Origin of the sequence: Janthinobacterium leeuwenhoeki (assembly GCF_051380795.1) — a bacterium.
In the GTDB taxonomy this organism is placed as follows: domain Bacteria; phylum Pseudomonadota; class Gammaproteobacteria; order Burkholderiales; family Burkholderiaceae_D; genus Janthinobacterium.
Window position 1 is genome coordinate 1 of the sequence record NZ_JBNYXT010000033.1, and the last position, 57,671, is coordinate 57,671.

At 61.8% G+C, this 57,671-nt stretch carries 36 protein-coding genes and 1 riboswitch; of the genes, 19 read left to right on the top strand and 17 right to left on the bottom strand.

The window, feature by feature from the left end; genetic code table 11:
* From ACQ4WS_RS20705 to rpsL, 4 genes are all read right to left on the bottom strand, one after another.
* Nucleotides 1–114, bottom strand: a 114-nt coding sequence (locus tag ACQ4WS_RS20705; RefSeq protein WP_204317187.1) for a GTP-binding protein, incomplete at its 3' end; no start/stop codon positions are given.
* Between the two features lie 72 nt (nt 115–186).
* Nucleotides 187–2,292, bottom strand: coding sequence for an elongation factor G (gene fusA, locus ACQ4WS_RS20710; protein ID WP_436478915.1), 2,106 nt, complete (start codon nt 2,290–2,292; stop codon nt 187–189).
* A gap of 108 nt (nt 2,293–2,400) precedes the next feature.
* Nucleotides 2,401–2,871, bottom strand: a complete 471-nt coding sequence (rpsG, locus tag ACQ4WS_RS20715) for a 30S ribosomal protein S7 (protein WP_010394377.1) — start codon at nt 2,869–2,871, stop codon at nt 2,401–2,403.
* A gap of 152 nt (nt 2,872–3,023) precedes the next feature.
* The gene (gene rpsL / locus ACQ4WS_RS20720; protein ID WP_010394376.1) at nt 3,024–3,407 is read right to left on the bottom strand and encodes a 30S ribosomal protein S12; all 384 of its coding nucleotides are present in this window, start codon (nt 3,405–3,407) and stop codon (nt 3,024–3,026) included.
* A gap of 425 nt (nt 3,408–3,832) precedes the next feature.
* On the opposite strand from rpsL, the gene ACQ4WS_RS20725 reads away from it, so the two are divergent.
* Nucleotides 3,833–5,758: a phosphoethanolamine transferase gene (locus tag ACQ4WS_RS20725; protein WP_436478916.1), complete on the top strand. Its 1,926-nt coding sequence runs from the start codon at nt 3,833–3,835 to the stop codon at nt 5,756–5,758.
* Nucleotides 5,759–5,768: 10 nt separating this feature from the next.
* Here ACQ4WS_RS20725 and ACQ4WS_RS20730 read toward each other — a convergent pair whose 3' ends face one another.
* Nucleotides 5,769–7,355: a MutS-related protein gene (locus ACQ4WS_RS20730; RefSeq protein ID WP_436478917.1), complete on the bottom strand. Its 1,587-nt coding sequence runs from the start codon at nt 7,353–7,355 to the stop codon at nt 5,769–5,771.
* Between the two features lie 242 nt (nt 7,356–7,597).
* Between ACQ4WS_RS20730 and ACQ4WS_RS20735 the strand changes: the two genes are divergently transcribed.
* The 8 genes from ACQ4WS_RS20735 to ACQ4WS_RS20770 all read left to right on the top strand — a co-directional run bounded on the left by ACQ4WS_RS20735 (nt 7,598) and on the right by ACQ4WS_RS20770 (nt 16,539).
* Nucleotides 7,598–8,863 (top strand): efflux RND transporter periplasmic adaptor subunit, encoded by a 1,266-nt coding sequence (locus ACQ4WS_RS20735; protein WP_436478918.1) that lies wholly within the window; start codon nt 7,598–7,600, stop codon nt 8,861–8,863.
* A 44-nt stretch (nt 8,864–8,907) separates the two neighbouring features.
* On the top strand, nt 8,908–9,624 hold the full coding sequence (locus ACQ4WS_RS20740) for an ABC transporter ATP-binding protein (protein WP_436478919.1): 717 nt from the start codon (nt 8,908–8,910) through the stop codon (nt 9,622–9,624).
* Nucleotides 9,625–9,633: 9 nt separating this feature from the next.
* The gene (locus ACQ4WS_RS20745) at nt 9,634–10,956 is read left to right on the top strand and encodes an ABC transporter permease (RefSeq protein WP_436478920.1); all 1,323 of its coding nucleotides are present in this window, start codon (nt 9,634–9,636) and stop codon (nt 10,954–10,956) included.
* A 28-nt stretch (nt 10,957–10,984) separates the two neighbouring features.
* Complete coding sequence (locus ACQ4WS_RS20750) at nt 10,985–12,223, top strand: ABC transporter permease (protein ID WP_436478921.1); 1,239 nt, start codon at nt 10,985–10,987, stop codon at nt 12,221–12,223.
* 28 nt (nt 12,224–12,251) lie between these two features.
* The gene (locus ACQ4WS_RS20755; protein ID WP_436478922.1) at nt 12,252–13,604 is read left to right on the top strand and encodes a sigma-54-dependent transcriptional regulator; all 1,353 of its coding nucleotides are present in this window, start codon (nt 12,252–12,254) and stop codon (nt 13,602–13,604) included.
* Nucleotides 13,604–14,935 carry a sensor histidine kinase gene (locus tag ACQ4WS_RS20760; protein ID WP_436478923.1) on the top strand — a complete coding sequence of 444 codons (1,332 nt, stop codon included), beginning with the start codon at nt 13,604–13,606 and terminating at the stop codon, nt 14,933–14,935. Before ACQ4WS_RS20755 ends, ACQ4WS_RS20760 begins: the two co-directional genes overlap by 1 nt.
* 239 nt (nt 14,936–15,174) lie before the next feature.
* Nucleotides 15,175–15,699, top strand: a complete 525-nt coding sequence (locus ACQ4WS_RS20765; RefSeq protein WP_436478924.1) for an FxDxF family PEP-CTERM protein — start codon at nt 15,175–15,177, stop codon at nt 15,697–15,699.
* Nucleotides 15,700–15,759: 60 nt separating this feature from the next.
* Nucleotides 15,760–16,539, top strand: a complete 780-nt coding sequence (locus tag ACQ4WS_RS20770; protein ID WP_436478925.1) for a spermine/spermidine synthase domain-containing protein — start codon at nt 15,760–15,762, stop codon at nt 16,537–16,539.
* Nucleotides 16,540–16,568: 29 nt separating this feature from the next.
* Here ACQ4WS_RS20770 and ACQ4WS_RS20775 read toward each other — a convergent pair whose 3' ends face one another.
* Entirely contained in the window at nt 16,569–17,174 is a 606-nt protein-coding gene (locus ACQ4WS_RS20775; RefSeq protein WP_436478926.1) for a hypothetical protein, read from the bottom strand.
* A 32-nt stretch (nt 17,175–17,206) separates the two neighbouring features.
* On the bottom strand, nt 17,207–18,712 hold the full coding sequence (gene pdxR, locus ACQ4WS_RS20780; protein ID WP_436478927.1) for a MocR-like pyridoxine biosynthesis transcription factor PdxR: 1,506 nt from the start codon (nt 18,710–18,712) through the stop codon (nt 17,207–17,209).
* Nucleotides 18,713–18,816: 104 nt separating this feature from the next.
* Between pdxR and ACQ4WS_RS20785 the strand changes: the two genes are divergently transcribed.
* Together ACQ4WS_RS20785 and ACQ4WS_RS20790 are read left to right on the top strand one after the other, a co-directional pair.
* A complete protein-coding gene (locus ACQ4WS_RS20785) occupies nt 18,817–19,476 on the top strand; it encodes a pyridoxamine 5'-phosphate oxidase family protein (protein ID WP_436478928.1) in 660 nt (219 codons plus the stop codon).
* 85 nt (nt 19,477–19,561) lie between these two features.
* On the top strand, nt 19,562–20,389 hold the full coding sequence (locus ACQ4WS_RS20790) for a class I SAM-dependent methyltransferase (RefSeq protein WP_436478943.1): 828 nt from the start codon (nt 19,562–19,564) through the stop codon (nt 20,387–20,389).
* 98 nt (nt 20,390–20,487) lie between these two features.
* On the opposite strand, the gene ACQ4WS_RS20795 is transcribed toward ACQ4WS_RS20790, so the two are convergent.
* From ACQ4WS_RS20795 to ACQ4WS_RS20805, 3 genes are all read right to left on the bottom strand, one after another.
* Nucleotides 20,488–22,125, bottom strand: coding sequence for a serine hydrolase (locus ACQ4WS_RS20795; RefSeq protein WP_436478929.1), 1,638 nt, complete (start codon nt 22,123–22,125; stop codon nt 20,488–20,490).
* 22 nt (nt 22,126–22,147) lie between these two features.
* Entirely contained in the window at nt 22,148–24,007 is a 1,860-nt protein-coding gene (locus ACQ4WS_RS20800; protein ID WP_436478930.1) for a M1 family metallopeptidase, read from the bottom strand.
* Between the two features lie 119 nt (nt 24,008–24,126).
* Complete coding sequence (locus ACQ4WS_RS20805; protein ID WP_436478931.1) at nt 24,127–26,508, bottom strand: M1 family metallopeptidase; 2,382 nt, start codon at nt 26,506–26,508, stop codon at nt 24,127–24,129.
* Between the two features lie 145 nt (nt 26,509–26,653).
* A riboswitch (yybP-ykoY riboswitch) is annotated at nt 26,654–26,823 on the top strand.
* Between the two features lie 21 nt (nt 26,824–26,844).
* Between ACQ4WS_RS20805 and ACQ4WS_RS20810 the strand changes: the two genes are divergently transcribed.
* Both ACQ4WS_RS20810 and ACQ4WS_RS20815 read left to right on the top strand, forming a co-directional pair.
* A complete protein-coding gene (locus ACQ4WS_RS20810; protein WP_436478932.1) occupies nt 26,845–27,420 on the top strand; it encodes a TMEM165/GDT1 family protein in 576 nt (191 codons plus the stop codon).
* Between the two features lie 112 nt (nt 27,421–27,532).
* The gene (locus ACQ4WS_RS20815; protein ID WP_436478933.1) at nt 27,533–27,760 is read left to right on the top strand and encodes a hypothetical protein; all 228 of its coding nucleotides are present in this window, start codon (nt 27,533–27,535) and stop codon (nt 27,758–27,760) included.
* On the opposite strand, the gene ACQ4WS_RS20820 is transcribed toward ACQ4WS_RS20815, so the two are convergent.
* Together ACQ4WS_RS20820 and ACQ4WS_RS20825 are read right to left on the bottom strand one after the other, a co-directional pair.
* Complete coding sequence (locus tag ACQ4WS_RS20820; protein ID WP_436478944.1) at nt 27,746–36,373, bottom strand: glycoside hydrolase family 94 protein; 8,628 nt, start codon at nt 36,371–36,373, stop codon at nt 27,746–27,748. The genes ACQ4WS_RS20815 and ACQ4WS_RS20820 overlap by 15 nt on opposite strands.
* A gap of 407 nt (nt 36,374–36,780) precedes the next feature.
* Nucleotides 36,781–38,820 (bottom strand): aminotransferase class V-fold PLP-dependent enzyme, encoded by a 2,040-nt coding sequence (locus ACQ4WS_RS20825; protein ID WP_436478934.1) that lies wholly within the window; start codon nt 38,818–38,820, stop codon nt 36,781–36,783.
* 153 nt (nt 38,821–38,973) lie between these two features.
* On the opposite strand from ACQ4WS_RS20825, the gene ACQ4WS_RS20830 reads away from it, so the two are divergent.
* Both ACQ4WS_RS20830 and ACQ4WS_RS20835 read left to right on the top strand, forming a co-directional pair.
* The gene (locus ACQ4WS_RS20830) at nt 38,974–39,471 is read left to right on the top strand and encodes an Lrp/AsnC family transcriptional regulator (protein ID WP_046682091.1); all 498 of its coding nucleotides are present in this window, start codon (nt 38,974–38,976) and stop codon (nt 39,469–39,471) included.
* Nucleotides 39,472–39,668: 197 nt separating this feature from the next.
* On the top strand, nt 39,669–41,675 hold the full coding sequence (locus tag ACQ4WS_RS20835; RefSeq protein WP_436478935.1) for a methyl-accepting chemotaxis protein: 2,007 nt from the start codon (nt 39,669–39,671) through the stop codon (nt 41,673–41,675).
* 6 nt (nt 41,676–41,681) lie between these two features.
* Here ACQ4WS_RS20835 and ACQ4WS_RS20840 read toward each other — a convergent pair whose 3' ends face one another.
* A complete protein-coding gene (locus tag ACQ4WS_RS20840; protein WP_436478936.1) occupies nt 41,682–42,182 on the bottom strand; it encodes a thioredoxin family protein in 501 nt (166 codons plus the stop codon).
* A gap of 154 nt (nt 42,183–42,336) precedes the next feature.
* Here ACQ4WS_RS20840 and ACQ4WS_RS20845 point away from each other — a divergent pair, with 154 nt between their 5' ends.
* From ACQ4WS_RS20845 to ACQ4WS_RS20860, 4 genes are all read left to right on the top strand, one after another.
* Nucleotides 42,337–42,627 carry a DUF3349 domain-containing protein gene (locus ACQ4WS_RS20845; RefSeq protein WP_436478945.1) on the top strand — a complete coding sequence of 97 codons (291 nt, stop codon included), beginning with the start codon at nt 42,337–42,339 and terminating at the stop codon, nt 42,625–42,627.
* Between the two features lie 81 nt (nt 42,628–42,708).
* On the top strand, nt 42,709–43,875 hold the full coding sequence (locus tag ACQ4WS_RS20850; RefSeq protein WP_176387664.1) for an HPP family protein: 1,167 nt from the start codon (nt 42,709–42,711) through the stop codon (nt 43,873–43,875).
* Entirely contained in the window at nt 43,872–44,969 is a 1,098-nt protein-coding gene (locus ACQ4WS_RS20855; protein ID WP_436478937.1) for a M48 family metallopeptidase, read from the top strand. Before ACQ4WS_RS20850 ends, ACQ4WS_RS20855 begins: the two co-directional genes overlap by 4 nt.
* A 136-nt stretch (nt 44,970–45,105) precedes the next feature.
* Complete coding sequence (locus tag ACQ4WS_RS20860; protein ID WP_436478938.1) at nt 45,106–46,917, top strand: DUF885 domain-containing protein; 1,812 nt, start codon at nt 45,106–45,108, stop codon at nt 46,915–46,917.
* A gap of 72 nt (nt 46,918–46,989) precedes the next feature.
* Here the strand turns inward: ACQ4WS_RS20860 and ACQ4WS_RS20865 are convergent, their stop codons facing one another.
* From ACQ4WS_RS20865 to rpoB, 4 genes are all read right to left on the bottom strand, one after another.
* Nucleotides 46,990–47,829 (bottom strand): HDOD domain-containing protein, encoded by an 840-nt coding sequence (locus tag ACQ4WS_RS20865; protein ID WP_436478946.1) that lies wholly within the window; start codon nt 47,827–47,829, stop codon nt 46,990–46,992.
* 76 nt (nt 47,830–47,905) lie between these two features.
* The gene (locus ACQ4WS_RS20870; protein WP_436478939.1) at nt 47,906–48,538 is read right to left on the bottom strand and encodes an ArsR family transcriptional regulator; all 633 of its coding nucleotides are present in this window, start codon (nt 48,536–48,538) and stop codon (nt 47,906–47,908) included.
* A gap of 530 nt (nt 48,539–49,068) precedes the next feature.
* Nucleotides 49,069–53,310, bottom strand: coding sequence for a DNA-directed RNA polymerase subunit beta' (rpoC, locus tag ACQ4WS_RS20875; RefSeq protein WP_436478940.1), 4,242 nt, complete (start codon nt 53,308–53,310; stop codon nt 49,069–49,071).
* 122 nt (nt 53,311–53,432) lie between these two features.
* Nucleotides 53,433–57,539: a DNA-directed RNA polymerase subunit beta gene (gene rpoB / locus ACQ4WS_RS20880; protein ID WP_436478941.1), complete on the bottom strand. Its 4,107-nt coding sequence runs from the start codon at nt 57,537–57,539 to the stop codon at nt 53,433–53,435.
* Between the last annotated feature and the right edge of the window lie 132 nt (nt 57,540–57,671).

Here is a 57,671-nt window from a genome sequence, read left to right on the forward strand (position 1 = left end):
CTTCGACAGAACCGTTGCGATTGCAGCGGTCAGCGTGGTTTTACCGTGGTCGACGTGGCCGATGGTGCCGACGTTGACGTGCGGCTTGGTCCGTTCGAATTTACCTTTTGCCATTTTATTCTTCCTTAGAACAATGATTTAAATGTAGGGACCGGCATTCTCGTGAAAGCCGGCCCGGAACTTCTATTACTTAGCTTTCGAGCTTACAATTGCTTCAGTCACATGCTTAGGTGCTTCAGCATAGTGCTTGAATTCCATCGTGTAAGTCGCACGACCTTGGGTCGACGAACGCAACGATGTGGCGTAACCGAACATTTCCGACAGAGGCACTTCGGCCTTGATGATCTTGCCGCCACCGCCAGCAATTTCATCCATGCCTTGCACCATGCCGCGACGCGACGACAGATCGCCCATCACGGTACCGGCGTAGTCTTCCGGTGTTTCCACTTCCACGGCCATCATCGGCTCCAGGATGACTGGCGATGCTTTGCGGCAGCCATCTTTAAATGCCATCGAAGCGGCCATGCGGAATGCATTTTCGTTCGAGTCAACATCATGGTACGAACCGAAGAACAGCGTGACTTTAACGTCAACAACTGGGTAACCAGCCATCACGCCCGAAGTCAGCGTGTCGCGCACACCTTTTTCAACTGCAGGGATGTATTCGCGAGGAACGGTACCGCCCTTGATCGCGTCAACGAATTCGAAGCCCTTGCCCGGTTCTTGCGGTTCGATCTTCAGAACCACGTGACCGTATTGACCACGACCACCCGATTGCTTGACGAATTTGCCTTCCGACTCTTCGCACACTTTACGGATCGTTTCGCGGTAAGCCACTTGTGGCTTGCCGACGGTCGCTTCAACGTTGAATTCGCGCTTCATGCGGTCAACGATAATGTCCAGATGCAACTCGCCCATACCGGCGATGATGGTCTGGCCCGATTCTTCATCGGTACGCACGCGGAACGATGGATCTTCTGCTGCCAGGCGGTTCAGCGCCAGGCCCATTTTTTCCTGGTCGGCCTTGGTTTTTGGCTCGACTGCCTGCGAAATCACCGGCTCAGGGAAGACCATGCGCTCCAGAACGACGCTTGCCTTCTCGTCGCAAAGCGTATCGCCCGTGGTGGTGTCTTTCAGACCCACGACGGCGGCGATGTCGCCAGCGCGCATTTCCTTGATTTCTTCGCGTTCGTTCGCTTGCATCTGCACGATACGGCCGATACGCTCTCTCTTCTGCTTCACGGAGTTCAACACCGAGTCGCCCGAATTCAGGGTACCCGAGTAGCAACGGATGAAGCACAACTGACCGACGAACGGATCGGTTGCGATCTTGAACGCCAATGCCGAGAATTTCTCATTGTCGTCAGCGGCGCGCTCGACTGGCTGCTCGTCCTCGTCCAGACCTGGGACAGGTGGAATGTCGATTGGCGATGGCAGGTACTCGATGACCGCGTCCAACATGGCTTGTACGCCCTTGTTTTTAAAGGCGGTACCGCACAGCATTGGAACGATTTCGCTGGCGATGGTACGCTGACGCAGAGCAGCCTTGATCTCGGCTTCCGACAGGTCGCCTTCTTCCAGGTACTTGTTCATCAGTTCTTCGGACGCTTCAGCAGCGGCCTCAACCATGTTTTCGCGCCACTTGGCAGCTTCAGCAGCCAGATTCGCTGGAATTTCGCCGTATTCAAACTTCATGCCTTGCGAAGCGTCATCCCAGATGACCGCTTTCATCTTGACCAGATCGATAACACCGGTAAAGAGGTCTTCAGCGCCGATAGGCATCTGGATAGGCACTGGGTTGGCCTTCAGACGCGAACGCATCTGATCGTAGACCTTGAAGAAGTTGGCGCCGGTACGGTCCATCTTGTTCACGAAGGCCAGACGTGGCACTTTGTACTTGTTAGCCTGACGCCAAACCGTTTCCGATTGTGGCTGCACGCCGCCGACTGCACAGTAAACCATGCAGGCGCCATCCAACACGCGCATCGAACGTTCTACTTCAATGGTGAAGTCAACGTGGCCTGGGGTGTCGATGATGTTGATGTGATGCGCTGGGAAGTTGTTTGCCATGCCTTTCCAGAAGCACGTAACAGCAGCCGAGGTAATCGTGATGCCGCGCTCTTGCTCTTGCGCCATCCAGTCGGTGGTGGCAGCGCCATCATGGACTTCGCCCAGCTTGTGGTTCACGCCGGTGTAGAACAGAACGCGCTCGGTGGTGGTCGTCTTACCTGCATCGATGTGAGCGGAGATACCGATATTGCGGTAGCGCTCAATGGGGGTCTTGCGGGCCATAATTAATCCTAAATGAATGGACAAAACCGAGCAGCATTTTTTTGCAAAAATGAGCCCGGCCTCGAACAACAGATGCTTGACAGCCGCCTTGCGGTAGCTGGCTTTATATTAGAAGCGGAAATGCGAGAACGCTTTGTTCGCTTCAGCCATACGATGGACTTCGTCGCGTTTTTTCATCGCGCCGCCGCGGCTTTCAGCCGCTTCCATCAGCTCACCGCCGAGGCGTTGTGGCATCGATTTTTCGCTGCGCTTGTTAGCAGCTTCACGCAACCAACGCATGGACAGAGCCATACGACGGACTGGGCGAACTTCGACCGGCACCTGGTAGTTTGCACCACCGACGCGACGGGATTTCACCTCAACCAACGGCTTAGCGTTGTTGATTGCGGTAGCAAAAACTTCGAGCGGATCTTTGCCCGATTTTGCTGCGATGTGCTCGAAAGCACCGTAGATGATGTTTTCTGCAACCGATTTCTTACCGGACAGCATCAGCACGTTTACAAATTTAGCGACATCAGTGTTGCCGAATTTTGGATCTGGCAAAATTTCGCGCTTGGGTACTTCACGACGACGTGGCATATCAATTCCTTTCAATCTTCAGTTGAGCGCGCGTTCTTCGCACACTCGCGGACGACCATCATAGTCTTCCACTTACTCGACCAGATGCGGTCGACTACATTCACTTAGCTAGTTGCCACTGAGCGAAACTTGGGTTTGCTGCGTACAACTTATTACTTCTTGCCTGCTTTAGCGCGCTTGGTACCGTACTTCGAACGCGATTGCTTACGGTCTTTAACGCCTTGGGTATCCAGGGCACCGCGAACCATGTGGTAACGCACACCCGGCAAATCCTTGACGCGGCCGCCGCGCAACAGCACAACACTATGCTCTTGCAGGTTATGGCCTTCACCGCCAATGTACGAAATGACTTCGAAACCATTGGTCAGACGAACTTTAGCGACTTTACGCAGAGCCGAGTTAGGCTTCTTTGGAGTCGTGGTGTAAACACGTGTGCAGACGCCACGTTTTTGCGGGCTGTTTTCCAGCGCCGGCGATTTGCTCTTCACGGTCAAAGCGACGCGTGGATTGCGAATCAATTGATTGATGGTTGGCATCGTTATAAATCCAACAAAAAACTACGATTAATAACCCGGGCAAGATGCCCGGCGACTAAAACCTCGTCCCGCTTTCATCTACTGCGCACCGGAGGCGCCCGCAGCCACTCGATAAGGAGCGGCCATGAAATGCCAAGCAATACGTAAACGATGAGCAGAATAAAATCGAGAACTCGCTAGTCTAGACCTTGTGCTACAGGGGGTCAATCAGTTTACCGCTTTTTGCTATAAAAAAAGGCAAAAAAGGCGCATTTTTGTGGTATTTTCACTAATTTTTGGCCCCAGCGCATGGACGCCAGCACCTCATGGCAATTAATTATTTGATATTCTTTCTCTGCGACCAAGCATCGGACGCGTGCATTCTTGTATGACCGCAAGACAACAAAAGGATTGATAATAGCGGACATTTTTCGCTGCCCTCCTTTATGCGCTCCTTGCTTCGCCCTGCCTCTCTGTTCCTGCTCCTGACGTATGCCTTGCTGACGGCCGTGCCATTCATCCCGGCGCTGCTGGGGCGCGCCCCCGAGCATCCCTGGCAGATGCTCAGCTTCGAGTTGCTGGCCTGGCTGGCCGTCTGGAGCGTGTTCAAGCGCCCCGCATACTTCCACTGGCTGCTGGTGCCCGCCTTCCTGGCCCTGCCGACGGAAATCTATCTGTTCATTTTCTATGGTCAGGGCATTTCCACGCACCACCTGGGCATCATCTTTGAAACCAGCCCCAAGGAAGCGATGGAATTCCTCGGGCAAAAAGTGTGGCTGATGGGCGCCGTCATGCTGGGCGTGATTGCCTGGTGCGTGCTCGGCTGGTTGGCTGCCACACGCACGCGCGACCTCGACTGGCGCGGCAAGACGCGCCCGGCCGCCTTCATATTCCTGATCCTGCTGGGCGGCCTCTGGTGCTATGGCTATGAATTCGGTTTCGACGCCAAGGTTCTGCATAGCGCTCCCGCATCGGCCAAGGCCAGCGGGCCGGCGGCCAGCGGCAAGGCGGGCGCTTCCGGCTTCGGCGACGCCAGTTCGGCCGAAGACGAAACGGCCGAAGAAGACGAAGAAAGCAGCAAGCCGGAGAACGCCAGCATCGCCGGCGCCGATGAAACGGGCCTGGGCTGGCCCAGCCTGCCCCACTGGGCGCGCCTGCCCTACGCCTTCGACACCGTCAGCAATTCCTGGCCCTTCGGCCTGGCCGCGCGCGGCTTCGATTTCTACAAGGAACGTAAATACCTGGCCGAGCTGGGGCAGAAAAGCAGCAGCTTCCGTTTCGGCGCGCACCAGCAACAGCCCGATCCCAATCCGGAAGTGGTGGTCATGGTGATCGGCGAATCGTCGCGCTACGACCGCTGGAGCCTGAACGGCTATGAACGCGACACCAATCCCCTGCTGAAGCAGGAAGCCAACCTGGTGCCGCTGGCCGACGTCATCACGGCCGTTTCCGCCACGCGCCTGTCCGTGCCCGTCATCATCTCGCGCAAGCCGGCCACGCAAAGCCTCAAGGATGGCTTCTCGGAAAAATCCTTCCTGACTGCCTACAAGGAAGCGGGCTTCAAGACCTACTGGCTGTCGAACCAGATTTCGTTCGGCCAGTTCGACACGCCCGTCTCCGTATTTGCCAAGGAAGCGGACGTGGTGCAATTTTTGAACCTGGGCGGCTTTACCAACAATTCAAACTTCGACCAGATCCTGTTCGATCCGTTCAAGAATGCGCTGGCCGACCCGACACCGAAAAAACTCATCGTGCTGCACACGCTGGGCAGCCACTGGAACTACAGCCAGCGCTATCCGAAGTCCTTCGACAAATGGCAGCCATCGCTGTTCGGTGTCGACAAGCCCGTCTACACGGACACGGCCATCAAGCCGCAGCTGAACAACAGCTACGACAGTTCCATCCTGTACACGGACTGGTTCCTGTCGAACGTGATCGGCATGCTGAAGGACGATGGCCAGCGCACCGCCCTGCGCAGCTCGCTCGTCTACGTAGCCGATCACGGCCAGACCCTGTACGACGGCACCTGCCGCCTGGCCTTTCACGGCCACAACACGCAGTTCGAATTCCACGTGCCCGCCTTCGTCTGGTACTCGCCGCAATTCCAGCGGCACTATCCGGAGAAGGTAACGCAGTTGCAACGCCATCAAAAAGCGCGCCTGTCGACGGAAAACATGTTCCACACCCTGCTCGACCTGGGCGACATCCGCTTTGCTGGCGAACAGCCCGAATGGAGCATCGCCAGCCCCCGCTTCAAGCAGCACAAGCGCTACGTCGACAGCTACGGCTGGACCAACTACGACAACGCCATCATCCGCGGCGATTGCCGCGAAGTGATCGACAAGAGCACGCCGGAAAAGCAGGAAAAGTAGCGCGCGGCAATCAGGCCCGTTCGAGCACGCCGCCGCAATCGGCCGGTTGCGCCATGTGCGTGCTGAGCCACTCGAAGACGCGCCCGGCCTTGTCCGCGATACCGGCGTCAAAACCGCGCTGCGCCAGCAGGGCGATGCCATTCGTGGCTTGCAGCACGCCGGGCGCCAGTTGCAGCGCGCCCCCTTCATCGCGGCGCACGCACCACGGCGCCAGGCAGTCTTCCAGCAGCGGCCCCAGCACCAGGTTGTGCGATGAGACGATCACCAGGTGGCGCGCGGCCAGGGAATGCAGCACGGCGGCCGCGGCCGCCACCGATTCAAGGTGGTTCGTGCCGCGGAAGATTTCATCGATCAGTAACAGCGCCGGCGCGCCGCCCTCGGCCAGCGCCAGCAATTCGCGCGCGCGCCGCAATTCGGCGATATATAGACTTTCGCCGCCATCGAGCGAGTCTTCATTCTGCATGCTTGAATACAGAGGCAGCATGGGCACCTGGGCCGCCTGCGCATAGCAAAAGCCGAAGGCGCGCGCACTGATCAGGTTCAACCCCACGCCGCGCAGCAAGGTACTCTTGCCGATGGCATTCTGGCCCGAGATGAAGGCGCCGCGGCCATCGAGCTGCAGCGACAGCGGCACGGCGCCGTCCAGCAGCGGATGCACCATGGCATCGAGCGACAACTGTCGCGCATCGGCTTGCTGCGCCCAGCAAAACTGTGTGCGACCACGCAGGTGGCGCGCCAGCGCCAGATCCGCCTCCAGGTCGGCCAGCAGCAGGAAACTCTGGCGCAAGAAGGCGCGTTCGCGTCGCACCACGCGCAGGCTGTGAAAGTAGCGCCGGATATTGCCCAGCATGAGCCAGTCGTCATATTCGCTCAGCAGGGGAATCATCTTGATCCAGCGCACTGGCGTGATCTGCCGGTTGATCACGCCGGCAGCCCGCCCATCTGCTTGCAGGTCTGCCGTGAACGGCGTATCGAGCGCGCCCAGGCGGCCATGCACCAACAGTATCTGCTGCAAGGTAAATACGCTGCGCTCCCAGGGTTTGCAACGGTCGTAAAAACGCATCTGCACCGCCATCAGCAAGAGCCAGACGGGCACCGCGAAGGCCCATGCCAGCGGCGCAAACAGCCACGCGGCCAGCAGCGACGCCAACAGCGCCAGTGTCGGCAGCAGCAGCCAGCGGCTCCACCACGGTGGTGCTGGCGGCGCTGCACCGCACAGCAGCGCCGCCACTTCCATGTCTGCCGTGCGCAGCGGCTGCATGGCTTGCTCGATCAGCGCCCGCTGTGCCGGCGCGCCCAGCAAGGCCGCGATGCGCGCCCGCGAGGCGGCGTCCGCCGTGCCGCTGACCAGGCGCTGATGCAATCGCTGCTGGCCAAGAATGCTGGTCAGCGTGGCCAGTTGCGCATGGTAGTCATCGAGCAGCATTTCGTCCCAGGTCTGTTCATCGAGCTGGACCGGGCCAGCTTCGACCTGCTGCAACATGGCAATGTCGCTGCGGGCAAAGGGGTAATCGAATTCCGCCGGTTCAGGCAAGCTGGCAAACTGGCGCAGCCAGGGGCCCAGGCGGGCAAAAAGGGAGGGTGAAGGCGACATCATGCTCCAAAGAAGGGGCCAGCATGGCGCCGCGCGCCATCACTGCATGGGCCGCAGATCAGGTCGATTGCCAGAATATCAAGATCCATGCGCACACGCCGCGACACTGCCGCGCACGCGGACACCGCCTGGACAGTGCGGACACGGCGGACAGCCGGACGCCAAAAATTTTTCCATTCAAATCAACGACTTGAATACTGGCACGGATCGTGCATTGGAAAAGTCATTCTCCACGAGACATGACCATGATCCGCGATACCTCCTCCCAAGACGCCGTACTGTCCGCCCCGCCGGGCCAGCGCCACAGGCAACGTGCCCTGCTGCTGGCCGGCGCCGTTATCGTCATCGGCGCCGCGATCGCTGTCGTTGCCGGCTGGCGCAACAGCGAGCATTCCGTCAACAGCAGCCGCCTGCGCATCGCCGACGTCACGCGCGGTACCCTGATCCGCGACGCAGCCGTCACCGGGCGCGTGGTCGCCTCGATCAGCCCGACCCTGTATTCGACCACCGTGGCCACCGTCACGCTGAAAGCGAAGGCGGGCGACACGGTGAAAAAGGGCGATATCCTGGCCGTGCTGGAGTCGCCGGACCTGTCCGACGCCCTCAAGCGCGAACAATCGAGTGTGCAGCAGCTGGAGGCGGAAGTGGCACGCCAGCAGATCCTGGCCAAGAAGCAGAAGCTGCTGGCGCGCCGTGAAGCCGATACGGCTGAAATCGAACGCCTGTCCGCACAGCGCACGCTGGAACGCTATGAAAGCGTGGCGCAGGTGGGCATCATCGCCAAAATCGATTACCAGAAGGCCAAGGATGCCTTGAATTCGGCCGATATCCGCAGCAAGCACGCCTCGCAAGCGGCGGGCCTGGAAAGCGAAGATGTGACCCTGGCCCTGAAAACGAAAAGCAATGAACTCGAACGCCAGCGCCTGGTGCGTGACAACGCCCAGCGCAGGGTCGATGAACTGACCGTGCGTGCGCCCGTCAACGGCTTTATCGGCACCCTGTCGGTGGCCAACCGCAGCGTGGTGCAAGCCAATACGGCCCTGATGACCCTGGTTGACCTGGCGCAGCTGGAAGTCGAACTCGAGGTGCCTGAAACCTATGTGGCCGACATGGGCCTGGGCATGCGCGCCGAGATCGAAACGGGCGTCATCAGGGCGACCGGCAAGCTGTCGGCGCTGTCGCCCGAAGTGGTGAAAAACCAGGTACTGGCGCGCGTGCGTTTCGATGGCGTGCAGCCGGCCGGCCTGCGCCAGAACCAGCGCGTGGCGGCGCGCCTGCTGATCGATGAAAAGCCGAATGTGCTGATGCTGGCACGCGGCTCCTTCGTCGAAGCCGAAGGCGGCCGTTTCGCCTACGTCGTGCGCGACGGCGTGGCCATCCGCACGCCGATCAAACTGGGCGCAACCAGCGTCACGGCCGTGGAAATCCTCGACGGCTTGAAGCTGGGCGACAAGGTGGTGGTCGCCGGCACGGAAAACTTTGCGAACGCCGCCCGCGTCTCGCTCAACTGAATTCAACTGAATCTCATTTATCTCACTCTACAAGAGGCCCCTCCATGCTGCGCATGCAAAACCTGAGCAAAGTCTATCGCACCCACATGATCGAAACACACGCGCTGCGGGGCTTCGACATCCATGTGCAACAAGGTGAATTCGTCACCGTCACGGGGCCGTCCGGCTCGGGCAAGACGAGCTTTCTGAACATCGCCGGCCTGCTCGAGGAATTCACGGACGGTGAATACATACTCGACGGTGTCAACGTCAGGGGCATGGACGACAATGCCCGCTCGCGCCTGCGCAATGAAAAACTCGGCTTCATCTTTCAGGGTTTTAATCTGATCCCCGACCTGTCGCTGTTCGACAACGTCGACGTACCGCTGCGCTACCGGGGCTTCAACCGCGCCGAACGCCGCGAACGCATCGAGGAAGCGCTGGCCAAGGTCGGCCTGGCCTCGCGTATGAAACACTATCCGGCCGAATTGTCGGGCGGCCAGCAACAGCGCGTGGCGATCGCACGCGCGCTGGCCGGCTCGCCGAAACTGCTGCTGGCCGATGAACCGACGGGCAACCTGGACACGCAAATGGCGCGCGGCGTGATGGAGCTGCTGGAAGAAATCAATGCGCAAGGCACTACCATCCTGATGGTCACCCACGATCCGGAACTGGCGCTGCGCAGCCAGCGCAATGTGCACATCATCGACGGCCAGGTGTCGGACCTGGTGCAGCACGGCGCCTCGCTGTCGGCCAAGCCGCAGCATGCCGCGACCGCGTAAGGAGAGACCATGTTCCGCTACTATTTCACGCTGGGCCTGCGCAGCCTGCGCCGCAACCGCGCCCTGACGGCGCTGATGGTGCTGACCCTGGCCGTCGGCGTCGCCGCCAGCGTCTCCACCGTCACCATCCTGCACGCCATGTCCGGCGATCCGCTGCCGCACAAGAGCGACCGCCTGTTCGTGCCGATGATCGACATTCTGCCCGTCAAAGGCTATGTGCCCGGCGAAAAGCCGGGCTTCTCGCAAGCCCAGATGAGCTATATCGATGCGCGCAATTTCATGGCCAGCAAGGTGGGCGTGCGCCGCACCGTCATGTACGGCGTGGCCGGCCCGGTCGAGCCGGCGCGCAAGGATATCGGGTCTTTCAACTCCCAGGGCATCGCACCCACGCGCGATTTTTTCAGCATGTTCGACGCCCCCTTCCTGTACGGCCAGCCATGGAGCGAAGCTGATGACGCCAGCGGCGCCGACGTGATCGTCCTGAGCCGTGCGCTGGCCGAAAAACTGGTGGGCAAAAACAACCCCGTTGGCCAGCGCGTCACAGTGCTGGGCCGGCCCTACATGGTGACGGGCGTGCTGGCGACGTGGGACGTGGTGCCACGCCCACACCGCATCATCGGCAGCAAGGGCGCTTTCGGCGCGGAAGACGAATTCTTCATCCCGTTTTCCAGCGCGATTCGCCACGAAACTGAGCACGACGGCGGCATGAGCTGCAATGGCGAGCAGAACGCCCCCGGCTTCCAGGGCCGGCTCGGCTCCGGCTGCACCTGGCTGCAGTTCTGGTTCGAGATGGCCAGCAGCGGCGAGCGTGGCCAGTTGCAGCAGTATCTGGATGCCTATGCGGGAGAGCAGCGCAAGCTGGGACGCATGATGCGCAATGCGCCCAACAAGCTGTACGACCTGAACGAATGGATGGCTTTTCTGAAGGTGGTCGACAACGACAACAAACTGGCGGCCTGGCTGGCCTTCGGCTTTCTGTTGCTATGCCTGGTCAACACCATCGGCCTGCTGCTGGCGAAGTTTTCCGTGCGCGCCAGCGAGGTCGGCATCCGCCGCGCGCTGGGAGCCACGCGGCGCGACATCTTCCGCCAGTTCCTGATCGAGACGGGCGTGATCGGCCTGGCCGGCGGCGTGATCGGCCTGCTGCTGGCGTTTGGTGCGCTGGCCGTGGTCAGCCAGCAGTCGAAGGAACTGGGCACCGTGGCGCACATGGATGTGCCGATGCTGTTGCTGACGTTTGCCATGTCGGTGCTGGCGGCTCTGCTGGCCGGCCTCTTGCCCACCTGGCGCGCCTGCCAGGTGACGCCGGCGATCCAGCTCAAGTCCCAATGACATCCACTTATACACTATGAGGTCCAGCATGGAAATCCGTCCCATCCTGTCGGCGCTGATGCGCAGTAAAACCGGCGCCATCCTGGTGGCCGTGCAGATCGCGATCAGCCTGGCCATCCTGGCCAACGCCCTGCACATTGTCAACCTGCGCCAGGCCGTGGCCGCGCGACCCACCGGCGTGGCCGCTGAAAACGACATTTTTTATGTCCATATCCAGAACATGAACCGCGGCAACCACCAGCGCCAGCTGTCCGAGCAGAAGCGCCAGGCGGCCCTGCTGCGCGCCTTGCCGGGCGTGCTGTCGGTGGCGCAAACGTCGCAAGCGGTGTTGTCGCGCTCCGGCAACTCCACCAGCGTGTCGGCCAAACGCAGCCAGGTCACACCCAGCGCCACCATCTCGACCTACGTCACCCCCGATGCCCTGGTCAAGACCTATGGCTTGAAGCTGGTGGAAGGACGCGACTTCCTGCCTGAAGAGGTACCCGAGATCGATGAAGATGTCGACGACAGCCACCCCAAGGTGGCCATCGTGACGCGCGCGGCGGCGCAAAAAATATGGCCGGGCGAAACCAGCTTTGTCGGCAAGACACTGTACAGGGGCAACGGCGCCGATGATCCCGAGCTGCGCGTGGTCGGCGTCGTCGAGCGGCTGCAGACGCAGGTCGGCCAGGTCAGGGCCGAAGGCGAATACTCGATCCTGATGCCGGCGCGCCTGACGGGCGGGCGCGATTCGCTGCTGTATGCGGTGCGCGCCGAGCCGGGCCAGCGCGACCGCCTGATGCAGGAGGCCGAGCAAGCCATCCGCACTTCCACCAGCGAGCGCCTGCTGGTCCGCACCGATACCCTGGAACAGCACCGCACGTCACGCTACCGGGCCGACCGCGGCCTGTCATGGATGCTGATCGCCGTATCGACCCTGCTGCTGCTGGTCACCGCCAGCGGCATCGTCGGCATTGCCAGTCTGTGGGTGACGCAGCGCAGGAAGCAGATCGGCGTGCGGCGCGCATTGGGCGCTCGCCGCATCGACATCCTGCGCTATTTCCTGACCGAGAATTTCATGATTACCAGCGTCGGCGTGGGCTGCGGCGTACTGCTGGCCCTGGGCTTGAACCAGCTGCTGGTGAGCCAGCTGGAAATGGCGCGCCTGCCGCACGGCTATCTGCTGGCCGGCGCGCTGGTGTTCTGGCTGCTGGGCGTGGGCGCGGTGTACGGCCCGGCATGGCGCGCGGCCAGCATTTCGCCGGCCACTGCCACCCGCAGTACCTGAGCCGGCACCTGAGTGATATGCTGCGCGCATGCCTACCGTACTGATTATTGACGACAATGCCGCCGTGGCCATCGCGCTGGACGTGCTGTTTTCCCTGCACGAGATCGACGCCGTGCGCGCCGCCTCGCCGGAGGAGGGCCTGCACCTGCTCGAGCGCCACGCCATCGACCTGGTGGTGCAGGACATGAACTTCACGGCCGACACCACCTCGGGCGAAGAAGGCAGCGCGCTGTTCCACGCGATCCGCGCGCGCTACCCGGATCTGCCCGTGATCCTGCTGACGGCATGGACCCAGCTCGACGCGGCCGTCGACCTGATCAAGTCCGGCGCGGCCGACTACCTGGCCAAGCCATGGGATGACCGGCGCCTGATCGCCAGCGTGCAGAACCTGCTGGAACTGGGACAGGCCAACCGCGCGCTGCGCCAGCGCGTGGTGGCCGAGCAGCGCCAGCGCCACGCGCTGGAACACGACTTCGACTTGCGCAGCATGGTATGGCAAGACCCGGCCACGGAACGCGTAGTGCACCTGGCGTGCCAGGTGGCGCGCGCCGACGTGCCCGTGCTCATTTCGGGGCCGAACGGCAGCGGCAAGGAACGCATCGCCGCCATCGTGCAAGCCAATTCGCAGGTCGCCAGCGGTCCCTTCGTCGTGCTCAATTGCGGCGCCGTGCCGGTCGAGCTGATCGAGGCGGAACTGTTCGGCGCCGAGGCGGGCGCCTACACCGGCATCACGCGCGCGCGCGACGGCAAGTTCGACGCGGCCGACGGCGGTACGCTGTTCCTCGACGAGATCGGCAACCTGCCGCTGGCCGGGCAAATGAAACTGCTGCGCGTGCTGGAAACGGGGCGCTTCGAGCGCCTCGGCTCGAACCGCGAGCGGCAAGTAAAAGTGCGCGTCATCAGCGCCAGCAACGCCGACCTGCCGGCGATGATCAAGGCTGGCACATTTCGCGAAGACCTGTTCTACCGCTTGAACGTGATCGAACTGCGCCTGCCACCGCTGGCCCAGCGCCCGCTTGACATCCTGGTACTGGCGCGGCATTTCCTGGGCAGCGAAAAAACGCTGGATGCGCAGGCGCAGGCCACCCTGCTGGCCCACGGCTGGCCGGGCAATGTACGCGAACTGAAGAACGTCATGCAGCGCGCCAGCCTGCTGACGGCAGGACCGGTAATCCACGCGCAGGAAACGGGCTTGCCACTGGCGGCACTACCATCGCTGCGCGCGCCGCAGGATGCCGCCACGACGGAGCCGGACCGCGACAGCGTCACTGCGGCTCTCGCGCGCACGCACGGCGTGGTGGCGCAGGCGGCGCAGGAACTGGGGCTGTCACGCCAGGCGCTGTACCGGCGCATGGAACGCCTGGGCATCGCGCGCGGCTGATGGCCTACCGTCCCATGCGCCTCTCCCTGCTGACGCGCTGGACGGCGCTGATCGTCACCCTGCTGGTGCTGGGCATCGTCATCGCCCTGCTGCTTGCGCATTTTTTACCCGGCCAGCCACTGCTGGTGCTGGCGGGTACCCTGCTGTGCGTACTGCCGGTGGCCATCATTACCATCCGCGCGCAACTGCAAGCGATGCTGTCGCTGTTTCGCGCCTTGAGCGGCACGGTCGCCAGCTACCAGGACGGCGACTTCGGCTTCAGCTTGCGCTGGCCGCAGAACGATGAACTGGCCGACCTGGTGGCGGCCCACAATGCGCTGGGCGACGTGCTGCGCAAGCAGCGCCTGGACCTGGTGCAGCGTGAACTGCTGCTCGACACCATGGTGCAAAACACGCCGGTGGCGATGCTGCTGGTGGCCGAAGGCAGCGCCATCGTGTACGCCAACCTGGCCGCGCGCCAGTTGCTGCACCACGGCCGCCGGCTCGAAGGACGTCACCTGGCGGACATCGTGCGCGAAGCGGCACCGGCCCTGGCCGAGGCGCTGGCGCGCCGCAACGACGGCCTGTTTACCAGCGGCGAAGGGGAGCAGGAAGAGGTGTATCACCTGGCGCGGCGCAGCTTCAGCCTGAACGGGCGCAAGCACGAACTGCTGCTGTTGCGCCAGCTGACCCTGGAACTGCGGCGCCAGGAGGTGCAGACCTGGAAAAAAGTCATCCGCGTCATCAGCCATGAGCTCAATAACTCATTGGCGCCCCTGGCCTCGCTGGCCCATTCCGGCGCCGAGCTGGTGCGCCGCGGCCAGACCGAACGCCTGCCGCAAATCCTCGCCACCATCGCGGAGCGCACGCGCCACCTGGAAACCTTCATCCTCGGCTATGCGCGCTTTGCCAAGCTGCCCGCACCGCGCCTGGCACCGTGCGAGTGGCAGCCTTTTCTCGACGGCCTGGCCTCGCAGGCGGCCTTCACGCTCGACTGCGTACCGCCCGCGCAGGCGGCCGTGTTCGATGCGGCGCAAATGCAGCAAGCGCTACTGAACCTGCTCAAGAATGCGCTGGAATCGGGCTCGCGGGAAGAGCATATCGGCCTGCGCGTCAGCCAGGCGCATGGGCAGCTGCGCATCGAAGTGCGCGACCGGGGGCCGGGCATGAGCGGCGCCGTGCTGGAAAATGCCCTGGTGCCGTTTTATTCCACCAAGCGCAGCGGCACAGGACTTGGCCTGGCCTTGGCGCGCGAAATTGCCGAAGCGCATGGCGGGCGCATCACGCTGGCCAACCGCGAAGGTGGTGGCCTGGCGGTGACATTGATTCTTCCCTTGCTGGACAGAAATTAGTTACTGGCGTAACGATTTTTTCATCACACACTGCGCAATTATTTTTCGGTGCAATATTGATAATTAGAGTTTTTAATATTGCAACTTCGCGAGCGCCATGCCCGTGTGTTAGAAATAAGCTATTTAAGTTTGCATAATGATATAAAAATAGCTGATTGACAATGAAATGTCTTGGCGATAATTTATCAACGCGGTACGGTTTTTTTTGAAACATTAATCGTTTTTTCGCGGGGATAAACATGAAACTAAAATCACTCATCGCAGCGGCAGTACTCAGCGCTGCTTCCATCGGTAGCGCCAACGCCACCGCCTACGTGGTCAACCTCGTCAATACCACCGGCAATCTGTGGACCAGCGGCTTCAGCGCCGTGCCCAGCCCGCTCGGCGACTTCACGGATACCTTCACGTTCACACCCAATGCGACCTTCGGTTCCACCGCGCAAGCCTTCCTGGCCAACCTATCAGTCACGGGCTCGGACAGTTCCTCCATCAGCTTCAGCGGTGCTGACCTGAACGGCATCGCCCTGACGGGCTTTGGCGGGCCTACCGTCTTCGGCTATGCCCAGGGCGAAGTCCTGGCGCCAACGAGCATTCTGTTCAATGGCCCGCTGGTCCTCACCGTGATGGGCAACACCAAGGGCGGCAGCTATGGCGGCGTCTTCAACCTGAACCTGGCCCCCGTTCCTGAACCGGAAACCTACGGCATGTTGCTGGCCGGCCTGGGCATACTGGGCTTCCTGGCACGACGCCGCAAGCAAGCTTGAGCGCACCACCCAAAAGACGCTACGGCGTCTTTTTTTTCGGCCGGCTGCTACACTGGCGCCATGACGACCGACTTTATCTCCATCAGCCATACCGCATTCAGCCACCCGGGCCACCCGCCCGCCACCACCACAGAACACCGCGGCATCCGCTACCTGCACCTGGGTACCAAGTGGGTGCAGGGTGCCATGCGCCTGGACAAGCCCGACGCCATCGAGCTCGAATACGTGCAGATGATGATGATGTGGATGCTGTTCAAGACGCAACCCAAACGCATCGTGCAGCTGGGACTGGGCAGCGCCGCGCTGACCAAATTCAGCTACCGCCGCTTCCCCGACGCCTCGGTCACGGCCATCGAACTCAATCCGAACGTGATCGCCATCTGCGGCGCCCAGTTCGCGCTGCCGCCGAACGACGCACGCCTCGATGTGCGTGAAATGAATGCGCTCGACTTCGTGTTCGATCCTGCCAACCATGGCACGGTCGACGCGCTGCAAGTGGACCTGTACGACGAGGACGCGCGCGGCCCCGTGCTGGACACGCCCGAGTTCTACCAAGCCTGCTTCGACTGCCTGACAGATGACGGCATCATGTGCACGAATGTCTTCGGCGACTTTCCCAACTACGACAAAAATTTGCAGGCGATGGAACTGGTCTTCGACGCCGTCGTCTGGGTGCCGGAAATGGAAGATGAAAACATCGTCGTGCTGGCCTTCAAAACATCGCCGTCGCTCGATTTCAGCGATTTATACGAACGCGCCGCCACCATCAAGAAGCAGTTCAACCTGCCCGCCAAGAACTGGGTCAACGGCTTGAAGCAGTGGATGCTGGAGCAACAGTAACCCCCATCAGGCGCGGTGCCCGTGCGATCTCATTCAAGAACCTCTTCCCATCTTCCTTCGGCGCGATAAAATCCCAGCTTCTTGTCGCCCTTGAAGCGTGCGGCCTTCATCAGGCCAGCAAGCTCGCTGGAAATCAACAGGTCGCCCGATTGCGCATCCCTGGCGATCTGCCTGGGTGCCATTGCATCGGCGCGGAAAAACCTGCTCGTGAAGTAGATGATGTTGCCCTTGTCATCCTTTTCCGCGATTGAACGCCCGAGGTCCACGGCCTGTACGTGTTGCGTCGCATTCACGATGTAAAACGGCTGCTCCACCGGTTCACCGCCCGCCATGATGCAGGCGGGGACGAGCAATTCCACGTCCTGGCCGGCGGCGCCGGCGAGGAACTCGGCCAGGCGGGCCGAGACCAGCGGCACCTCACCGAGCAGCCACAGGCAGTCATATTTCAGTAGCCGTTCCCTCGGACAGACAAAATGCACGAAGGGCTTGTCCATGCCGGGCGGGAAAGGCGCACCCTGCAGCAGGGCCAGGTAGTCGAAGTTCGATCCAGCCGTCTCATACGACCCACGTTCCTTGTCGTAGGAGCCGGTGAGTTTGTCATTGTAATAAACAGGGGCTTTCCAGCTCAGTATCATGGGCAGTCCTCTTCCTCGGCCTGGCAAAGGCCCTATTGTGCCCGCTTCACCTTTCCAGCCGCGCCTGCTTGCGCTAGCAGCGCGCCCAGGCGGCGTGCCAGGCCGTCCATGTTCTCGGCCGGCACCTGCGCATAGCCGAGCAGGAAACCGTTCCAGCCCGCCCCCTCGCCCGTGCCATGCGCCGACAGCGCCAGTGCCACAATGCCCTCCTGCGCGGCGCGGCGGCTCAGAGCCAGGTCATCCCATGCACTAGCGTGAAAACGCAGCGCCAGGTGCATGCCGGCCGTGCCGCCATGGATGGCCGCAGCGCCACACGCATGGCGCTGCAATGCCTCGCTCAAGGCATCACGGCGCTGGCAATACAGGCGGCGCATGCGCCGCACATGGCGCGCAAACAGGCCGCTGCGCAGAAACTCGGCCAGCGCCAGCTGTTCCGCCACGCGCCCCCGTGCTGCGCCCTGCGCCTGCATCTGCGCGAAGGCCCCGGCCAGCGCAGCCGGCACGACGATAAAGGCGATGCGCAAGGCGGGAAACATGGTCTTGCTGAAGGTACCCAGGTACACGACGGGCGCGTTCGCCACCAGCCCCTGCATGGCCGCCAGCGGTGGCCCGCCATGGCGAAATTCGCTGTCATAATCGTCTTCGATGATCAGGGCGCCTGTGGCACGCGCGCGTTCGAGCAGCGCCATGCGGCGCGCGGGACTGAGCACGCTGCCCGTCGGATACTGGTGCGATGGCGTCGTGTAGATCAGGCGCGGCGGCGTCTCGCGCCAGTCCTCGTCCGTCGGCGCGATGCCATCCATGTCCACCGCAATACCCGTCACCTGCAAGCCGGCGCCACGGCCCGCCGCCAGCGCGCCGCCATAGCCGGGATGCTCGATCCATAAGGTATCGCCCTGGTCGGCAAAGGCGCGCAGGCAGACATCAAGGCTGCTTTGCGTGCCATCCGTGATGAACACCTGGCCCGCATCGCAGACGACGCCGCGCGCGGCGCGCAAATGCTCGGCGATGGCCATGCGCAGCTGCGGCTCGCCGGCAGGGTCGCCGTAATTGAGCTGGCGCGGCGTCAACGCGCGCCACGCGCGGTCCAGCATGCGCCGCCACTGCGCCAGCGGAAATTCGTCGAGCGCCGGCACGCCAGGCGCGAACGCGCCCATGGCGTCGGCGGGAAACACCAGCGCCGCATTCACATCCTGTCCTGCCACGCCGCGCAAATGCCGGGCGCGGCGCGACAAGCCATCCTGGCCGCCACTCGCCGGCGATACCATCGGCACGCCAGCACTGCCGGCGACCACGGTGCCGCGCCGGTCGGGCAAGACAAACCCTTCGCTGGCCAATTGCTCATAGGCGTACAGCACGGTATTGCGCGCCAGTCCCAGTTCCGCGGCCAGCACGCGCGTGGCGGCCAGCCGCGTGCCGGGCGCCAGCTGCCCGCCGCGGATCGCCGCGCGCAGGCATTCATGCAGCAGGCGCTGGCGCGGCCAACCCCGCTCGCGGTGCGTGCGCTCGAATGCATCGAGCAGCAAAGCAAAATCCATGCGCCTCCTTGTGGCTCTAAATTATTTATCAGTTCTGGATCTTTTTTCAGGGCCAGATGCCGATTATAGTGCGGCCTGCTTCTTCAACCAACCGGACTTCCACCATGACCGCTATCGCCCTGCCTCCCAGTCCCCGTACCCGCGTGCGCCGCGTCGCCGAACTGGCCAGCTACGAGCAAGCCACCCTGTATGCCATCGTCGACGCCGCCTTCCTGTGCCATATCGCCTTCCGCGACGACAAGGGCAGCCATTGCATCCCGACCGCCTGCTGGCGCATCGACGGCCACCTGTACATCCATGGCTCGAACGGCAGCCGCATGCTCAAGCAACTCGTCAACGACACCGACGTGTGCGTGACGGTGAGCCATCTCGACGGCCTGGTGCTGGCGCGCTCCGCCTTCAATCACACGATGAACTACCGCTCGGCGATGGTGTACGGGCAGTTTGAAAAAGTAAGCGACATCGGCCAGCAGCATGCGGCCATGGATGCGCTGATGGAAAAGCTGGCGCCGGGACGCCTGGCGCAGGTGCGCGGCGGCAGCGCCAAGGAATACGCGGCCACCACCGTGCTGCGCATCGCGCTCGATGAATGCGCCGTCAAGCAGCGCAAGGGCGGCCCGCTCGACGACGCGGGCGACATGGCGCACGTCGTGTGGACGGGCGAACTGCCGTTTACACACGGCCGTGGCGCGGCCATCGCCGATGCGCTCAACACCAGCGACATGCCCGCATATGCCACCGCATGGGGTACGGAATCTGCTTGACCGCCTGGCGTGCTTGGCCGATGATCGGCGTTGATGGCGATCGCCACCAATTGACCAACCGATCTAATCACGCATGGAGCATATGATGATGAAGCGAGTATCCCTGGCTGCGGCCCTGACGGTCATGCTGGCCTGTGGCGGCAGCGGTGCGGCACTGGCCGCCGATGCGGGCGACGCGGCCCTGAAGGCGGCCATCGCCGGCAGTGCGCGCACGCCGGCCAACGCGCTGCGCGACAGCGCTCGCCACCCATATGAAACCCTGACGTTCTTCGGCATCAAGCCGGGCATGACGGTGGTCGAACTGGCGCCTGGTGGCGGCTGGTACACGGAGATCCTGGCGCCCTACCTGCGCGACAACGGCAAGCTGATCACCGCCGGCAACGATCCGCAATCGGCCAGCGAAGGCGCACGCCGCGGCGCGGCGCGCTTCCAGCAAAAACTCGACGCCAATCCAGCCGCTTTCGGCAAGGTGGAACTCGGCGCCTTCGCGCCGCCCACCACTTACCGCATCGCGCCCAAGGGCACGGCCGACATGGTGCTCACCTTCCGCAATATCCACAACTGGATACCCATCGGCGAAGCAGGCATGAAAACCCTGTTCAAGGAAGTGTATGACAGCCTGAAACCAGGCGGCGTATTCGGCGTCGTCGAGCACCGCCTGCCAGCGAACAAGGCACAGGATGCCACGGCCAGCAGCGGCTACATGCACGAAGCATATTTGATCAAGCTGGCCGAAGGCGCAGGCTTCAAGCTGGCGGCCAAGTCCGACGTCAACGCCAATCCGAAAGACACGGCGGACCATCAGGGCGGCGTCTGGGCCTTGCCGCCCACCTACGCCAACAAGGATGTCGATCGGGCCAAGTACACGGCCATTGGCGAGAGCGACCGCATGACCCTGAAGTTCGTCAAGTAGGTCGGCTTAGCGCGGCAACGCCGCGCGTAATCCGACAACATCGTTGGCGCCGGTGATGGCGTCGGGTTACGCGCTGCGCGCTAACCCGACCTACCATCTTATTTCTTCACTTCCTTCGGTTTCACCGGCGCCAGGTTCAGATCCTGGAAGTCGTAGCTGAAATCCGTCTCGGCCGATACCGGCGCCATTTTTACCCGGTCGATGCTGCCATCGGGATTGAGCGAGAACGTCACGTAGGCATCGGCGTTGAAATTACGCTCTTTCCAGCGCACGATGAAGGTGTCGTGCTGCCAGTGTTCCAGCACACCCGTCAGGTCAGGCGTGCGCGTAAAGCTGAGGATGTGCTTTTTCCCCTCCGGCTTGATCACGACCTTGCCATACCAGGCATCCTCGTACTCGCCGTCGTACGCCGCCAGCGGCAGCGATGGCTGCGATTTCGCCGCGCGCGCGCTCGACGCCTTGCCCTGCTTTTTCACTTCCTCGGCATGCTGGTCCTGCTCCACCTTGGCCACCAGCGCCAGCCAGTCCGACGGCGCCGCCTGCAGGTAATGGTCGAGGATGCGCCATTGCAGCGCCGTCATGGAACCGCCATTTTCCGCATTCGTGAGAATGGCCACGCCCAGCTTGGCTTCCGGCACCATCACCACGCGCGAATAAAATCCCTGCAGCGCGCCGCCGTGCATGGCGACCTTCATGCCCTTGTAGTCGCGCAGCTGGAAGCCCAGGCCATATGCGCTGAAGTTCGGTTTCGTGGCGGCCAGCTCTGGCTTCGGCTCGGCAATCTTGATCGGCGTTTGCGCCGTCCACATTTCGCGGCCCTGCTTTTCGCTGAACAGGCGCGCATCCTTGCCATCCTTGTCCTTCACACCGGCGATCTTGCCTTCGTCGAGCAGTACCATCATCCACTTGGCGATATCTTCCGCATTCGTGTTGATGCCGACGGCGCCCACGGCGTTCGGCACGGGCATGGATTTAACGGCGGCGATCTTGCCGTCAATCTTGCTGTGCGCGCTGGCGACGTCGGGATTACCAACGTTCTCGGCCAGGCTGGTGGTGGTGCCCGTCATGCCCAGCGGCGCCAGGATGCGCTCATGCATGGCCTCGCCCCAGCTTTTCCCCGCCTTGTCGGCGATGATCTTGCCGGCCACGATATACAGCAGGCTATCGTAGGCATAGCTGTTGCGAAAACTCGTGGCCGGACGGATGTAGCGCAGCTTCTCGATGATCTCGTCGGTGCTGAACGTAGTAGTCGGCCACCACAGCAAGTCGCCCGCGCCCAGGCCCAGGCCACTGCGGTGCGTCAGCAGGTCGCGCACGGTCATGGCGCCCGTCACGTAGGAATCGTGCATCTGGAAGCCGGGCAGGTGCTTGGTGACGGGATCGTCCCAAGCCAGCTTGCCATCGTCGACCAGCATGGCCAGCGCAGCGGCCGTGAAGCCTTTCGAGTTCGATGCCACTTCGAACAGGGTCTGCGCATCGACGGTCGCCGGTTCGCCCAGCTTGCGTACGCCAAAGCCCTTGGCGGTAATGACCTTGCCATCCTTGACGATGGCGATCGCCATGCCCGGCACGTCGAACACTTTCAGGGCGGTGGCGACGTCGCGGTCAAGATCGAAGGCGGGCGCCGGGACCAAAGCAGCGGCAACGACGGGTGCGGCGTCAAAAGCCAGCGCCGGCACAGTGATACCGGAAAAAGCCAGCACGATGGCGGCGGCAAGACGGTTCATGGTATGCATGGTCAGGATGTCCAAATAAGGTTCAATGCGCTTGCGCGGCCATCAATTTATCGACGCTTTCCTGCGTCACAGGGTGGTAGCGTTCACGCGCCTGCGCATACACGTCCTTGGCCCAGGCATGGCCTTGCGGCGTCTTCATCAAGGCGCTGTACAGGGGCACGACGAACTTCTGGCGGCCCACGCTCATCAGGAATGCCTGCAAGGGCTGGCGCACATCGTAGCCGGCGTTCACGGATGCCAGGTAGAAGCGGTAAGCGACTTCATTGTTGCCGCTCTTGCCCACGCCGTAGACCTGGTCCAGCTCACGCAATTGCGCCGCGCTGGCCTTGTTGTTGATGTCGTTCAGGAAGTGCATCGATTCGATGGCGATCCACTTGTCCATGCCCAGATCCTTGCTGGCCAGCTCGCCCTTGAGCCAGGCGTCGCGGTGCTGGTCGAGCAGCGCCAGGCGCGGCGAGACGACGCGTTGCGCGCTGGCCGGCACGCCCGTGCCATACAGCCATTCATCGAGTTCCGCTTCCGGCATGACGTCCGGATGCTGCGCCAGCAGGTTCTTGCGCAGGTAGGCGATGAACTGCTCCGTCGTCACGCTCTGGAACGCGTGCTGGTCGAACCAGCCGCGCAGGAAGGGGTCGAACACGGCACGGCCGGCACGGCGCTCCATGGTGGCCAGGAACCAGGCGCCTTTCGGGTAGATGATGCCGTCGTCCGTGTACGTTTCAGCGGGATTGGCATCCGCATCGCGCGTGATCAGCGCCGTTTTCGCGGCCGGCAATTCGCGGATCGCAGCGGCCAGTTCTTCCTGGTCCACCTGCACGCCCATCTGCGCCACTTCGCTGCCATACAGCTGCTCGACGATGCGCGTGGTGACATAGGTAGTGAATCCTTCGTTGAGCCACATGTGCTTCCACGAGGCGTTAGTGACCAGGTTGCCCGACCACGAGTGGGCCAGTTCATGCGCGATCAGGTCGACCAGGCTGCGGTCGCCCGCGATCATGGTCGGCGTGAGGAAGGTCAGGCGCGGGTTTTCCATGCCGCCGTAAGGGAACGATGGCGGCAGCACGATCATGTCGTAGCGGCCCCATCCATACGGACCGTACAGCGCTTCGGCCGCCTGTATCATCTTTTCCGTGTCGGCCAGCTCGTATTCGGCCGCCTTGATGCGCGGTGGTTCGGCATACACGGCGGAGCGGGGGCCGAGTTTGCGCACTTCCAGTTCGCCGATGGCGATCGCCAGCAGGTACGAGGGAATCGGCTCCGGCATCCTGAATTTCCAGCCGCCCTTGCCCGTCGCCTTTTCGTCATTCTCGGCGCTCATCACGACGCGCATGCCGCTTGGCGCCTCGATGCGCGCGCCATAGGTAAAGCGCACGGCCGGCGTATCCTGCGACGGCACCCACGAGCGGGCATTGATGCTTTGCGACTGGCTGAACATAAAAGGCAGCTTGCCCGACATGGTTTGCTGCGGCGTGAGCCACTGCAGCGCAATGGCGTTGGGGGCCGTGTGATAGTAGACGCGCACTTTGCCCGGCTGGCCGGTGGTGGTGATGCGCAGCGCCTGGCCCTTTTCCGGATCGGCCTTGTCCAGCTGGTACGGCGCCATCTGCCATGCGCCGCGCTTGTCCTGTACCTGCACCTTCGCGATCGACAAATCGCGCGTATCGAGCACCAGGGTGCGCGCCGCCGGATCGATCCAGTTCAAGGACAGCTCGGCATAGCCGGAGAGGGTCTTTTGCTTGAAATCGGCTTTCAGGTCCAGCTGCAGGTCGCGCGTGCGCACCTGGTCATAGCGCGCGTAGCTGAGGGGGTCGGCGTGCGCGGCCAGAGTTACCTGGCAAAGTAGCGCACAGCCCAGCGCGCGCAAGAAGGTCAAAGTTTGCATGGTCGTCTTTTGAATGATTTGCGAAAGCCCCGGTCCGTGTGCGCCGAGGCGTCGCGCAGAATAGCACTTCCGGCGCAGGCCGGCAGAAAAAAAGCGCCGGACTGGCCGGCGCTGCATCCCTACTTCGTCTCGGCCTTGGCCTCGGGCGCCTTCAGCGGCGTATTAAAATCCTTCATCAGGTTGTTCTTGTCGCGGTCCAGCTTGAACAGTTCCAGGCGCGATGGCGTGATTTTTCTCGGCCAGGCATTGTTGCTGGTATCGATATCGGCCGTCTCCCAGTACGGGTCCTGCACCAGGCTTACCATCGGCTCGTCCGTGATGATCACTTTGCTGATCTTGTGCGGCGCATAGCGCCACACTTCGGCCGGCACGCGCTCGATGATCTTCTTGCCACTTTTGAGTTCGATTTCCAGGATCAGCGGCATCACCAGGCCGCCCAGATTCGAAAAATCGACCAGGTACAGATGCTTGCCCATGTTGCGCTGTTCCAGCAGCTTTCTCTCCCATGGCTCCAGCGCTTCCTGCTCTTCCGCATAGCTGTTGCGGTCCTTGTTGGTGACCATGAATTCATCGTGCTGGTTATAGAAATCCTTCAGCGCCGGATCGACATCGACCTTCTTCGGCAGCGCCTTGTTGCGCTGGTCCGAGATCGAGATGGGCTGCGCCGCCTTCTGCGCCTTCTTCCACGCTTTCTCGACTTCCGGATTCTTCGTGCTCACGCCATATTCGCTGATGCCGTCGATGCTGATGTCGACCGCGTCGGTGGTATAAAACCAGCCGCGCCAGAACCAATCAAGGTCCGTGCCGGAAGCGTCTTCCATGGTGCGGAAAAAGTCGGCCGGCGTGGGCCGCTTGAACTTCCAGCGCAAGGCATACTGCTTGAAGGCGAAGTCGAACAGTTCACGCCCGAGGATGGTCTCGCGCAGGATGTTGAGCGCCGTAGCGGGCTTGTCGTAGGCGTTCGCCGTGAACTGCAGCAAGGACTCGGAATTGGTCATGATGGGCACCTGGTTCTGGCTGCGCATATAGTCGACGATCTTGCGCGGCTCGCCATTCCAGGAGGGGAAATGCTCTTCCCACGCCTGCTCGGCCAGATACTGCAGGAAGGAATTGAGGCCCTCGTCCATCCACGTCCACTGGCGCTCGTCGGAGTTGACGATCATGGGAAAATAGTTGTGGCCCACTTCGTGGATGATCACGCCGATCAGGTCATATTTGGCCGTCTTCGAATACGTGCGTTCTCCCGTCTTCTTGTCCTTCACGGGGCGCCCGCCATTGAACGCAATCATCGGGTACTCCATGCCGCCCACGGCGCCATTGACGGAAATCGCGTTCGGATACGGATAGTCGAAACTGTACTTGTTGTACTGCTCGATGGCGTGCACGACGGCACGCGTGCTGTACTGCTGCCACAGCGGGTTGCCCTCGTTCGGATAGTAGGACATGGCCATCACGCGCTTGCCGCCGCTATCGAGTCCCTGCGCATCCCAGATGAACTTGCGGCTCGACGCCCACGCCACGTCACGCACATTGGCCGCCTTGAAGTGCCAGGTTTTCATCCCCGCCGCCCGGCCCTTTTCCGCCGCCAGCGCCTCGGCGGGCGTGATCACCAGCAGCGGTGTATTGCTGTTCTTCGCCCGCGCCAGCCGCTCGCGCTGCGCCGCGCTCAACACGCTGGCAGGATTTTGCAGCTCGCCCGTGGCCGCCACCACGTGGTCACCCGGCACCGTCAGGTATAGCTCGTAGTCGCCAAACTCCAGGGTGAATTCACCGGAGCCGAGGAACTGCTTGTGCTGCCAGCCGACGGCGTCGTAATACGCGGCCATGCGGGGGAACCACTGCGCGATCTGGAAAATCGTGTTCTTGTCGTCTTCAAAATATTCATAGCCGGAGCGCTCAACCAGCACCTTCTGGTCATTGATCTGATACGACCAGTCGATGTTGAACGTGATGCTCTGGCCGGGCGCCAGCGCCACCGGCAGATCGATGCGCAGCATGGTCTGGTTGACGACATGCGGCAGCGGCTTGCCGCTGGCCGCCTTCACGGCGGTGAGCTTGAAGCCGCCGTCAAATTCGCGGCCCGCATGGATGGCGCGCAGGTCCTCGAATTTCAGCGCGTCCTCTTCGTTGCCGCTCAGCCATGCCTGGCGCGAGGGGGCGCTCAATACGCGGCGCTGGTCGGCATCCTGGCGCAAGCCATTCTGCTCCAGCTGCAGCCACAGATACGCGAGACTGTCGGGCGAGCGGTTGTGGTAAGTGATCTGTTCGCTGGCCGTGATGGCGCGCCGTGCTTCATCGAGCGTGGCGCGGATCACGTAATCGGCACGCTGCTGCCAGTAGGCGTGGCCCGGCGCACCCGATGCGGTGCGGTAGCTGTTCGGTGTGGGCAGCAGTTCTTCGAGCTGGCGGAACTTGTCGTCGAAGGACGCGGCGGCGCACAGGCCGGGAAAGGGGGCCAACAAGGTCAAACACAAGGCAAGCAAGCGGACAAGGACCGGCATGGCGCATTCCATCTGGGAGTCGTGGACAGACTGCATTCTATGTCGAGTCTGTTTGCAAATCGATCATTGTTGTCGAACTCCCACACACCAGGCCGTGTCCCTCCCCGGCGGTACTGGCGCCGACGCCGGCATTGGCGTATCATGCGCCTCGAACATTGGGGAGTAGTCGTCCTGCGGTCCTGCCGCGGGAACCTGTATCAACATGATTGGCCCGCAGGCCATGGTGCAGGTGGTTGCAGAACTTGACGAGACCATTGATCCAGGGCGGCCGCATGGGCCGGAGTCGCCCGTGGATCATTGGTTAATTCGTCCGGCCCGCGTACCTCTTGCACTCTCATGGAAGCATTCCTCATCTCCACCGGCATCGTCGGTCTCGCTGAAATCGGCGACAAAACCCAACTCCTGGCCTTTCTGCTGGCCGCCAAATTCCGCAAGCCTCTGCCCATCGTGCTGGCAATTTTCGTCGCCACCATCGCCAATCACGCGTTTGCCGCCGCCGTCGGCGCCTGGATCACCAGCATGCTGGGGCCCGACGTGCTGCGCTGGGTACTGGGCGTCTCCTTCTTGGCCATGGCCGCCTGGACCCTGATCCCCGACAAGCTCGATGAAGACGAAACGAAACTGGCCAGGTACGGCGTATTCCTGACCACCCTGATCGCCTTCTTCATGGCGGAAATGGGAGACAAGACGCAGGTGGCCACGGTGGCGCTGGCGGCGCGCTACCACGATATCGTCTCCGTCGTGCTGGGCACCACCTTCGGCATGATGCTGGCCAACGTGCCGGCCGTCTACCTGGGCGACAGGATCGCCAACCGCGTGTCGCTGCGCCTAGTACACGGCATCGCCGCGCTGGTCTTTGCCGTGCTGGGCGTGGCCACCCTGCTGGGCGCGGGCGCGGCCCTGGGCTTCTGATATAGCTTAAATAATTTCTCATTTACAATGTTCATGTCTACAATTACAATTTCGTCGACATGAACACTGGCGCGGTGCCACCTGGTGGCGACGCCGCTTTCTTGAGGAATGTATGTATTTGAATGGAAACATGGCGGCGCTGTGCCTGGCCGCCTGCGCCTACCTGCCCCACGCCGCCATGGCGAAACCCGCGAATCATCCAACGGCATCGCAATCCGAACCCGAAGTACGCACGCGCGACCTGCTGCTGTTCGGCGCCGGTCTGATCCTGCTGGCTGGCCGGCGCCGGCCCGAACACGCTACGTGGCAAGACCCGGCGCCAGATTTACACCAGCAATAGCACCGCATACTCGCGGCCCTCGTCGCGCAGGGCGATGCTGTTGCCCTCCTGCGCCACGCCATCGAGCGACAGTCCCGCAGGCCGCCCCTGCGCCCGCACCACCGTGATGGCATAGTTGCTGGCGCCGAAACGGTAATGCAGCTTGAAGCTGTCCCACTCGGCCGGCATGGCCGGAGCCATGCGCAGCACGTTCGCTTCGCGCGTCAAGCCGAGCAGGGATTCGACGATCAGCCGGTACAACCAGCCCGACGATCCCGTGTACCAGCTCCAGCCGCCCCGTCCCACGTGCGGCGCCACGGCATACACGTCGGCTGTCACCACGTACGGTTCCACCTTGTAGCGCGCCACGGCCTGCGCGTCGACGCCATGGCGCACGGGATTGATCATGCGCAGCAGTTCCCACGCCTTTTCGCCATCGCCCATGTGGGCAAACGCCATCGCCGTCCAGATGGCCGCATGCGTGTACTGGCCGCCGTTCTCGCGCACACCCGGCACATAGCCACGGATATAGCCGGGGTTGAGATCGGATTTGTCGAACGGCGGATCGAGCAGCTGGATCACTCCAGAGTCACGGCGCACCAGGCGCGCATCGACCTGGCGCATGGCACCGGCGACACGCTCCTTGTTGGCCGCGCCCGACAGCACACCCCAGCTTTGCGAAATCGAATCGATCTGGCATTCCTCGTTCGTGTGCGAACCCAAGGGCGTGCCGTCGTCGAAGTAGGCGCGCCGGTACCACTCGCCATCCCACGCGTGTTCCTCGACGTTGGCCGCCAGCTTGACGGCTTCGTCGCGGCAGTACTGGGCAAACGCCGCATCGCCGCGCAGCATGGCCACCTCGGCGAAGCGCTGCAGCACTTCGTACAGGAAGAAGGCCAGCCAGACGCTCTCGCCCTTGCCATGCTCGCCCACCTTGTCCATGCCGTCATTCCAGTCGCAGGAGCCCATCAGAGGCAAGCCGTGCACGCCCAGGCGCAGCCCATTGCGGATGGCGCGCACGCAGTGCTCGTACAGGTCCGCCGACTCGCCCGAACGCACGGGCAGATCGTAATACGAATCCTCATCAGGCTTGACGGCCCGTCCCTCGATGAAGGGCACCACTTCGGACAGCACATTGACGTCGCCGGTAGCGATCACATAGCGGCAAGCGGCCAGCGGCAACCACAGGTAATCGTCGGAGCAGTGCGTGCGTACGCCCCGGTCCGATGGCGGATGCCACCAATGCTGTACGTCGCCTTCGACAAACTGGTGTGCCGCGCACAGCAGCAAATGGCCGCGCAACAGTTGCGGCGCCGTGTGGATCATCGCCATCGCGTCTTGCAGCTGGTCGCGGAAACCATACGCGCCGCCCGACTGGTAGTAGCCGCTGCGCGCCCACAGGCGGCAGGCGATGGTCTGGTACATCAGCCAGCCATTGGCGATCACGTCCAGCGACGGATCGGGCGTCTCGATGCGCACGGCGCCCAGGGTGCTTTCCCAGTGCGCGCGTACCGCATTGAGCGCCATGCGGGCCGCATCCTTGCCCGCATGGCGCTGCACCATGGTGCTGGCGTCGGCATTGCGGCGCCCGCCCACGCCGAGCAGGAAGACGATTTCGCGCTCCTGCCCCGGCTGCAGCTCGAACGGTACCTGGATCGCCGCGCACGGATCCAATCCCGTGCCCGCCTTGCCGGACAGGCGCACGCGGCGCAAGGCGGCCGGCTGCGCCAGGCTGCCATTGCGACCGATGAATTCATTGCGGTCGCAGGTAATCGAACGGATGCTGGCGTCCGTATTGAAGAAACCGACCCGGCCCGAAAACTCCGTGTTGTAGTTATTGCGCGCAAACAGGGCACCGCTGATCGTGTCGACCTCGGTGGCCACGTGCATGCCGGATTTGGCGCGCAGGTCGGCCATCACCCATTCCACATAACCGGTGACGGACAGGCGGCGCGGCACGCCGCTGTCGTTGCGCACCTTGATCACCGAATACTTGACGGCCGCATCGAGCGCCACATAAGTGCACAGTTCCGTGGCGATGCCGCCCTCGCTGTGTTCAAACACGCTGTAGCCGAAGCCGTGGCGCGTCACGTAGTCGCCGCTGCCGCGCGCGGGCAGGGACGAGGGCGACCAGAACTGGCCCGTTTGCTCGTCGCGCACATAAAACGCTTCTCCCGACAGGTCGGACACGGGGTCGTTCTGCCATGGCGTGAGGCGGAATTCATGCGCATTCTCGCTCCAGGTATACGCCTGGCCGGCTTCCGACACCACCGTGCCGAATTGCGCATTGGCCAGTACGTTCGACCATGGCGCCGGCGTCTGTTGACCTTCGCCTGTGGTGATCACGTATTCGCGCCCGTCGGGCGTAAAGCCGCCCAGGCCATTTTCCAGGATAAGTTCGCGCGCCTGCGCCCGGTGCGGCACGCCGCCATGTTCGCGGGCCGGGTCCTGCAACAGCGGCGGCATGCGCAGCGCGGGGCTGGGCGGGCGCTTGACCTGCTCGGCCAGGGTGCCGCGCAAGTCGCTGATGATGGCGCGCGCTACCGATTGCAGCAAGATGCGGTCTTCATTGGCAATCTGCTCGGCCAGGCGCACGAAGATGCCGCCCGGGCGATCGATCGCCTGCGCATCGATGCCCGAGGCGATCAGGCCCATGATCTGGTCGTGCAGCAGTTGGCGGTAGCCCGACTGGTCCTCATACCAGATCACCAGGTCCACCACCAGCCCCTTCAGGCGCCAGTAGGCATGCGCTTGCACCATCTGGCGCGCCAGCTCGATATTGGCTACGTCGCGTATCTGCAGCAGCACGATGGGCAGGTCGCCCGAGATGGCATACGCCCACAGGCCGGACTGGCCGCGCTGGTTCTTGATCAGGATGCTGGCTTCGGCGCGCAGGGCCGCGTTCGGATAGATCACGGCATTGGCCAGGCGCGCATACAGCTGCGCGTCCGCTTCACTGGCATTGAGTTGGCGCAGCACCACCTGGCTGTGCGTCCAGGCCAGTTCAAACACGCGGTCGGCCAGGTGGCGGTCCTGGTATTTGTCAATCAGGTGCAGCGCCGCCTCGCGCTGTTCCACCATGCCGGTCACGCTGTCGACCGTCACGGCCTGGTCGGGTTCCAGCGTGATGACGTAGCGGATGGCCACGATGGGGTCGAGCACGGAGCCGTGGCCGCCGCTGAGCGGGCCATTTTCCTGCAGCGCCTGCGGCAGTTGCGCCGTGTTGCCGCGACCGATGAAGCGCGCGCGGTCCGTCTCGAACGATACTTCGTAGCGCTCGATGTCGTGCACGGTCATCACATGCAGCAGCCACGGCATCTGCTCGTCCTTCGAGCGGGGCCGCCGCGTGCAAAGGATCGCATTTTCATGCGCGAGGATTTCCGTCTGCACGAACAACTTGCTGAACGCGGGATGAGCCGCATCGGCCGCCGCCGGCGCCATCACCACTTCGGCAAAGCTGGTGATCTCGATGCGCCGCTGGCGGTTCGAATTATTGCTGATGCGCGTGCGGCGAATCTCAATATCGTCCTCGGGCGAGACGACGATTTCCGTGTACAGGTCCAGGCCATGGTCGGCACGGCGGAACTCGGCCCGTCCTTCCGAGAAAATCACTTCGTATTTCTTCGGTTCCACCAACGTTGGCTGGTACGTGGTGGACCAGACGGCACCGTCGTCGAGGTCGCGCAGATAGCAGAAATTGCCCCAGTTATCGCGCGTGCTGTCTTCGCGCCAGCGCGTCACGGACAGGTCTTTCCAGCGGCTGTAGCTGCCGCCCGCATTGCTCACCATGACGTGGTAGCGGCCATTCGACAGCAACTGCGTTTCCGGCACGGCGCTGTTGGCCTGCGTGAGGATGCGCATCGGCATGGCCTGTTCAGACGCGCCGCTGCGCAGCACCGCCAGTTCGGCCGTATTCGAGTAAAACGCGCCTGCCTGCGGCGTGCGTTCCTGCAGCACCAGCAAGGCCGATTGCAGCAGCGGATCGGACTCGAAACGGCGCTGCATCGGGCGGTCGTGCAGCAGGTAGCTGAGGGCCAAAAATCCCATGCCCTGGTGATGCACCATGAAGGAGCGGATGACGGCGCTGGTCTGCCCGCGCGGCAGGCGCGCGGTAGTGAAATCGATGGCCTCAAAAAAACCGTAGCGGCCCATGTAGCCGGCCGCCTGCATGCGCTGCAGGTTCTGGCACGACGCTTCCGGCTGCACCATCAAACCCATCATGCTGGCGTACGGCGCCACCACCAGGTCGTCGGCCAGGCCCCGCTTCAGGCCCAGTCCCGGCACGCCAAAGGCGCGGTACTGGTAATTCAAGCTGGCGTCGACCGTGTTGTAGCCGGATTCGGAAATCCCCCATGGCACGTCGCGCTGGCGGCCATAGTCGATCTGCGCCTCGATGACGGAGTGGTAGGTCTGGTCAAGTAATGTATTCGGGTAGTTCGGCATCACCAGGAGCGGCATCAGGTACTCGAACATCGAGCCGCTCCACGACAGCAGCACGGGCTGGCCAGCCACCATGCACAGCTGGCGGCCCAGCGCGAACCAGTGCTCCTGCGGCAACTGGCCCTGGGCGATGGCGATGAAGCTGGCCAGGCGCACTTCGGAAGCGAGCAAGTCGTAGTAGCTGGGGTCGAGCCGCCGTTCGCTGACGTTGTAGCCGATGGCCAGCAGTTTGGTCGACGGGTTGTACAGGAACGCATATTCGATCTGCGCGAAGTTGCGTGCCTGGCCTGCCGCATGGGCGATGTCGCGCATGTGGCGGCCCGCCTGTTCACGGCCCTGTTCCAGCAAGGCGGCCAGCTCCAGCGGCGTGCCTTCCGGCATTTCCAGGTTGGCCAGTTCGCGCAGGGTCGGCACGCGCAGCCACGCCGCATCGAGGTCCGCCTGCGCCGCCCACGGCGCCAGTTGCAGCAGCTCGGCCAGCGCCGCGCGGCACTGGCGCGCCAGCGCGCCGCTCCACATGGACAGCTCGCCATCCTCGCTTTGCAAGGTCAGCGACAACAACACGTCGGCCGCGCCATTCGCGGCACTCAGATAGGCATGCCATTCGTGCAGGCTGGCTGGCGCGGCTGGCATCTGCAGCAGGCTCATGCTCTCGCGCATGGCCTTGCCCTCGCCTTCGGCCGCGATGAATTCCTGCAGCACCTGCGCCGTCGTGCGGATGCCCTGCACCACCTGCGCACCGATGATGGGAGCGTCGTACAGTTCCACCAGGCCCGGCTGCAAGGTCAGCAGATGACCGGCCAGGTTGCCGCTGTCGACCGTCGAGATGTACATCGGTTGCAGCGCCTTCAGGGTCTGCGTGTCGTACCAGTTATAGAAATGGCCCTGAAAGCGTTCCAGCTCGCCCATGCTGTGCAGGGTGGCGCGGCTGCGTTCGATCAACTGGCCCAGGGTGAGATAGCCAAAATCGTAGGCCGTCAGGTTGGCCAGCAGGGCCAGGCCGATATTCGTCGGCGAGGTGCGGTGCGCTACCACCAGGTTCGGATGCTCCTGCATGTTATCGGGCGGCAGCCAGTGGTCATCGGGCCCGACGAAGGTATCGAAATAGGCCCAGGTCTTGCGCGCCACGCCATGCAAAAAACGTCCCTGCTCGGCCGACAGGCGCGCCACGGCCCGCTCGATGGGGCGGCTGATCCACCAGGCGATGGCGGGCGCGGCCAGCCAGAGCAGCAGTACCACGGCGGCGGCCGGCAAGGCTGCCGGACGCCAGGTCAGCAAGGCGGCAAAGGTGGCCAGCGCCAGCGCGGGCGAACACCACATGGCGCGCCAGCTGTCGGCCTGCGAACCTGACGATACATGCAGGTTCGAGGCGCGCCAGTCGAGCAAGTGCTTGTGCGACACGCCCAGGCGCCACAGGGTGCGCACGATGGCGTCCAGGCTGATCCACGCTTCGTACGGCAGGAAGACGAGGGTCAGCATGGCATGTGAAAACTGCACACCGCAGCGCCGCTCGAAGGCGGCCAGATGCTGGCGCCACAGGGTGTCGCGTGGTTTGCGCAGCAAATCGTACAGGGCCGAAAAGACGGGCGGCAAGAAGATGATGGCCAGCACGGCCGCGCTCCAGAATGCCACGTGCGGCAAAAAGCCCCACACCAGCAGCAGCGACAAGGTGGTGGCCGGCGCGACGACACTGCGGCGCAGATTGTCGAACAGCTTCCAGCGCGACAGCATCGACAGGGGATTGCGTTCGCGCTTGCCGGCGCGTCCCGGCACCCGGCCCAGCAGCCAGCCGACCAGCTGCCAGTCGCCGCGGATCCAGCGCTGGCGCCGGCTCACGTCGGCGTCATAGCGGGCCGGGTATTCCTCGTACAGCTGCGAGTCGCTGAGCAAGCCGGCGCGCAGGTAGCAGCCCTCCAATAAATCGTGGCTGAGGATTTTATTGTCGGGCAGGCGTTGCCCCAGCACGCGCTCGAACATATCGAGATCGTAGATGCCCTTGCCGATGAAGGAGCCCTCGTAAAACACATCCTGGTACAGGTCGGACACGGTGCGCGTGTAGGGGTCGATGCCCGGTTCACCGCCGCACAGCAGCTCGTAGCGTGAAGCGTTTGCGCTGGGCAGCGCCACGGCCACGCGCGGCTGCAGGATGCCGTAGCCGGCCACCACGCGTGTGCCGGCTGCATCCAGCACGGGGCGGTTCAACGGGTGCATCATGGTGGCGATGAATTCGCGCGCCGCGTCACGCGGCAGCTGCGTATCCGTGTCGAGCGTGATCACGTACTTGATCGTGCGCAGGCCGCGCAAATCGCCTTCCACCAGCGAGAATTTGTCGCGCGCGCCGCCGCGCAAAAACGCGTGCAAATCGGACAGTTTGCCGCGCTTGCGCTCCTGCCCCATCCACGCATTCTGCTGCGAATTCCACAGGCGCGGACGGTGCAGCAGCAGGAACGGATCCACCTGGCCCAGCGCTTCGGCGTCGGCCGGGTCGCCATTCTCCTTGACTGCGTCGCCCTCCACGCGGTATTTCTCGTTCAAGCCGCGAATGGTCTCCTGCGCCTGGCGCAGCAAGGCGCCGTCGCCGGGCATCGTTTGCGCTTCCGCGTCGACAAAGTCCGTCAGCAGGCAGAAACGCAGGTTCGGGTCGCGGTTGGCCAGGTAGCGCACTTCCAGCGCCTCGCACAGGGCCGCCACGTTGTCCTCGCTGTAAATCAGGGTCGGCACCACGACGATGCCGCGCGCATCCGATGGAATGCCGGCCTGGTAATCCATGCGCGGCAGCGGGTGCGGCGACGTCATCAGGGTCGCCAGCCAGTTCACCACGGCCACGGCCAGCTGGCTGCTGCCCAGCAGCGCCAGCGCGCCCAGCGCTGCCAGGGGCCAGCCCTGCACGCCATGGCGCACGGCGCGCTCGAGCAGCAGCGCGCTCGTCGCCAGCGTCAGGAAGCAGATCGCGCCCAGGTAGACGGCCAGCGGTGCGGCGCGCGCCGTATGCTGCAGCGCTTCGATGAAAGGCAGCTTCGCGCCGGCCTGTTTTTCCAGCACCAGCACGCCGCGCCCCACCAGGTAAAAGCCGATATGGCCGCAGCGCGCATCATTGCCGTTGCCGTGCGTGTGCGCCAGTTGCACCACCATCTCGGCCACTTCCACTTCGCTGCGCGCGCTGCGCCTGGCGATGCGCTCGATGACGTGGCGATAGCTGTCGCGCGTGGCGAAATCCATCAAGCCATAGGTGCCGGCCGGGTCCAGGCGCAAGGTCTGCTCGACGACGCTCATGGTCTCGACGAATTCCTGCCAATCCATGGTGCCCAGAAAACGCAGGCTGCCGATGCTGTTGGCGATCGATACCTGGTCGGCCGCCTGCTGCCCGATCTCGGACTGGATCTGCTGCTCGATGGTGAGACCCGATTCGGCCAGCTTGTGCGTCAGCCACGACAGGGCCAGGGTCAGCGACGAACTTTGTCCCTGCAGGCGGCGCGACAATTCGGCCACGAAGGCGCTGGTCATGGGCGGATTCGAGCGGGCCATGTCGGCCACCAGCAAGATCAAGCCGCTGGGATTGCGCTCGGCGATGTCCGTCATCTGGTCGGCCCAGGTATTGGCCAGGTCGCGCTGCATGCGGTCGTCGGCCACGCGCGCGGCGACGCGGCGCAGGTTTTCGATCAGGGCCAGGCGCAGCATGATGGGCACGGCCCACAGTTCACCCAGCGTGAGCGTGGCGACATCCTGGTAAGCCTCGATGAAATGGCACAGGTTTTCCAGGTCGACCCGGCCATCGCCATGCGAAATGATTTCCAGCGCAATTTTATACACGCGCGGACAGCCCGCGTCCACGCCGGAGGTCAGCCGTGGCAGTTCCTTGCTGTAGTTCTTCGGCAAATGGCGCCGCGTGGTGCGGATCTGCTCTTCGATCAGGTAAAAATTATCCAGCAGCCATTCCGAGGCGGGCGTGACCTGCCGCCCGCTTTTCACCGTGGCCGTCAGCTCGTTGACGGTGGCCGTGATCAGGGCTGCATTGTCGGCCAGGCGCGCCAGCAGGCGGTCGCGGCCATGGTGCCGTCCCACCGCATGGCCGGCGGCCACGTGCTTGCCATGGGCGGCCATCTGCATGGCGCTGAATAACTCGGAGCGCAGGGGCAAGGCATCGTCGCGCGCAGCGTCGAAACTGTCCGGTGCAAGGGGATGGTCGCGGAAGATTTCCTTGAATTTGGAAATCTGTTCCTTGATCTGCTGCGTGACAACTGCTGTGTACTCTTTCAACTTGGGCCTCGCTAGGTGCACGCAGGCAACCAGCGGCCACCGTCACGCTAGCCCAGTCTGGAAGAACACGATCGGACACTGGCGAAGACGGAAAGCGAAGCGCCGGAGCGTTGCGACGAATCTCAGGGTATAGGGAGATTATCTGAACTTCATCGTAGGTGCGCCCTGTGTGCAAGACCGTGCGCTAGCGTACATACACAGTGTTTTAGGGGCGTTTCAGCAAAGAATTCAGCGCCTTGAATGGCAGAAAAATGCCAGCAGGAAATGAACGGGAGAAAATGCGCTACGGGCACCGTGCCGATGATGGCACGGTGCAATGTTTCAAGGAAGAAAGTTCAAGCCCTTCAGGCCGCAATCGCCAGCGGGTGGCGCGTCGCATCGGCCATCGCCATGCCGCCGTTGAGTTGCCATGCCGCGCCGTGACCGAGGCGGCGCAGACAGGCAGCGGCGCGCGCGCTGCGGTTGCCACTGCGGCAGAAAAAGACCAGCGGGCGCTGCGGCTGCTGCAGCCACGCGGCTACCTGCCCCGCCAGGCGGCTCAGCGGTACGCTGCACACCTCGCAGCCCTCGAACACCGTGCCGGCGCAAGCCGCGTGTTCATACGCTTCGCGCACGTCGACGAGGATGGCGCCGGGATGCTGGCGCAGGAAGGCGGGCAAGGCGGCCGCATCGAGCTGCAGGTCGGCGGCCGGCACGCTACCGTCCTGCGCCGTGCGCACGGTAGCGCAGATACTGCCGTCGTCGCCTGACGCGCACAGCACGGTGTCTTGCGTCACCAGCCCCGCATCCAGCAGGGGCGTCAGCGCCTCGGGCGCCAGGTTGCCGATGAAGGCAAAGCGCTGCTCCAGCAGGTACCCATGGGTTTCACCACATTCGACGCGGCGCAGGCGCTGCTGGCCCAGTGCCAGCTCACCGTCGATATCGATGCGGCCCAGCTGTTCGATAGCGAGTTCCTGCAGCAATGCCAGGCGCGCCACGCCATGGTCGGTTGGCAGCGCCGTATGCACGATGGCGCGCAAGGCCAGGTGCTGGCAGCGGATGAAAGCGGCCAGGCGCGGCACCAGCGCGGCAACGGGATCAATGACGACGCAACTGGCGCTGGCAGCATCGCTGAGCAGCCAGGTGCACTGTCCATCAACGCTCAGCTGGATTATGCCGTCCTGCGCGCCGTCCTGCGGCGATGGCATCAGCGCCGACGGCAGCAAACAGCTGCTGCGCAAGGCCTCGCCGCAACGCTCGATGCGCGCACAGGCGGCAGCTATCGTCGCCGCATCGATCAGGGGGCCGAATGACAGGCGGATGGCAGAGCTGGCGCGCCATTGCGGCACATGCATCGCTTCCAGGACATAACTGGGGAGAGCTTTGGCGGCGGAACAGGCGCTGCCCGAGCTGACGCGCACGCGCGCCGCGTCGAACAAGTCCAGCAGCTCTTTTGCGGACAAGCCTGGCACGGAAAAATTGAGCGTCGTCGACAGCGACAAGTCGAACGGCATATTGAAAACGATGCCGGGGAAAGCGCGTTCCAGGCTGGCCACCAGTTGCTCGCGGAACGCGGCCAGATCGGCGTGGCTGCGGAAGGTCTTGCCATCCTCAAGCGCGGCCAGCACGGCGCCCAGGGCAGCGATGCCGGCCATGTTCTCCGTGCCCGAGCGCAGGCCCGCTTCCTGGCCGCCGCCCATCATCAACGGTGTAAATGGCGCGCCGGCACGCACGTACAGCATGCCGATACCCTTGGGTGCATACAGTTTGTGACCAGAGAACGGCGCGTAGTCGATGCGCGTGGCCGCCAGGTTCAATTTCAGCTTGCCCAGCGCCTGCACGCAATCGACCATCCAGTAGGCGTTTGCACCGCGTTCCTGCAGCAGCTGGGCGATGGCGGACAAATCGCTGATGACGCCCGTTTCATTATTGGCTGCCATCGTGCACAGCATGGCCGTGTCGCCGATCATCGCATCGAGCGCCTGCAGATCGTGGCGTCCCTGCGCGTCGACAGGCAGCTTGCGCACTTCCAGGTTCAGGCCCAATAAACGGTTCCAGTGCGCCAGGCTTTCCGGCACGGCCTTGTGCTCGGTCGCGCCATAGAGCAGCAGGCTGCCGATGCGCTTGCCCGCATCGCGCCGTTCGCGCAGCGCGCACAGGGCCGACAGCACGGCCGTCTGTATGCCTTCGGTAGCGCCGCTATTGAACATCAAGCGGCCGTCACCCACGCCCAGCAAACCGCTGGCGCGCTGGCGTACGCCATCCATCATGGCCTTGGCCTGCAATCCCGTCGCGTGGGTGCTGCTGGGATTGCCATAGCCCTGCTCCATCGCTTGTCTGGCGGCGGCAACGGCTGCGGGCAGCACGCAAGTGGTGGCATTGCTGTCGAGGTAGATTTCTTTCATGATGGCAGTCTGAGTATTCTATAAAAAAGGCGCAGCGCAAGCGGCTGGAACGTATGAATAGTCTACCGGCCCGCGTCCGTAAAGATATACCAAAAGACACTGCAACTACGCTACTATGCAGCATATTCATGCCATAAAAACCGGAAAAACAAAATGAATTCACCAAATGCTTCGCTCGACAAATTCGACTGCGCCATCCTGGCCGCCCTGCAGCAGGACGGCACCCTGTCGATCGCCGCCCTCAGCGAGAAGATTGGTCTGTCCAGCACGCCCTGCTGGAAGCGCGTCAAGCGCCTGGAGGAAGAGGGCTATATCGAGAGCCGCGTGGCCATCGTCAACCGGCAAAAAGTGGGCTTGCCCGTCACGGTTTTCGTCAGCGTGCGCACGGGACAGCACGATGAAAAATGGCTGCGCCGGTTCGCCGCCGCCGTCATCGTCCTGCCCGAGGTACAGGAATTTCACCGCATGAGTGGTGACATCGACTACCTGCTGAAAGTCGTCACCACCGACATCAAGGGCTACGATACTTTCTATAAAAAACTCATCAAGGCCGTGCAACTGACGGGCGTGTCGTCCGCCTTTTCCATGGAGCAAATCAAGTGCAGCACGGAATTGCCGCTGGAATTGATCGCCCACGGCTTGCCCGCCTGAACATTTTTCCACCCCGCGCCGGTATACATGAAAAGCATGCATGTTAACACCTTGCAATCGTTGCCTTACAGCAACACCTCTGTATTAAATACGGCATAGCCCAACTATATCCCCCTTATCCGTCGCTATACTGCGCACTTGTCCGTGCCTTTCTGGCAACCTCTGCCGGTCGTGCGGGCCCATCCCTAGGGTCTTCCATGCATCTGCTTCGTCGTCTCTCCATCCAGAAAAAACTGATGTTCAGCATGGGCCTATGCCTGCTGATTTTCATGGGAATTTCATCCTTCCTCAGCGTGCGCATGAGCAGCGATTATGTGCGCGAACGCGTCGTCGGCCAGGAACTACCAGCCCAGGTGGGCGAAATTCGCAACGACGTGCTGCGCCAGATCAGCCAACCGTTGTCGGTGGTGCAAACGATGGCCAATGATGTTTTTCTGCAAGACTGGGAAGACGCGGACCTGGCGGACAGTGGCTTGGCCACGTTCCAGCGCTACGCCAAAATGCTCAAGGAAAAAAACAAGGCGGCCGTCGTCAGCTGGAGCTCGCAAACTGCGTCGAGGTACATGACCGATGCGGGTCTGATCCGCACGCTGGACAAGCAACAGCCAGCCGATCATTGGTTCTTCAGCATGCTCGACGAAAACAAACAGCACACGATCAATCTGGACCGCGATCCAGCCTCGGGCAGTTTCATGCTGTTCCTGAATGCGCGGGGCCAGACGGCGGGCGGCAAGGCCGTCATTGCAGGCATGGGCTTGAGCGTCGATGCCATGGCCGACACCATCCGCAGCTACAAGGTCGGCCAGACCGGCCATGTTTACCTGGTGCGCGCGGATGGCAACCTGCTGATACACCGTGACACTGCCCTGGCCGATGGCAAGCATCACTTGAAGGACTTGCCCGGCTTCAATGAAGCACTGAGCAAAACCCTGCTGACAGGCAGCAAATATGCGCATGCCAGTTATGCGGCACCTGCCGGCAAGCAACTCGTCGCCGCCTCCTTCGTGCCCGAATTGAATTTATATGTGATGGCCGAAGTACCGGAAGCGGAAGTGCTGGGCAATGTCACGCGGTCAGCCCTGATCGCCGCCCTGATCGCCGGACTGGTGGGCGGCGGCATCGCCCTGTGCATCATTTATGTCATCAGCCGCGCCATCGCCGCCCCCGTCGCACGGGCGGCCGACATGCTCAGCGAAATTGCCAGTGGAAACGGCGACCTGAGCCGCCGCATGCCCGTCGAATCGGAAGACGAGGTCGGCGCGCTGGCCGCTGCCTTCAACCGTTTCGTCGCATCGCTGAACGTGACGATACGCGAAGTTCGCGACAGTACCGTGTCAATTGCCAGCGCATCGAGCCAGATCGCCTCGGGCAACCTGGACCTGTCGGCGCGTACGGAAGCCCAGGCATCGAGCCTGGAAGAGACGGCGGCGGCCATGGAAGAGCTGACGTCGACCGTGAAACAGAACGCGGATAATGCGCGCCAGGCGAACCAGCTGGTGGTGTCCGCCTCGAGCCACGCAGTCAAGGGTGGCGAGGTGGTTGGTCAGGTGGTGCAGACGATGGGCGCGATTACGGAAAGTTCGCGCAAGATCGCGGACATCATCGGCGTGATTGACGGCATTGCCTTTCAAACCAATATCCTTGCCCTGAACGCAGCAGTCGAGGCGGCGCGCGCGGGAGAACAGGGCCGCGGCTTTGCCGTGGTGGCGACAGAAGTGCGCAACCTGGCGCAACGATCGGCAGCGGCGGCCAAAGAAATCAAGGACTTGATCGTCGACTCGGGCAGCAAGGTGGAAGCGGGAAGCAAGCTGGTCGACTCCGCCGGCGCCACCATGCAGGACATCGTCGTCTCCGTGCAGAGAGTGGCCGACTTGATGGGAGAGATCGCTTCAGCCAGCCAGGAGCAAAGCCAGGGCATCGCGCAAGTCAATGCCACCGTCACGCAGATGGATGACGCAACCCAGCAAAACGCGGCCCTGGTGGAAGAAGCAGCCGCGGCAGCCCAATCCTTGCAAGATCAGGCTGGCAGGCTGGCACAGGTGGTCAGCGTCTTCAAACTGGAAGAAACGGGGCATGCAGCGCCGCCGCAGCCACCGGCCCACAAGCCCACGCTGGCCAAGCCGTCCCGCCCTGCGATGCTCAAAGCAACGATCCCCGCCGCGCGCCCGAAAGCGCCGGCCAGCGATGCATGGGAAGCGTTTTAAAGGCGATTAAATCGCCGGCGCTTTCACGCTCGCCGCTTGCTTGAAGAAGTCATAAATACCGCTCTCGCTCATGCGGCGCGCATTCGCCAGTTCGCCGCCCTTGGTGGCGTACAGCACCTGGTTGTTGTCGCTCGATACCAGCACGGCAGCCGGGATGCCTTTCTTGAGCGGATTGCCATAGGCTTGCGCCACATCGAGGTTATGGTCGAAGTTACCCACGTCGACCTTGACGACCTTGAACTGCTGTTGCATCAATTCCGCGTTCTTGCCCTCCTTCAAGGCCTTGTCGAGCGCGCGGCAATCCTCGCACCAGTTGGCGCCAAAGATCAGCAAGACAGGCACGTGCGCCGCCTTGGCCTCGGCCAGCGCGCGTGCCACGTCGGCCTTGGCGTCGGCCGCCGCGTTGTAAGGCAAATGTGGCGTGGCGACCGGGTTAGCCGGTGTCGGGGCGGCGGCAACGGCGGTGCCGGCAAGTAGCAGGCTGGCAAAAAGAATGGAAAGGCGCATGCGGGGCTCCTGAGAGAAATCGTGAGGCCAGCTGAACAGCTGTCAGCGGGCATGATTGTCTAGAATATGCGTACCTGTAGGAAATATCCACCATTTAATTGCATTGTGCTTATGCGGAAAACGTATAAGCACACCAAGGAGTAGCCGCTTGCGCATGCCAGATACCCTGCCCCCGACACTGTCCGGCGCCGCGCACATGCTGCGCAGCGCCTATCCCGGCGGCATGCCCGATACGGCGTATTTCGCCGTGCTGGCCTTGCTGTATGAACACTTTTCCGACCGCAACCTGGTCGAGCTGATGGCAGCCGTTACGGGCAAGGATGCGGCGACGATCCTCAATGACATCTATGCCTGCGTCAGCAGCAAGCCGGAGCCCTCCGCCATCGAGGCCACCAGGCACTTGCTGGAGCGGCACGGCTTGCAAGCGGTCTGCGCCGACGACTAGGCTCCGCAGGCAGCGAAATGGAACGCATGGGATAATATCGGGCTCAGACTGAGCAACGCGGCCCGAACGCGCCCTCCCCCGATGACGACTTCTTTCCTGGCACGTTGGCTGCCGCAACCGAACAACGGCAGCCGCCGCGAACAATTACGCGCGTGCGCGGGCGCCATCTGCGGCTTGCTGCTGACCGGACTCATCTGCCATTTCCTGCTGGCCCCCGACAGCGCCAGCGTCTACCTGATCGCGCCCATGGGCGCTTCGGCCGTGCTGCTGTTCTGCCTGCCGGCCAGCCCGCTGGCACAACCGTGGTCGGTGGTGGGCGGCAATGTGGTCTCCGGCCTGGTCGGCATGGCTTGCGTGAAATGGCTGGGATCCAGCGTGGGCGTGGCGGCGCTGGCCGCCTGCCTGGCCATCGGCGCCATGTTTGCCCTGCGCTGTTTGCATCCACCGGGCGGCGCCGTCGCCTTGACCACGGTCGTCGGCGGCGCCAGCGTGCATGCGGCCGGCTTCGAGTTCGTCTTCATCACCGTGCTGTTCAATTCCGCCGTGCTGGTCGCCTGCGCCGTGCTGTACAACAACCTGACGGGCCGCCGCTACCCGCACATCCAGCAACTGGTGGCGCCCCATCCGCACGCCACCAAGGATGACGTACCCAGCAACCGCCTGGGCTTTTCGCCGGATGACCTGGACGCCGTGCTGCGCCAGCACAGCGAAGTGCTCGACATCAGCCGCGACGATTTGCAAGCCATCTTCCTGCAAACGGAAATGCGCGCCTACCAGCGCCGCTTCGGCGTCGTCACCTGCGCCGACATCATGTCGAAGGACGTGCTCAGCGTGGAATTCGGCACGCCGCTCGATGTTGCCTGGCGCACCATGCGCGAGCACCAGGTGGGCGCTTTGCCCGTGCTGAACCGGGCGCGCCGCGTCATCGGCATCATCACACAGACAGATTTCCTGCGCCATGGCGGCCTCGATGATTATCAGGGCATGCGCCAGCGCCTGCGCGGCCTGCTGCAGCGCAGCGGCCTGTCCCACAGCGACAAGCCGGAAGTGGTGGGCCAGTTGATGACGCCATCGCCGCACACAGCCCGCCTGGGCACGCCCATCATCGATCTCGTGCCCTTGATGGCCGACGCCGGCTACCACCATATTCCCATCCTCGACGATGAAGAGCGCCTCGCTGGCATCATCAGCCAGTCCGACCTGATGGCGGCCCTGTACGAAAGCCGCTTTGCCGAGGCTGCCGCATGACGCCATTCCAGGCACTGCTGACTGGCCCCGACGGCGGCTCAGCCGGCACGGCCGTCAGCGCGCACTTCTTCGGCAGCCAGCTGGCCATCGATGCGCCCGGCTCCACTGTCGAGGTGACGCAGCTGGTCGTCAGCGTGGGTGGTGTCGAAGGCCCCGAACTGTTCCTGAACTGGCTCGACGGACAGGGACGGCAAGCGTCGCTGAAACCGCTTGGGGCGGAGGACATCGCCATCGTCTTGAAGGAAGCGCCGGCGGCGCTGCAGCCGCAACTGCAGCGCCTGTGGAGCGAGCGCCAGCGCAACCGGCGGCAGGTATCGGGCTGGCTGGCCGGCTTGACGGGCGCGGCCTTCGTCGCTGCCGCCCTGCTGTGGTGGCAGGGCGGCTATGCTGTCGGCGCGCTGGCGGGGTGGATCCCCCTGTCGACGGAAAAGCAGCTGGGCGAACTGGCCCTGTCGCAAGTGCGCGCGCAGGGCGGCATCAGCGAGCACGGCGTGGCACAGCAAACAGTGCAGGAGATCGGCCGTAAGCTGACGGCCGGTTCCCGCTACCAGTACCGCTGGCTGGTCAAGCAAGATGACACGGTCAACGCGTTTGCCATGCCAGGCGGCATCATCGTCGTGCATACGGGCTTGCTACGCCAGGCGGGAGACCCGGGCGAACTGGCCGGCGTGCTGGCGCATGAAGTGCAACATGTGGAGCAGCGCCATTCGCTGCGGCAAATGATCAGCAGCCTGGGCTGGGGCGCCCTGGTGGGCGTCACCATAGGCGACATCAGCGCCGTGGCCGCCATGCTGGCGCACCAGGCGGGCACCCTGTATTTCAGCCGCGACATGGAAGAGGAGGCAGACCGGCTGGGTTTGCTCGCCTTGCAGCGCGCGCAGATCCGTCCCGACGGCATGCTGCGCTTTTTTCAGAAGCTCGATGACAAGGACAAGGCCAGCGTACCGGGATGGATTTCCTCGCACCCGCAAACGGCGGCGCGCGCGCAGCAAATCCGCAGCCTGATCGCCGCCACACCCTGTCCCGCCTGCACCCCATTGACCAGCCAGCACTGGCAGGCCATGAAAGCGGCCCTGCCGCCTACGGCAAAATAGCAACATTCCCTTCCTACAATTTATCCAAACGCACTGGGCAATGGCGTATGCTTACGCCCCGGCTGTTCCTTCACAAGCGGCCACCCCGACCTAGCAACGCCTCCGTTCATTCCCCTCCTTACAAAGGACATCGCGCATGAAGCATCGTTTTGCCGCCGGCACCCTCGGCACCCTGGCCATCTCCCTGTTGCTCGCCTACGCGCCCATGGCGCAAGCAGCCCAGCCCGCAGCCAACAGCGTGGCCGTCAGTGCGCCGCAAGCCAAGCAGCGATTGCAGGTCGTGGCCGATCAGTACTACGATGCGCTGGCCCGTTTCGAGCCGATCAACGCCACCGAGAGCGGCGACAACCGTTTTGACGACCAACTCGGTTCAGCCATCGTGCCCGCCGCGCGCGCAAAACAGTTCGCCCTGTACCGCCAGTACCAGAAGAGCCTGCGCAGCATCGCCCGCGCGCAGCTGTCGCACCAGGACCAGATCAACTACGATATCCTCGACTATGAACTGGCCACGGCGCTGAGCTTCGAACGCTTCCCCGACTACCTGCTGCCCTTGAACCAGATGGACAGCATGCCCGTCACCCTGGCTAATTATGCGGGCGGTGAGGCATCACAGCCTTTGACCACGGTCAAGGAGTATGACGCTTACCTGAGCCGTATCGGCCAATTGCCCGGCTGGATAGACCAGGCCATCGCCAACATGAAAGTCGGCATGCAAAAGGGTATCGTGCTGCCGAAGGCGCTGACGGAATCGGCCCTGCCGCAATTCAAGAAACTCGTCAGCGCCACGCCGCAGGACAGCGTCTATTACACGCCCATCAAGAACTTGCCAGCCAGCTTTTCCGACGCGGACAAAGCGCGCCTGACGCAAACCTACACCGTCATCATCGGGGCCAAGCTGATGCCCGCGCTGCAGCGCCTGTCCACCTTCATCGAACGCGATTACCTCCCGGCCGGCCGCACGAGCAGCGGCTGGAGCGCCCTGCCCGATGGCGCTGCCTGGTATCAGGCGCGCGTGGCCAGCAGCACCACCACGGACTTGAAGCCGGAGCAGATCCACGCCATCGGCTTGAAGGAAGTGGCGCGCATCCAGGAACAGTACGCGATCGTCGGTCCGAAGATGGGCTACAACGGCCCGGCCGCCGGCTTGCCCGTGTGGGTCTCGCAGCAGGCGAAATACCGCCCGTTCAAGACGGAGCAGGAAGTGCTCGACGTCTACCGCAAGCTGAACGTGCTGCTGGACAGCAAATTACCTGCCCTGTTCACCCTGGTGCCGAAGGCGCCGCTGGACTTGCGCCTGGAACCTGAACTGAGCCGCGACACGGCCGCCGACCACTACACGGCGCCGGCCGCCGACGGTTCACGCCCCGGCGTGTTCTGGTCCGTCGTCACGGATCCGAAACTGTATGGCGACACGGGCATGACCACCTTGTTCTTGCACGAAGGCAAGCCTGGCCACCATTTCCACCTGGCGCTGGTGCAAGAGATGGACTTGCCGAACTTCCGCCGTTTCGGCGGCAACAATGCCTTCACGGAAGGCTGGGCGCTGTATGCGGAAACCCTGGGCAAGGAAATGGGTCTGTTCGAGGACCCGGCCCAGTATTTCGGCCACTTGAACGACGAGATGCTGCGCGCCGTGCGCCTGGTGGTCGACACGGGTTTGCACACCAAGGGCTGGACGCGCGAGCAGACGATCAAGTATATGCGCGACACCCTCGGCTATGACGCCGTGGCGAAAAGCGAAACGGAACGCTACATGGCCTGGCCGGGCCAGGCGCTGGGCTACAAGATCGGTTCGCTGAAGATCGTCGAACTGCGCCAGCGCGCGCAGCAAGCCTTGGGCGACAAGTTCAGCCTGCCGAAGTTCCACGAAGTCGTGCTCAGCGACGGCACCCTGCCGCTGACACTGCTGGAAGCCAAGGTCGACCGGTGGATCGCGCAGCAGAAGTAAGACGCGGCGCCTGAAAGCAAAACGGCAGCGCCTCGATGGCGCTGCCGTTTTTTTTCGCCTCAGCGTTTGCTATTACACCAGCAGCGCCGCACTCATCGAGCGCACTTCCTCGTTTGACTCGGCCAGGATGCTTTGCAAGGTCTCGTTGTCGATAATGAAATCGATGACGGAATCGGAGGGCGTGAGCATTTCCACGTACGTCACCTGCAAGGGCGACGGCACGGGTGACAGTTGCTTGGCCAACAATAAGGTGTCGAGCAGGGAATCGGGTGGGATCGACAGCAAGCCATCGCGCAAGCCTTCGATGGCGACACTCACGGCCAGCGGGATCAGCAGCTTCTTCATGACTTCGCGGGAAATGATTTCTTCGGCAGACTCCATCCAGTGATCCGCATCGTCGTCGAGCAGGCCGGGGAACTCATCGGCACGCGACAGCAGATAAAAACCGCCCACCTCATGCACGATGCCGGCGAACAGGGCCGTGTCGGCATCGACGTGCGTGACGCGGCGGGCAAGCACATGCGCCAGCGCCGCCACGTGCGCCGTGTGCTCCCACAGCTGGGTCGCCTTCTGGCGCAGGACGGGATCGATGATCTTGCTGCCGAACTGGCGCACCACCATGGCAGCCACCAGTGCATACAGATTGCGGTAACCCATGCGCATGACGGCGGCGCGCACGCTGGTCACGGGCGCAGCATCGCCGCGGCTATACACGGCCGAGTTGGCCAGGGCCACGGTGCGCGCGGCCAGCAAGGGCTCGGCCAATACCAGCTTGATCGCATGGTCGATATGGCAGTCCGGTTCAGCCAGGGCCAACTGCAATTGCAGGGCGGAATTAACACTCGTGGGAAACGTCAATTCTCCGCGCACTGCCTGGGAAACAATTAAACCGAAAGCCTGTAGTTTATTCATCATACGATCAATCCGCCTCAGATATTTTTCTCACCAAAAATTTCATGCATCAGGAATTGAATACCAGGTCCGGCCTTTAGAATACAGATGGCGTGTCATTCGCTTGCAAGGAAGAATCTGGCAATACCAGCGCTTGCAATAGCGATTCATCGCCGATGACAAACAACTTCGGCTGCTGCAATACCTGCAGCAAAAATGGCTGGCCTTCACGCAGACGCCGGCGATAATCGACCAGCGTATATAAATTGGGATTGATTTTACGCCTTAAGGTTCGCTCGGCCGGAGCCAATCCCGTCAACAGATCGCCATAATTGGCTTCTTCGCCCACCAGCAGCAAATCGATGGCGCTGCCAGGCAGATCCTGTCCCTTCGCCGTGGCGCCCGACACGAATGCCAGGTGCAACTGGGCACGCAGGGGCGCCAGGGTCGCGCTGAGCACGCCGACGATGCCAAAGGTTTTCTGCACCAGTGCGCTCAACTCCGGATACACGAGGCTTTCCTTGTTGGGCCAGAAGCGCCGCACATTACCGATCCGCTCCGACGTGATCAATCCGGACTCATGCAGGCGGCGCAGTTCCCGCTGCGCCGACGCGCTTCCCAGGCCCGTCAAGCGCATGATCTCGTTCAAGTGAAAGCCTTCATTCACGCGGACAAAGAGCAGTCCCAGCAATTTCTGCTGGGCGGGAGTAAACAGGGCTTGGGCAATCATGTGCCAGATCTTAGCATGAACACGCCGGAAATTGGCGTGGCATGCGTGCTTTACTACGGTCCGCTGGTGCTTCGGGGATAGCTCACGGTGGATGGCTATTTTCATGACGAGGCCGTCTATATGTTTTACGATGCAAGCAGAAACGAGTGCCGCTCGATACTGCAAACTTGCTGATGCCAAGGCGTCCCTGGGCCCTGCTTTCTCTTTTCGTGCGCGATAGAAAGCCGCGGCAATGGACATAAAAAAAACGGCACCAGGAATTTATCCCTGGTGCCGTTCTGGCCAGCTAATTAACAGCATAGATGAATATATTGAATAAATTAAATAATTGACGAATGAGCGCTGAATGGCATAGGCCATAACTCTTCTGATTGCCTGAAATTCTAATCAATTAAATGATTGCAGATTCCCGGGCAAATGAAGCGGATGGCATCCATGTGATGGCAATCAATCGCAAAATTGTACGCTGCTTGATCCAAATTAAAAAAGGCACCCGAAGGTGCCTTTTTGAAATCAGCTAACTGCGCAGATTACGCTTCGTCGCCGTGGTGTTGCTGGGTTTCGATATCCTGCAGCGCTTCGGCAGCTTCGCCGGCCATCGAGGCTTTCTCGGCCAGCAGCAGTGCTTGACGCTCTTCCACTTCCCACGCTTCTTTTTCTTTGCGTGCGCGGTGGAAGGCCAGACCCGTACCACCAGGAATCAGACGGCCGACGATGACGTTCTCTTTCAGGCCGCGCAGACCATCGCGCTTGCCCATGATCGCCGCTTCGGTCAGCACGCGGGTGGTTTCCTGGAACGATGCAGCCGAGATGAACGAATCGGTCGACAACGAAGCCTTGGTAATACCCAGCAGAACGTTTTCGTAGGTCGCAGGAATTTTGTTTCCGGCTTCCATCAAGTCGTTCTGATCCAGCAGTTCCGAACGCTCTACCTGCTCGCCAACGATGTAGTTGGTGTCGCCGGCATTGACGATCTGCACACGGCGCAGCATCTGACGCACGATCACTTCGATGTGCTTGTCATTGATCTTCACGCCTTGCAGACGGTACACGTCTTGCACTTCGTCAACGATGTAACGTGCCAGCGCTTCGATACCCAACAGGCGCAGGATGTCTTGCGGATCGGCCGGGCCGTCCACGATCATCTCGCCCTTGTTCACGACTTGGCCGTCATGCACCAGCACTTGTTTGTCCTTGGTGATCAAGAACTCATGCTTGTTGCCGTCCATGTCCGTGATTTCCAGACGCTGCTTGCCCTTGGTTTCTTTACCGAAAGCAACCGTACCCGTGACTTCCGCCAGCATACCGGCATCTTTCGGCGAGCGCGCTTCGAACAGTTCCGCAACGCGTGGCAGACCACCGGTAATATCGCGCGTTTTTTGCGATTCGGTAGGAATACGTGCCAGCACTTCACCGACCGATACCTGTTGACCGTCTTTCACCATGATCAGCGCGCCGACCTGGAAGCCGATCGCCACCGAGTGTTCGGTGCCGGCGATCTTGACTTCTTCGTTCGCGTCGTTGATCAGCTTGACTTGCGGACGCAACGTTTTCGTCAGCGAACCGCGACGTTTCGCATCGATCGCCACCAGGGTGGACAGACCGGTCACTTCGTCGACCTGACGGGCTACAGTGACGCCTTCTTCGACGTTCTCGAAACGCACTTGACCGGCGTATTCGGTAATGATCGGACGGGTCAGCGGATCCCACGTTGCCAGGGCCGTACCGGCCTTGATGACCATGCCGTCCTTGACGATCAGGGTCGCACCGTACGGTACTTTATGACGCTCACGCTCACGGCCGTGGTCGTCGGTAATCAGCACTTCGCCGGAACGGGAAATGACGATTTGCGCGCCCTTGCCGTTCGTCACGTAACGCATGGTTGCCGTGAAGCGGATGGTACCGTTCGACTTGGCTTCCACCGACGATGCCACTGCTGCACGCGATGCCGCACCACCAATGTGGAAGGTACGCATGGTCAGCTGGGTACCAGGCTCACCAATCGACTGCGCTGCTACCACACCGACAGCTTCGCCGGCGTTGACCAGCATGCCGCGGCCCAGGTCGCGGCCATAGCACTTGGCGCACAGGCCGAAGCGTGTGTCGCAAGTCAGTGGCGTGCGAACCTTGACTTCATCGATGGACAGACGCTCGATCTCTTCGACCATGTCTTCGTCCATCAGGGTGCCGGCTTCGTACAGCGTTTCCTGGGTTTCAGGATTGACGACGTCATGCACCACCACGCGGCCGAGGATACGGTCACGCAATGGTTCGATGACTTCACCACCTTCGACCAGTGCCTTCATGACGGCGCCGTTCATGGTGCCGCAATCGTCCTCGATCACCACCAAGTCTTGCGTCACGTCAACCAGACGACGCGTCAGGTAACCGGAGTTAGCCGTTTTCAGCGCCGTATCGGCCAGACCTTTACGCGCACCGTGGGTCGAAATGAAGTACTGCAAAACGTTCAGACCTTCGCGGAAGTTCGCGGTAATCGGCGTTTCGATAATCGAGCCATCCGGTTTGGCCATCAGACCACGCATACCGGCCAACTGACGAATCTGGGCTGCGGAACCGCGCGCGCCGGAGTCGGCCATCATGTAAATGGCGTTGAACGATTCTTGCGTCGACTTGGTGCCGTCGCGGCGGATCACGTCTTCGACTTTGAGCTGGTCCATCATGGCCTTGCCGACTTCATCCGAGGTTTTGCCCCAGATATCGACTACCTTGTTGTAACGCTCGCCGGCGGTCACGAGACCCGAGGCGTATTGCTGTTCGATCTGCTTGACTTCCGATTCGGCCGTCGCGATCAGGGTCACTTTTTGAGGCGGTACCAGCATGTCGTCGACGCAGATCGAGATACCGGCGCGTGTCGCCAGGCGGAAACCCGATTGCATCAGTTTGTCTGCGAACACCACCGTGGCGCGCAGGCCGCACTTGCGGAACGACGTGTTGATCAGCTTGGAAATTTCTTTCTTTTTCAGCGCGCGGTTCAGGACGGAGAACGGCAAGCCTTTAGGCAGAATTTCCGACAGGATCGCACGGCCGATCGTCGTTTCGTAACGCGTTACCGTTTTCTCGAATTCACCCGTTTCGGCGTTTTTCGGGTATTCGGTAATACGCACGGTAACGCGGGTCGTCAGTTCGACTTCCTTGTTGTCGTAGGCGCGGATCACTTCCGATACGTCAGGGAACATCATCCCTTCGTTCTTCGCATTGATCGCTTCGCGGGTCGCGTAGTACAGACCCAACACGATATCCTGGGAAGGAACGATCGACGGTTCGCCGTTCGATGGGAACAGGATGTTGTTCGATGCCAGCATCAAAGTGCGTGCTTCCATCTGCGCTTCGATCGACAGAGGAACGTGGACCGCCATTTGGTCACCGTCAAAGTCGGCGTTGAATGCGGCGCAGACGAGTGGGTGCAACTGGATGGCCTTGCCTTCAATCAGGACTGGCTCGAAAGCCTGGATACCCAGACGGTGCAGCGTAGGTGCGCGGTTCAACATGATCGGATGTTCACGAATCACGTCTTCCAGGATGTCCCACACGACCGGCTCTTGAATCTCGACCAGCTTTTTCGCGGCCTTGATCGTGGTCGCCAGACCCATCAGTTCCAGTTTATTGAAAATGAATGGCTTGAACAGTTCCAGCGCCATCAGTTTCGGCAAGCCGCACTGATGCAGTTTCAATTGCGGGCCCACGACGATGACCGAACGACCGGAGTAATCGACGCGTTTGCCCAGCAAGTTTTGACGGAAACGGCCGCCCTTGCCCTTGATCATCTCGGCCAAGGACTTCAGCGGACGCTTGTTGGCGCCGGTCATCGCTTTGCCGCGACGGCCGTTGTCCAGCAGCGAATCGACCGCTTCTTGCAGCATGCGCTTTTCGTTGCGCGTGATGATCTCTGGAGCGCGCAGCTCCATCAGGCGTTTCAGACGGTTGTTACGGTTGATGACGCGGCGATACAGATCGTTCAGATCCGAGGTCGCGAAACGGCCACCATCCAGCGGTACCAGCGGACGCAGTTCCGGCGGCAGCACTGGCAGCACTTCCATGATCATCCAGTCAGGCTTGATGCCCGAACGTTGGAACGCTTCCAGCACTTTCAGGCGCTTCGCGTATTTCTTGATCTTGGCTTCGGATTTCGATTCCTTCAGTTCCACGCGCAGGGTTTCGGCATCGCGGTGGATGTCGATCGAGCGCAGCAGTTCACGGATACCTTCGGCGCCCATGAAGGCGGTGAAGTCGTCGCCGTACTCTTCGTACTTGGCGGCGTAATCGTCTTCCGACATGATCTGGCACTTCTTCAGCGGGGTCATGCCTGGATCGGTCACGACGTATGCTTCAAAGTACAACACGCGTTCGATGTCCCGCAGGGTCATGTCCAGGACCATGCCCAGACGCGACGGCAGCGACTTCAGGAACCAGATGTGCGCGGTCGGCGAGGCCAGCTCGATGTGACCCATGCGCTCGCGGCGCACCTTGGCCAGCGTAACTTCGACGCCGCACTTTTCGCAGATCACGCCGCGGTGTTTCAGGCGCTTGTACTTGCCGCACAGGCATTCGTAATCCTTGATCGGGCCAAAGATCTTGGCGCAGAACAGGCCATCGCGCTCAGGCTTGAAGGTACGGTAGTTGATGGTTTCCGGCTTCTTGACTTCGCCGTAGGACCACGAACGGATTTTCTCAGGCGAAGCGAGACCGATCTTGATTGCATCGAAGGTCTCGTTGGTCTGTACTTGCTTGAATAGATCGAGCAGTGCTTTCATGTATCACTCCAGAGGTGATTAAATTTCTATATTCCTGAGACTACATTGCCCGGCGTGGTTTCCCAGCCGGGCTTTGTGTTTCCCAAACCAAATGACGCTTATTGGGTCAATAAGCCTGTCGTTTAGTTGCGTTCGAGGTCGATATCGATACCCAGCGAACGGATTTCCTTGACCAGCACGTTGAACGATTCCGGCATGCCGGCGTCGATCACGTGGTCGCCCTTGACGAGGTTCTCGTACACTTTGGTACGGCCATTCACGTCATCGGACTTGACGGTCAACATCTCTTGCAAGACATACGACGCGCCATACGCTTCCAGTGCCCAGACTTCCATCTCACCGAAACGCTGACCACCGAACTGGGCTTTACCGCCCAGTGGCTGTTGCGTCACCAGCGAGTAAGGACCGGTCGAACGCGCATGCATCTTGTCATCCACCAAGTGATGCAGTTTCAGCATGTGCATGACGCCGACAGTAACCTTGCGTTCGAACGCTTCACCGGTGCGACCGTCATACATGGTCACCTGGTTTTTCGAAGCGGTCATGCCCAGGTTCTTGGCGATGTCGTCCGGATACGCCAGGTCCAGCATGCGGCGGATCTCTTCTTCATTGGCGCCGTCGAACACTGGCGTGGCGAATGGAACACCTTTTTTCAGGTTTTCCGCCAGCTTCATGATCTCTTCGTCGTCGAAGTTATCCAGATCTTCCGCGCGGCCGTTGTCGTTGTAGATCGTCGTCAGGTACTTGCGCACTTGCTCGACCTTGGTTTGCGCCTTCAGCATTTCGCCGATGCGGATACCCAGACCCTTGGCAGCCCAGCCCAAGTGCGTCTCGAGAATCTGACCAACGTTCATCCGCGAAGGAACGCCCAGCGGGTTCAGCACCACGTCGGCTGGCGTGCCGTCGGCCATGTATGGCATGTCTTCCACAGGAACAATACGGGAAACCACACCCTTGTTACCGTGGCGACCTGCCATCTTGTCGCCCGACTGCAGGCGGCGTTTCACGGCCAGATACACCTTGACCATTTTTTGCACGCCTGGTTGCAGCTCATCGCCTTGCGTCAGTTTCTTGCGCTTCTCTTCGAAGGCCAGATCGAACTGGTGACGCTTCTCGTTGATCGATTCCTTGATCGCTTCGAGCGCTACCGCTGCATCGTCGTCCGCAGGACGGATGTCGAACCAGTGGTATTTATCCAGATCGGCCAGGTATTCCTTGGTGATCTTGGCGCCTTTGGCCAGCTTTTTAGGGCCGCCGTTGACAACTTTGCCGATCAGCATTTTTTCCAGACGCTGGAAGGCATCGCCTTCAACGATACGCATCTGGTCGTTCAAATCCAGACGGAAGCGTTTCAGTTCGTCATCGATAATTTGCTGGGCACGCTTGTCGCGCACGATGCCTTCACGGGTGAAGACTTGCACGTCGATCACGGTACCGATCATGCCCGAAGGCACGCGCAGCGAGGTATCTTTCACGTCCGAAGCTTTTTCGCCGAAAATCGCGCGCAGCAGCTTCTCTTCCGGGGTCAGCTGGGTTTCGCCTTTAGGCGTCACTTTACCGACCAGGGTGTCGCCGGCCTGGACTTCAGCACCGATGTAGACGATACCGGACTCATCCAGACGTGCCAGCTGATTTTCAGCCAGGTTCGAGATGTCGCGCGTAATTTCTTCCGCGCCCAGTTTCGTATCACGGGCAACCACCGACAACTCTTCGATGTGAATCGAGGTGTAGCGGTCGTCCTTGACGACGTTTTCCGAGATCAGGATCGAATCTTCGAAGTTCAGACCATTCCATGGCATGAAAGCCACAGTCATGTTCTGGCCCAGCGCCAATTCACCCAGGTCGGTCGATGCGCCATCGGCGATCACGTCGCGCTTGGCAACACGGTCGCCCACTTGCACGATAGGACGCTGGTTGATGTTGGTGTTCTGGTTCGAACGGGTGTACTTGATCAGGTTGTAGATGTCGACGCCCACTTCACCAGCGGTAGCTTCGTCATCGTTGACGCGAATCACGACACGGCCCGCATCGATGTAATCGACGATACCGCCACGCAAGGCTTGCACGGTGGTGCCCGAGTCGACCGCAACGGTGCGTTCGATACCGGTACCGACCAGCGCTTTTTCCGGACGCAAGCAAGGCACAGCCTGGCGTTGCATGTTGGCGCCCATCAATGCACGGTTTGCATCATCGTGTTCGAGGAACGGAATCAGCGAGGCAGCGACGGAAACGATCTGGCCTGGCGCCACGTCCATGTACTGGATGCGCTCTGGAGAGACCAGGATGGTTTCGCCGGCTTCACGGGCCGAGACCAGTTCATCGGACAGCATGCCTGCGTCGTTGATGGTCGCATTCGCCTGAGCGATGATGTAGCGGCCTTCTTCGATGGCGGACAGGTAGTCGATCTGATCGGTAATCTTGGAACCTTCGACCTTGCGGTACGGGGTTTCCAGGAAGCCGTATTCATTCAGGCGGGCATACAGAGCCAGCGAGTTGATCAGACCAATGTTCGGACCTTCCGGTGTCTCGATCGGGCAGACGCGGCCGTAGTGGGTCGGATGCACGTCGCGCACTTCAAAGCCGGCGCGTTCGCGTGTCAGACCGCCGGGTCCCAGAGCCGATACGCGGCGCTTGTGGGTAATTTCCGACAGAGGATTGGTTTGGTCCATAAACTGCGACAGCTGGGACGAACCGAAGAACTCGCGAATCGCGGCCGAAATCGGCTTCGAGTTGATCAGGTCATGCGGCATCAGGTTGTCCGCTTCGGCTTGGCCGAGGCGTTCCTTGACGGCGCGCTCAACACGCACCAGACCGGCGCGGAATTGATTCTCGGCCAGTTCGCCTACGCAACGTACGCGACGGTTACCCAGGTGATCGATATCGTCGACTTCGCCGCGGCCATTGCGCAGTTCCACCAGGATCTTGATCACGGCCAGCACGTCTTCGTTCGACAGGGTCATGGCGCCGGTCAGTTCATCGCGGCCAATGCGGCGGTTGAACTTCATGCGGCCCACGGCCGACAGGTCGTAGCGGTCCGAGTTGTAGAACAGGCCATTGAACAGCGCTTCAACGGAATCTTCCGTTGGCGGTTCGCCTGGACGCATCATGCGGTAGATCGCCACTTTCGCAGCCATCTGATCGGCGGTGTCGTCGATACGCAGGGTTTGCGAGATGTAAGCGCCCTGATCCAGGTCGTTGGTGTACAAGGTCTGGATTTCGGAAATATTGGCATCGCGCAAGCGGCCCAACAGGTCTTCGGTCAGCTCATCGTTCGCGGAGGCGACGACTTCGCCGGTGTCGCCATCGACGATGTTCTTCGCCAATACGCGGCCCAGCAGGTAGTCTTCCGGTACGGAAATGTGCTTGATGCCGGCAGCTTCGATATCACGCACATGTTTCGCGTTGATACGCTTGTCTTTCAGCACCAGGGTCTTGCCGGACTTGTCGACGATGTCGAAACGCGCCACTTCGCCGCGCAGACGCTCGGAGACGAATTCCATTTCCGCGCCTTCGGAGCGCAGGTTGAAATTGTCGAAGACGAAGAAGTTCGCCAGGATTTGCTCGTGCGACATGCCGATGGCTTTGAGCAGGATCGTCACTGGCATCTTGCGGCGGCGGTCGACGCGGAAGAACAGGATGTCTTTCGGGTCGAACTCGAAGTCCAGCCACGAACCGCGGTAAGGAATGATACGCGCGGAGAACAGCAGTTTACCGGACGAGTGCGTCTTGCCGCGGTCGTGCTCGAAGAACACGCCAGGCGAACGGTGCAGCTGGGAAACGATAACCCGCTCCGTGCCGTTGATCACGAACGAACCGGTGGTCGTCATGAGCGGCAATTCGCCCATGTAGACTTCCTGTTCTTTCATTTCCTTGACGACAGGCTTGGTTGGCGATTCCTTGTCCAGGATCACCAGGCGCACTTTCGCGCGCAGCGGCGACGCGAACGTCAGGCCACGTTGTTGACATTCTTTGACGTCAAAGGCAGGATCGCCCAAAACGTACGACAAGAATTCGAGGCGCGCAAAACCATTGTGCGACACGATAGGGAAAATCGAAGTGAAAGCCGACTGCAGGCCATCATTCTTGCGGCCGGACGGTGCTATGTCCTCTTGCAAGAAGCTATGATAAGACTCGAGCTGGGTCGCCAGCAGGAACGGAACGTGGTGAACGTTGGCGCGCTTCGCGAATGATTTGCGAATGCGTTTCTTCTCAGTAAATGAGTAGTGCATGGACACTCCGTGAGTGACAGAAAGGATAGAAAATTCAGGTTTTGCAAGTGTTCGTTTGCACCGCTGCGTGTGACACAGACGAAACCTCAAGGCTCTGCTTTCCGGCTTGAATCGAATAAAAACTGCTGCTAC

What these genes read in the sequence shown, in the direction of transcription:
- fusA (WP_436478915.1), bottom strand. Translation starts at nt 2,292, where the DNA reads ATGGCCCGCAAGACCCCCATTGAGCGCTACCGCAATATCGGTATCTCC.
- rpsG (WP_010394377.1), bottom strand. Translation starts at nt 2,871, where the DNA reads ATGCCACGTCGTCGTGAAGTACCCAAGCGCGAAATTTTGCCAGATCCA.
- rpsL (WP_010394376.1), bottom strand. Translation starts at nt 3,407, where the DNA reads ATGCCAACCATCAATCAATTGATTCGCAATCCACGCGTCGCTTTGACC.
- ACQ4WS_RS20725 (WP_436478916.1), top strand. Translation starts at nt 3,833, where the DNA reads ATGCGCTCCTTGCTTCGCCCTGCCTCTCTGTTCCTGCTCCTGACGTAT.
- ACQ4WS_RS20730 (WP_436478917.1), bottom strand. Translation starts at nt 7,355, where the DNA reads ATGATGTCGCCTTCACCCTCCCTTTTTGCCCGCCTGGGCCCCTGGCTG.
- ACQ4WS_RS20735 (WP_436478918.1), top strand. Translation starts at nt 7,598, where the DNA reads ATGATCCGCGATACCTCCTCCCAAGACGCCGTACTGTCCGCCCCGCCG.
- ACQ4WS_RS20740 (WP_436478919.1), top strand. Translation starts at nt 8,908, where the DNA reads ATGCTGCGCATGCAAAACCTGAGCAAAGTCTATCGCACCCACATGATC.
- ACQ4WS_RS20745 (WP_436478920.1), top strand. Translation starts at nt 9,634, where the DNA reads ATGTTCCGCTACTATTTCACGCTGGGCCTGCGCAGCCTGCGCCGCAAC.
- ACQ4WS_RS20750 (WP_436478921.1), top strand. Translation starts at nt 10,985, where the DNA reads ATGGAAATCCGTCCCATCCTGTCGGCGCTGATGCGCAGTAAAACCGGC.
- ACQ4WS_RS20755 (WP_436478922.1), top strand. Translation starts at nt 12,252, where the DNA reads ATGCCTACCGTACTGATTATTGACGACAATGCCGCCGTGGCCATCGCG.
- ACQ4WS_RS20760 (WP_436478923.1), top strand. Translation starts at nt 13,604, where the DNA reads ATGGCCTACCGTCCCATGCGCCTCTCCCTGCTGACGCGCTGGACGGCG.
- ACQ4WS_RS20765 (WP_436478924.1), top strand. Translation starts at nt 15,175, where the DNA reads ATGAAACTAAAATCACTCATCGCAGCGGCAGTACTCAGCGCTGCTTCC.
- ACQ4WS_RS20770 (WP_436478925.1), top strand. Translation starts at nt 15,760, where the DNA reads ATGACGACCGACTTTATCTCCATCAGCCATACCGCATTCAGCCACCCG.
- ACQ4WS_RS20775 (WP_436478926.1), bottom strand. Translation starts at nt 17,174, where the DNA reads ATGATACTGAGCTGGAAAGCCCCTGTTTATTACAATGACAAACTCACC.
- pdxR (WP_436478927.1), bottom strand. Translation starts at nt 18,712, where the DNA reads ATGGATTTTGCTTTGCTGCTCGATGCATTCGAGCGCACGCACCGCGAG.
- ACQ4WS_RS20785 (WP_436478928.1), top strand. Translation starts at nt 18,817, where the DNA reads ATGACCGCTATCGCCCTGCCTCCCAGTCCCCGTACCCGCGTGCGCCGC.
- ACQ4WS_RS20790 (WP_436478943.1), top strand. Translation starts at nt 19,562, where the DNA reads ATGATGAAGCGAGTATCCCTGGCTGCGGCCCTGACGGTCATGCTGGCC.
- ACQ4WS_RS20795 (WP_436478929.1), bottom strand. Translation starts at nt 22,125, where the DNA reads ATGCATACCATGAACCGTCTTGCCGCCGCCATCGTGCTGGCTTTTTCC.
- ACQ4WS_RS20800 (WP_436478930.1), bottom strand. Translation starts at nt 24,007, where the DNA reads ATGCAAACTTTGACCTTCTTGCGCGCGCTGGGCTGTGCGCTACTTTGC.
- ACQ4WS_RS20805 (WP_436478931.1), bottom strand. Translation starts at nt 26,508, where the DNA reads ATGCCGGTCCTTGTCCGCTTGCTTGCCTTGTGTTTGACCTTGTTGGCC.
- ACQ4WS_RS20810 (WP_436478932.1), top strand. Translation starts at nt 26,845, where the DNA reads ATGGAAGCATTCCTCATCTCCACCGGCATCGTCGGTCTCGCTGAAATC.
- ACQ4WS_RS20815 (WP_436478933.1), top strand. Translation starts at nt 27,533, where the DNA reads ATGTATTTGAATGGAAACATGGCGGCGCTGTGCCTGGCCGCCTGCGCC.
- ACQ4WS_RS20825 (WP_436478934.1), bottom strand. Translation starts at nt 38,820, where the DNA reads ATGAAAGAAATCTACCTCGACAGCAATGCCACCACTTGCGTGCTGCCC.
- ACQ4WS_RS20830 (WP_046682091.1), top strand. Translation starts at nt 38,974, where the DNA reads ATGAATTCACCAAATGCTTCGCTCGACAAATTCGACTGCGCCATCCTG.
- ACQ4WS_RS20835 (WP_436478935.1), top strand. Translation starts at nt 39,669, where the DNA reads ATGCATCTGCTTCGTCGTCTCTCCATCCAGAAAAAACTGATGTTCAGC.
- ACQ4WS_RS20840 (WP_436478936.1), bottom strand. Translation starts at nt 42,182, where the DNA reads ATGCGCCTTTCCATTCTTTTTGCCAGCCTGCTACTTGCCGGCACCGCC.
- ACQ4WS_RS20845 (WP_436478945.1), top strand. Translation starts at nt 42,337, where the DNA reads ATGCCAGATACCCTGCCCCCGACACTGTCCGGCGCCGCGCACATGCTG.
- ACQ4WS_RS20850 (WP_176387664.1), top strand. Translation starts at nt 42,709, where the DNA reads ATGACGACTTCTTTCCTGGCACGTTGGCTGCCGCAACCGAACAACGGC.
- ACQ4WS_RS20855 (WP_436478937.1), top strand. Translation starts at nt 43,872, where the DNA reads ATGACGCCATTCCAGGCACTGCTGACTGGCCCCGACGGCGGCTCAGCC.
- ACQ4WS_RS20860 (WP_436478938.1), top strand. Translation starts at nt 45,106, where the DNA reads ATGAAGCATCGTTTTGCCGCCGGCACCCTCGGCACCCTGGCCATCTCC.
- ACQ4WS_RS20865 (WP_436478946.1), bottom strand. Translation starts at nt 47,829, where the DNA reads ATGAATAAACTACAGGCTTTCGGTTTAATTGTTTCCCAGGCAGTGCGC.
- ACQ4WS_RS20870 (WP_436478939.1), bottom strand. Translation starts at nt 48,538, where the DNA reads ATGATTGCCCAAGCCCTGTTTACTCCCGCCCAGCAGAAATTGCTGGGA.
- rpoC (WP_436478940.1), bottom strand. Translation starts at nt 53,310, where the DNA reads ATGAAAGCACTGCTCGATCTATTCAAGCAAGTACAGACCAACGAGACC.
- rpoB (WP_436478941.1), bottom strand. Translation starts at nt 57,539, where the DNA reads ATGCACTACTCATTTACTGAGAAGAAACGCATTCGCAAATCATTCGCG.